The sequence below is a fragment of the Ruegeria sp. CH5 genome (assembly GCF_056537025.1).
In genome coordinates this window covers 1,400,476-1,457,321 of record NZ_JBQFQT010000001.1, presented here as the reverse complement: position 1 = coordinate 1,457,321, position 56,846 = coordinate 1,400,476, and the positions used below count along the sequence as shown (strand labels likewise).

Genomic DNA, 56,846 nt, shown 5'->3' with positions numbered 1-56,846 from the left:
CTGGAACATGGCGAGATCGTCTGCATGGGCGAGGATGTGGGCCGCAAGGGTGGCGTCTATGGCGTAACCCAGAAGCTGCAGGCGCGTTTTGGCCCGGACCGGGTGATCGACACGCTGCTGGACGAACAGTCGATCCTCGGCCTCGCCATCGGCATGGCCCACAACGGCTTTGTCCCGATCCCCGAGATCCAGTTCCTCGCCTATCTGCACAATGCCGAGGACCAGATCCGGGGCGAGGCCGCCACGCTGCCGTTCTTCTCGAACGGGCAGTTCACCAACCCGATGGTCGTGCGGATCGCCGGGCTGGGATACCAGAAGGGCTTTGGCGGGCATTTCCACAACGACAACTCGCTGGCCGTGCTGCGCGACATTCCGGGCGTCATCATCGCCTGCCCCTCGACCGGGGCGGATGCGGCGCGGATGCTGCGTGAATGTGTGCGGCTGGCGCGCGAGGAGCAGCGGGTGGTGGTGTTCCTCGAACCCATCGCGCTCTACCCGATGCGCGACCTGCACGAGGGGCAAGACGGCGCGTGGATGACCCGCTATCCCGCGCCCGGTGAACGCATCGCGCTGGGCGAGGTGGGCGTGCATGGAGACGGCACCGATCTGGCGATCGTGACCTACGGCAACGGCCATTACTTGTCGAAACAGGCCCTGCCCGAGCTGCAGTCCGCCGGGCTGACCACCCGCCTCATCGACATGCGCTGGCTGGCGCCGCTGCCCGAACAGGCGCTGCTGAAGGCCACCAAGGGCTGCAAGCACGTCTTGATCGTCGATGAATGCCGCCGCACCGGCAGCCAGTCCGAGGCGCTGATGACGCTCTTTGCCGAGCAGACCGACCTGCCCACCGCCCGCGTCGTGGCCGAGGATTGCTTCATCGCCACCGGCCCCGCCTATGCCGCGCCGCTGCCCTCGCGTGACGGCATCGTGGCCGCCGCTCTTACCCTGACCGGAGCCAAGAAATGACCCGCACCGCCGTCGTGATCTGCCCCGGCCGGGGCACCTACAACAAGTCCGAGTTGGGCTACCTGCACCGCCACCACGCGGGCCGTATGGAGCTGTTCCGCGAGTTCGACGCGATCCGCGCCGAAACGGACCAAGAGGCGGTGACCGCGCTGGACGGCGCGTCGCGTTTCTCGGTCAGCAAGTATTCCCGTGGCGACGTGGCCTCGCCCCTGATCTACGCCGCATCGCTGGCTGATGCGCAGGCGCTGGCCGAGGATATCGAGGTGGTGGCCGTCACCGGCAACTCGATGGGCTGGTATATCGCGCTGGCCGCCGCGGGGGCGCTGTCGCCCGAAAACGGGTTCCGGGTGGTAAACATCATGGGCACGCTGATGCAGACCCACCTGATCGGCGGGCAGCTGGTCTATCCCTTCACCGGCGACGACTGGCGCGACGACTCGGCCCGAAAGGCCGAGCTTTTGGCCGAGGTGGCGCGCATCAATGCCCTGCCGGAGCATGACCTCGCCCTGTCGATCGATCTGGGCGGGATGCTGGTGCTGGCCGGCAACGAGGCCGGGCTGAGGGCCTTCGAGGCCGCGCAACCCGTGGTGCAGGAGCGGTTCCCGATGCGGTTGGCCAATCACGCGGCCTTTCACACGCGCCTGCAGGCCCCCGTGGCGCAGGAAGGCCGCCGCCTACTGCCCGCCACGCTGTTCACTCAGCTGGACCTGCCGATGATCGACGGGCACGGTAAGATCTGGTGGCCCGGCGCCACCGACACGGGCGCGCTGTGGGATTACACGCTGGGCCATCAAGTGACCGAGCCTTACGACTTTACCCGCGCGGTGCAGACCGCCGCCCGCGAATTCGCGCCCGACCTGTTCATCGTGACCGGCCCCAGCGCTACGCTGGGCGGCGCTGTGGCGCAGTCGCTGGTGCTGGCCAACTGGCGCTGCATGTCAGACAAGGACAGCTTTCAGGCCCTGCAGGCACAGGACCCGTTCCTGATCGCGCTGGGGCGCGAGGATCAAAGACCTCTTGCCATCGGCTGAGCCCTCGGGAAATCTGCGCGCGCATTCAAGGATATCCCGCCCATGACCACCGACCCGGAAATCAGCCTGTGGACCAGAACCAGCCGCGAGCGGGTGGACGCCCCGCCCCTGACCGGGTCCGTCACGGTGGACCTTGCGGTGATCGGCGGCGGCTACACGGGTTGCTCGGCGGCACTGCACGCGGCGCAGGCGGGGGCCTCGGTCTGTCTGCTCGAGGCGCACCAGATCGGCCATGGCGGGTCGGGCCGCAATGTCGGGCTGGCCAATGCCGGGCTGTGGCTGCCCCCGGCCGAGATCCGCGCCCATCTGGGCCGCGAGGCGGGCGATCGGTTGATCGCCCTGCTGGCTCAGGCCCCGGCCGAGGTGTTCCGCCTGATCCGTGACCACGCCATCGACTGCGAGCCGGTGCAGGCCGGAACCCTGCACCTAGCCCATTCGCCAAAAGGTCTGCGCGACCTGCAGGCCCGCCACCAACAACTGTCATCCGACGGCGCGCCGGTCGAGCTGCTGTCCGCGCAGGAAGCCGCCCGCCGCACTGGCAGCGAGGCCTTTCACGGCGCTATTTTCGACCCGCGCGCCGGGACGATCCAGCCGCTGGCCTATGTGCAAGGCCTCGCCCGCGCAGCGCGGCAGGCCGGGGCGGCGATCCACGCCAACAGCCCGGTGCAGACCCTGCGCCACGATGGCGAGCTATGGCATCTGGAGACGCCGCAAGGCTTGGTGCGGGCCAAGGCACTGATCCAGGCCACCAACGCCTATCATGCAGGACTGCCCGACACCCGTCAGGATTATGTGCCGGTCTACTACTTCCAATACGCCACCGACCCACTGCCCGAGGACATCCGCGCCACCCTGCTGCCGGGGGGCGAGGGGTGCTGGGATACCGGGCTGATCATGACCTCGTTCCGCATGGATCAGGCCGGGCGGCTGGTGATCGGGGCGATGGGTGATCTGGGACACGTGGGCAGCTTTGCCCATCGCGGCTGGATCACGCGGAAACTGGCGCAGATCTTTCCCCCGCTGGCCGAACGGCCGCTGAAAGACGGCTGGCACGGGCGCATTGCCATGACCTCGGACCACATCCCGAAACTGGTTCAGATCGGGCCGAACGCCTTGTCGACGCATGGCTATTCCGGGCGCGGCATCGGGCCGGGCACTGTCTTCGGCCGCATGATGGCCGACAGCCTGCTGACGGGCGACCCCGCCCGCCTGCCATTGCAACCGGTGACCGCCCATCACGAAAGCTGGACAGGCTTGCGCCGCGCCTTCTTTGAAACCGGCGCGGCGCTGACGCATCTGGTCAAGGCAAGGGTCTGACCGGTCAGACCGAGCGGGTGATCCCGCCATCCACCCGGATGTTCTGCCCGGTGATGTAACCGCCGCCCTCGGAGGCCAGCAGCGATATGACTGAGGCGATCTCGTCATAGCTGCGCCCATAGCGGCCCATGGGGATCTTGGCCTTGAACTCTTCTTTCTCAGGCAGGCTGTCGATGAAGCCGGGCAGGACGTTGTTCATGCGGATATTCTCGGCAGCATATTTGTCGGCGAACAGCTTGGTGAACGCCGCCAGCCCGGCCCGGAATACGCCCGAGGTCGGAAAGACTGGGTCGGGCTCGAACGCCGCGAAGGTCGAGATGTTGATGATCGTCCCGCCCCCCTGCGCCTGCATGATCGGCGTCACCAGCCTTGTGGGGCGCACCGCGTTCAGGAAATAGACGTCCATCCCCTGATGCCAGTCTTCGTCGGTCAGCTCCAGCACCGGCGCGCGCGGGCCATGCCCGGCCGAGTTCACCAGCACGTCGATCCGCCCCCAATGGGCCATCGCCGCATCCACCAGCCTCTGCAGGTCGTCAGTCGACTGGTTCGAGCCGGTCACGCCCACGCCGCCCAGCTCGGCTGCCAGCGCCTCGCCCTTGCCGGACGAGGACAGGATGCCCACCTTGAACCCGTCCGCCGCCAGCCGCCGCGCCGCATCCGCACCCATGCCGCTGCCGCCGGCGGTGATCAGAGCCACTTTTTCCGTCATCTTCGTTCTCCGTTTCAATCTGCTGCCAAGATGAAGCGTCGCAGGCCGTTTGACCAATCAGTTCTTCTGCCTTAAGGGTGTAGAAAAACTATTGCGTGGACGTCATGGTTGCCCTTCCTCCGCTGAACGCCCTGCGCGCCTTCGAGGCGTCGGCCCGTCACCTGAACTTCAGGCTGGCGGCGCAGGAACTGGGTGTTACCCAAGGGGCGGTTGCCCAGCAGGTCCGGGGTCTCGAGGCGCGGCTGGGCACCCCGTTGTTCGACCGACTGCCGCGCGGCTTGCGCCTGACCGAGGCCGGACGGCGATTCCACGCGCCCCTGCGCCGCGCTTTCCGCCTGATTGAAGAGGCGGTCGAAGACCTGTCGGGCCAGCGCCAGATCACCTTGTCGGTCACGCCCAGCTTTGCCTCGAAATGGCTGGTGCCGCGGCTGGGCGATTTCACCGCGCGGCACCCGGATGTCTCGGTGCAGGTCGATGCGCGCGAGCGGCTGGCTGATTTCCAGACGGACGGGGTGGATATCGCGGTGCGGCAGGGCCGCGCGCCGTTTGGCGACGGCCTGGTGGCCGAGCCGCTGTTCCCCACCGAATTCGTCGTCGTCGGCAGCCCCGACCTGGCCGCGCAGGTGACATCGGCTCAAGACCTGCTGGCGCATGTACTGCTGAGCGATTCTCATGGCCTGTGGCCCCTGTTTCTGGAACGCGCCGGCGTGCAGGGGCGCCCGAGAATGATGAATTTCAGCCAGACCAGCCTGGCCATCGATGCCGCCGTGGCCGGGCAGGGCTTTGCGCTAGCCAATGCGCCACTGGTCGCGGCCGAGCTGACGGCGGGGCGGTTGGTGCAACCGCTGGCGCAGGTGCTGCTGGACGATCTGGGGTTCCATATCGTCACCCCGCGCAAGCCGCGGCAGCCGGATCTGGTGGCGCTGATGCGCGACTGGCTGCGGGCTCAGGCCTGAAGCGTGGCGGCAATCGCCGCGATCCGCCCCCGCAGCCAGCGATGGGCGGGATCGTTGGCGAACCGCTGGTGCCAGACCATGTAGATCGAAACCGGCTGACAATCGAAGGGCAAGGGCGCGCAGTTTAGCGCCGCCAAAGGCCCTTGTTTCATCAGCGCCGTGTCGGTCGAGATCAGATCGCTGCCTTTCACGAAGGCCGGGATCGCGTTGAAATGCGGCAAGGTCACGGTGGGCGGGCGGATCTGGCTCTGATCCACGCCGCGCATCACCGCCCGCGCGTTGCGCCCATCGGGAAACCGCACCTCGACATGGTCGGCGGCGCAATAGGCGGCCCAGTCGGCGGGCGGATCACGCCGCTCGGCGTCGTAAAACACCATCAGGGGGCTGCTCACCAGCAGCTTCTGAAAGATGTCGGGGCCGTCCGGCGGCAGCGGGGTCAGCATCAACTGGCACCGGTCGCTGCGCAGCAGTTCCGGGTCGGGCACGCCCGAGGGCATGAACCCCAGCTGCAGCCGCACCCCATCGGACCGCGCCCTGCGCAGCAACTTCGGAAAGATCAGCTCGCGCGGCATGTCGTTGGTGGCGATCTGCACGGTGATCTCTTCGGACAGCGGGTCAAAGGGCCGCTCGTCGGTCAGGGCGCGCATCCCGTCCAGGACCTTCTGAACCGGCTCCTTCAGCGCCAGCGCCCGCTCGGTCGGGGTAAGCCCTTGACCGGAGCGCACGAACAGCGGATCGCCCAGCACATGCCGCAACTTGGCCAACGTGTGGCTGATGGCCGATTGCGTAACGCCGAGGCGGTCGGCGGCCTTGGACACTGAGTTTTCCTCGAGGATCGTCAGGAAGGTGCGCAGGACCTTGCCGTCCAGATCAGTGAAATCGATTTTCTTCATACCGTTTATGATCCGCCATGAATGGTATTGCTGTTCATGCCGCGCTAGGGGAAGCTTGGCAACAGGAGGCACGCGATGGGGATCCGCTTTTTCTCGGACAAGAACCGACCCGTTCACATGGGTCCTTATCCGCTGGAACGGCTGCGGCGACAGGATGCGCTGCCCGATCTGTCGGCGTTGGACACGATGCCGGTGCTGAGTTTCGACCGCCCCGAGCAGCCCCACAGCATCGTCAACGCGATGGGCGAGTTTCAGGCGATGCTGGACACCATCCGCGATGGCTTCGTCAATCCGGCCCGGGCTGAGATGCCCGGCGATCCGGTCGAGCGCGCCAACCACCTGAAGGCATTTGGCTATTTCAACGATGCATCGATGATGGGTTGCGGGCCTCTGCCGCCGCAGGCGCTGCTGGACCAGCCCCGGCGCAACCCCGATATCGACCGGCTGGCCCATGCGCTGCAGACCCGGCAGACAAAGACCCTGGCCTCGGGGATCGACGTGATCATGGCCGACCTGCGCGACAGCGTCGCGGCCCAGCCGGGGCCGATCACCGCCCATCTCCATGCCATCGTGTTCCTGTACGAACATCACCGCGACCCCGATCCGGCCGAGCCCGGCGCCGAGTGGATCCTGGATGCGCAGGATCACCGCGCCTGCCTGCTGGCCACCGAAAACGCGGTGGTGATCGCCAACTACATCCGCTTGTTGGGGTATGACGCGCGGGCGCATTCGGTGATGTCCTCGGACGTGGATCTGCCGCGCCTTGCCGCCGCAGCCGGGTTGGTCTGGGCCGAGGATGGAACCGCCGTGGCCCCCTGGCTGGGGCGTCGGTTCGGGCTGGCCGCCGTGACCACCGAGTTGGAAATCGCCCATGATCGACCGCTGGCCCCGCGCGACCGGCAGCCGTGGTTCCGCACCCAAGGCCCCGCGTGGTGGCTGGGCGCGGGTTTTGCCAAAAGCGCGCTGAACCGCGACCCTTTCGCCCGCCGCCGCTATGTCGATGGCGCGCACCCGTTCGAGACGCTCAAACGCGTGGACAGCCCGACCACCTATATCGACGAAGCGAACGTGCCCCGCGTGCCCAAACGCGCCGACATGTTTGCGCGGGCGCAGTTCGGCGACATGGGCAAACCGCTGCAGGACGCGGCGAAGGGCGGGCACTACGTCCGAAAATCCGCGCCCAGCTTTGCCCAACGGCGCGCGCTGGGGGCCTTCGTCCTGCTGCAGGACGGCGACAGCGCCGAGGTCGCCAGCCCCACCGATGCCGAGCGCAACGCGGCGAACATCAAGGCGGCCAGCTATTTCCTGAGCGTCGATGCCGTGGGCCTCAGCCGCTGCCCCGAATGGGCGTGGTATTCCCACGACGCCACCGGCGAGGAAATCGTGCCGCCCCACGATCAGGCCGTTAGCATGATCATCGACCAGGGTTATGAGACGATGGAGGGCGCATCCGGCGATGACTGGATCAGCGTCGCCCAGTCGATGCGCGCCTATCTGCGGTTCTCGCTGCTGGGTGGGGTATTGGCCCGTCAGATCCGCAATCTGGGCTACAAGGCCAAGGCGCATACGGTGATGGATGGCGAAGTGCTGCAGCCGCCGCTGCTGTTGCTGTCGGGGCTGGGCGAGGTCAGCCGCATCGGCGAGGTCATTCTGAACCCGTTCCTGGGCCCGCGCCTGAAATCGGGTGTGGTGACCACCGACATGCCCATGACCCACGACAAGCCCATCGACTTTGGCCTGCAGCGGTTCTGCGAAAGCTGCAACAAATGTGCTCGCGAATGCCCCTCGGGGGCGATCACCGCCGGGCCCAAGCTGATGTTCAACGGCTACGAGATCTGGAAATCCGACAGCCAGAAATGCGCCACCTACCGGATCACCACGCCCGGCGGGGCGATGTGCGGGCGCTGCATGAAGACCTGCCCCTGGAACCTGGAAGGGCTGTTCGCCGAACGCCCCTTCCGCTGGGCTGCGATGACCATTCCCGCCGCTGCGCCCGCGCTGGCGAAACTGGACGATGCGCTGGGCAATGGCGGGCTGAACGACACCAAGAAATGGTGGTGGGATCTGGAACTGCAGCCCGACGGCGCCTATCGGCCCACAGCGCACCCGCTGAACCGGCGCGATCTGCAAAAGGATCTTGACCTGAAATACGAAGATCAGACGCTGGCCGTCTATCCCGCCCCCATTGCGCCGCATCCCTGGCCCTATCCCTTTGCGATGGACCGCGAAGCCGGGATTGCCGCCTATCAGGCGATGGTCACCGCCGAGGAGTACAAGGCCCGTCTGGCCGCCGGAGACCTGTCGGTGGTTCATCGCTACACGATCTCCGGCGACGCCCCGGTCATGCGGGTCGAGGTGACCAAGGTCGAGAAGATGACGCCGGATGTCAGCAAATACGAATTCTCGGCCCCGGACGGTGCGCCCTTGCCGGATTGGACGGCCGGCGCGCATCTGGACGTGTTGGTGGCGCCGGAATTTCTGCGGCAATACTCGATGTCCGGGGACCCGGCCGACCGCATGACCTATCAGATCGGGGTCCTGCGCGAGGATCAGGGCCGCGGCGGATCGGCCCTGCTGCACCGGATCTTCACGCCGGGCCGCAAGGTGTTCGTGTCAAAGCCGATCAATCATTTCCAACTGGACGAGACCGCCTCCCGCACTCTGCTGATGGGCGGCGGCATCGGGATTACCCCGATGATCGCCTTCGCGCAACGCCTGCACGCGCTGGGCCGTGATTTCGACCTGCACTATTCCATCCCCTCACGGGAAAAGGCCGGGTATCTGGCCGATCTGGCCGCAGCGCCCTGGGCGGACCGCGTGCATTTGCATGTCTCGGACGAGGGCACCCGCGCCGATCTGGGCGCGATCCTAGCGGGCTATCGCGACGGCTGGCATGTCTATACCTGCGGCCCGGACCGCTACATGGAGGCGGTGATGCAGGCTGCCGAATGTCAGGGCTGGCCCGAGGAGGCCCGGCATCTGGAGTATTTCTCGGTGCCCGAGCAGCCCGATTTTGAAAACCACCCGTTCACCCTGCGGCTGGCACGGTCAGGGCGTGACCTTGAGGTGCCCGTCGACAAAGACGCGGCGCAGGTGCTGAACGAGGCCGGCATCCATGTCGACGTGAAATGCGCCGACGGCATCTGCGGCGTCTGCAAATGCGGGCTGATTGCGGGCGAGGTCGAGCATCGCGATTTCGTCCTGTCGCGCAATCAGCGGGAATCGGCACTGATTCTGTGCCAGAGCCGCGCGGCCGAGCCGGGCGGGGTGGTCGAGATCGACCTCTGACCCCGGTCGGAAAGCGACATTTTCAGGCGAAAAAATAGGTCGCGCGGGCCATGGACGCCGCCGCGCGGCTGCTCTAACGTCGCCCCAAACCCAGTGAACCCTGACCAACAGGCGCGAGGTACAATCATGCAATATCACCGCCCCGCCAGCTTTGCCGAAGCTTCGGATCTGGCTGCCCATGCAACGGGCATCACGCGGTTTCTGGCCGGCGGCACCGACGTTCTGGTGCAGCTGCGGTCCGAGATCGTGACCCCCGACACCCTGATCGACATCAAGGCGATCGACGGCGTACACGCCATCACCCGCAACGCCGATGGCAGCTGGACGCTGGGCGTGGCCGTCACCGGCGCCGAGATGAGCGAACACCCCCAGTTGGGCCGCGAGTGGCCCGGTGTAGTCGAGGCGATGGACCTGATCGGCTCGACCCAGGTTCAGGGCCGTGCCACGCTGACAGGCAACTTGTGCAACGGCTCGCCTGCAGCCGACTCGGTTCCGGCCATGGTGGCCGCAGGGGTTACGGCGACGGTGACCGGCCCGAACGGCGATCGGGTCGTGGCGGTCGAGGGCATCCCGACCGGCCCCGGCAAGACCTCGCTGGCGCAGGGCGAGCTGATCTCGGCTCTGCACATCCCGGCGCGGGGCGCGAATGGCGGCGACGCCTATCTGCGTTTCATTCCGCGCACCGAGATGGACATCGCCGTGGTCGGCGTGGGCGTGAACCTGCGCGTCGATGGTGACACGATCACCGAGGCCCGCGTTGCATTGGGGGCCGTGGCGCCCACCGTCCTGCTGGTCGAAGACTGCGCCCGGGCGCTGATCGGCACCACGCTGGACGAGGCCGCGCTGGCGGCGCTGGGCGCCGCCGCCTCGGCCGCCTGCAAACCCATCGACGACAAGCGCGGCACGATCGAATTCCGCACCGAAGTGGCCGGCGTTCTGGCGAAACGCGCCGCGAAAATCGCCTATGCCCGCGCCAAGGGAGAGACCGCATGACCAAGCATCACGTCACCACCACCGTCAACGGCGACACGGTCGAATACCTGTGCGACGCGCGTGAAACCCTGCTGGACTGTCTGCGCGACAAGCTGAACCTGACCGGCGCCAAGGAGGGCTGCGGCACCGGCGATTGCGGGGCCTGCTCGGTCACGCTGGACGGGCGGCTCGTCTGTTCCTGCCTGGTGCTGGGGGTTGAGGCCGAGGGCAAGCAGATCGAAACCATCGAAGGCATGGCCGAGGGTGAAACCCTGCACCCGCTGCAGCGCATGTTCATCGAACATGCCGCGCTGCAATGCGGAGTCTGCACACCGGGCGTTCTGGTCGCCGCCAAGGCGCTGCTGGAAAGGAACCCCGACCCGACCGAGGAAGAGGCCCGCTATTGGCTGGCCGGCAACCTGTGCCGCTGCACGGGGTATGACAAGATCATCCGCGCCGTTCTGGACACGGCCGCCGAGCTGCGGGAGGCTTCGTAATGGCACTCGACGATCGCAAGTCGCATTTCACCTTCGTGGGCACCCGCCCGAACCGTCCCGACGGGCTGGACAAGGTCACCGGCCGCGCCCGGTTCGGGGCCGACGTGACCGCGCCGGGCATGCTGTTCGGCGCCATCCTGCGCTCGCCCCACGCCCATGCGCGGATCGTTCGGATAGACACCTCGAAGGCCGAAGCGCTCAAGGACGTGAAAGCCGTGGTCACCCGCGCCGATTTCGCCGATGTCCCGTTCAAGCCCGGGCTCGAGGGCGAGTTCTGGAACGTTCTGGAAAACATCATGGCCGGGGAAAAGGCGCTCTATGACGGGCACGCGGTGGCGGCGGTTGCGGCCAGTTCGGCGCTGGCGGCGCGGGATGCGCTCAAGCTGATCGAGGTCGAATACGAGGTGCTGCCCCATGTCACCGACGTGGACAAGGCGATGGCGCCCGACGCTCCGGTGATCCGCGAGGGCGCGGCCGACTATTCGGTGCCCGAGGGGATGCACCCCAACGTCGTGCGCTATCACGAAAGCGGCCACGGTGATGTCGAGGCGGGCTTTGCCGATGCCGATCTGGTGATCGAGGATCACTTCGTCACCGAGGCCACCCACCAGGGGTATATCGAACCGCACGCCTGCCTTGCATCGCTGGGCGCTGACGGCAAGGGCGAGCTGTGGTGCTGCACCCAGGGCCACTGGATCGTGCAGAAGACCTGCGCGGCATTGCTGGGGATCGAAACCGCGCAGCTGCGCGTGACCGCATCGGAAATCGGTGGCGGGTTCGGCGGCAAGACCACCGTGTTCATCGAACCGGTGGCGCTGGCGCTGTCGCGCAAGGCCAACCGTCCGGTCAAGATCGTGATGTCCCGGTCCGAGGTTCTGCGGGCCACTGGGCCGACGGCCTCGGCCTCGATGGACGTCAAGATCGGCATGAAGAAAGACGGCACCATCACCGCCGCCCAAGGCGTGTTCCGCCTGCAAGGCGGTGCCTTTCCAGGTGCGCCGGGCGACATGACCGCAATGTGCGCCTTTGCGCCCTACAACCTGACCAACGTGCGGCAGGTGGGGTATGACGTCATGTCCAACCGCCCGAAACAGGCCGCCTATCGCGCGCCCGGCGCGCCGATGGGGGCGTTTGCGGTAGAATCGGTCATCGACGAACTGTGCAAGAAACTGGGCCTCGATCCGGTCGATGTGCGCCTGAAGAACGCCGCGCGCGAGGGCACCAAGGCCAGCTATGGCCCCACCTATGACCGGATCGGCCTGGTCGAGACGCTCGAGGCCGCCAAGGGCCACCCGCATTATTCCGCGCCGCTGAAGCCGGGGCAGGGGCGGGGCGTCGCCTGCGGGTTCTGGTTCAACCACGGGGGCGAGACCTCGGTGTCGCTGGCCCTGTCCGAGGACGGCTCGGCGCAGCTGATGGTCGGCACGCCCGATATCGGCGGCTCGCGCGCGTCGATGGCGCTGATGGCGGCCGAGGTGCTGGGCATCCCATACGAGAACATCCGCGTGACCATCGCCGACACCGCCACGCTGGGTTACAACGACGTCAGCCACGGCTCGCGCGTGACCTATGCCAGCGGTCTGGCCACGATCAAGGCGGCGCAGCACGCGGTCGAGAAACTGTGCGAACGCGCGGCGGCCAAATGGGGCATCCCCGTGGACGCGGTGAAATGGGAAAACGGCTGCGCGGTGCCGTCCGGCCCCAACGCGGGCGATTTCGACCCGCTGCCGCTGGCCGAGATCACCGCCGACATGGGGCGCACAGGTGGGCCGATCTCGGGCCATTTCGAGGCGACCCCCGAAGGCGCCGGCGTGTCCTTCGGCACCCATATCGTCGATGCCGAGGTCGATCCCGAATCCGGCAAGACCTCGATCACCCGCTACACGGTCATCCAGGACGCAGGCAAGGCGATCCACCCGGCTTATGTCGAGGGCCAGTTCCAGGGCGGCGCGGCGCAGGGCATCGGCTGGGCGCTGAACGAGGAATACATCTACGGCGAGGATGGCCGGCTGCAGAATCCGGTGTTCCTCGACTACCGTATCCCTGTGGCCAGCGACCTGCCGATGATCGACACGGTGATCGTCGAGGTGCCCAACCCGGGCCACCCGTTCGGCGTGCGTGGCGTGGGTGAAACCGGCATCGTGCCGCCATTGGCAGCCATCGCGAACGCGGTCTCGAACGCGGCGGGCGTGCGGATGCGACAACTGCCGATGTCGCCGCCGCGCATTCTGGCCGCCCTCAAGGGCAATGGTTGAGGTCCATCTCTGGTCCGGTCTCCGGTCGCTGACCGGGGGCCAGGAAGTGGTGCAGGTTCAGGCTGCGACAACCGGCGAGCTGCTGCGCGAACTGGTGCGCCTTCATCCGCAACTGCAGGCGCCGATCGACGCGGGCGTGTCCGTTGCAGTCAATGGCCGGATCATTGCAGCGGGTCTGTCCGAACCCATTCCCGAAGGTGCCGAAGTCTATCTGATGCAGAGGTTGCGGGGCGGGTAGCCCCGTGAAATCGGCGGGGGAGGACCGGAAGCCCCGGTCTTGAATTCGGCGCTTCGGCCTCACCCCTGGTCCTACCGAAGTACCCCCTCGTTAAAAAAACACCATCAAACGGATCGGCAGGATTGATCCGCTATGTATTGCAATATTGGCATTAGTATTGCGGGAAGGTGTCAGATGTGTGTGATTTCCGGCCATGCGTGGTTGACGTCGGGGAAGTTGCGCCTGCAAAGATATCGAGGCGTCGTGCAGCGGAATCCGGGTAAAAACTGGAAGATGGTGCTGCTGGAGAGAATTGAACTCTCGACCTCTCCCTTACCAAGGGAGTGCTCTACCTCTGAGCTACAGCAGCGCTGTGGGCGGGTGATTAGACTCAAACGAAACGGGGCGCAAGGGTCTCTGGACGGTTTTTTTCGCCTCCTGTAGAGAAAGATCATGGCAGAGAAAAAATCACCCAAAAAACACGGACAATCCGGATCCGCGCGCGAAGATCGGCTCAAGGCTGCCCTCAAGGCAAACCTGGCGCGGCGCAAGGCGCAGGCCAAGGCGCGCAGCGCACAGGATGACCGGCCGGGACAGCACAAGGACTAAGAGCAGATGGATTCGATTCTGGTAACGGGCAACGGGCCGCTTCACGGCCAAATTCCGATCGCGGGGGCCAAGAATGCCTGTCTGACGCTGATGCCGGCCACGTTGCTCAGCGAAGATCCGCTGACGCTGACCAACGCGCCGCGTCTGAGTGACATCAAGACCATGACCGCGCTGCTGCAGTCGCTGGGGGCCGAGGTGTCGGCCCTGCAGGACGGGCAGGTTCTGGCGATGTCCAGCCATGATCTGACCAGTCACACGGCCGATTACGAGATCGTGCGCAAAATGCGGGCCTCGAACCTTGTTCTGGGGCCGCTATTGGCGCGTTTCGGGCAGGCCGTGGTTTCGCTGCCGGGCGGCTGTGCCATCGGGGCGCGGCCGATGGACCTGCATGTCGAGGGGCTGGAAGCACTGGGTGCCGAAATCGAGTTGAAGGACGGCTACCTGCACGCCAAGGCGCCAGGTGGATTGAAGGGCGCGGTGCATGAAATGCGCTTTGCCTCAGTGGGTGCCACCGAGAACATCGTCATGGCCGCGACGCTGGCCAAGGGCACCACGGTTCTGAAAAACGCCGCACGCGAGCCCGAGATCGTGGATCTGGTTCAATGCCTGCGCAGCATGGGCGCGCAGATTGACGGCGAGGGCACCTCGACCATTGAGATCCAGGGTGTCGACCGCCTGCACGGGGCCACGCACCAGGTGGTCACCGATCGGATCGAGCTGGGTACCTACATGCTGGCCCCCGCCGTTTGCGGCGGTGATGTCGAACTGCTGGGCGGCCGCCTGTCACTGGTCGAATCCTTCGTCGAGAAGCTGACGGCCGCCGGGGTGGATGTCGCCGAGACGAAACAGGGTCTGAAGGTCTCTCGCAAGAATGGCCGGGTGCGCGCCGTGGACGTGGTGACCGAGCCGTTCCCGGGCTTTCCTACCGATCTGCAGGCGCAAATGATGGCGCTGATGTGCACGGCCGAGGGAACCTCGGTGCTGGAGGAACGGATTTTCGAGAACCGCTTCATGCACGCCCCTGAACTGGTGCGCATGGGCGCGCAGATCGAGGTGCATGGCGGCACCGCGACGGTGACCGGGGTCGAGCGTCTTAAGGGTGCGCCAGTCATGGCCACCGATCTGCGGGCCTCGGTCTCGCTGATCCTGGCCGGGTTGGCGGCCGAGGGCGAAACAACCGTCAGCCGGGTCTATCATCTGGACCGCGGATATGAGCATGTGGTCCGCAAGCTGGAAGGCGTGGGCGCGAAAATAGAACGGATCAAGGGCTGATGGCAGACGCAACATTCGAAGACGGGCGCGAGGCGCCGCTGAACCTTGGCGCATTGGATGCCGAGGACCTCAAGGTGATCGCAACGCTGACGCAGGATGCGGTTTTTCCGGTCAGCGAAATGACCTGGCAACCAACCCGCCGCCGCTTTGCCTTGCTGCTCAACCGGTTCCGGTGGGAGGACAAGGAAGCAGCCGAGCGCCGTGGTCGGGAATTCGAGCGGGTGCAGTCGCTGCTGGTATTCGACTCGGTCCTGTCGGTGTCCAGCCAAGGGGTTGATCGATCCGACAAGGACCTGATCCTCTCGGTTCTTGATATCGAGTTCCACCCTTCGGATGATGGCACGGGCGAGGTGCTGCTTGTGCTGGCCGGGGATGGCGCGATCCGACTGACGGTGGAAGCGGTTGATGCAACGCTCAAGGATGTGACGCGCCCCTATCGTGCGCCTTCGGGCAAGGCGCCTCGGCACCCGGACTGACATGCAGAACAAGCGTGGCATTTCGCAGGCGCTGTCTCCGGGGCAGGCCGGCGTGTCGCTGCGCCGGGCCACCGTGTTCGACGTGTTTGGGGTGAGTCAGGTTCTGGTCCGCTCCATCACCCGACTGTGTGAGGCCGACCACGGAAATCAGCCAGACAAGATCGCAGCGTGGACTGCCAACAAGGACCCGCAGTCCGTTCGCAACTGGATCATCTCGGGCACCCAGATCTGGTTGGCCGAGTGGAACGGAAATGTTGCCGCCGTCGGTGGGCTGCGCGCACCGGCCGAGATTTCGCTGCTTTATGTCGATCCTGACCACGCAGGGCAGGGGGTCGGTGCCGCGTTGCTGTCCCGGCTCGAGGCCGAACTGGCCCTGTCCGGGGCCACCACTGTTCATTTGATGTCAACCAAGACCGCGCTGGACTTCTATCGCCGGAACGGTTGGGTCACGGCGGGGCAGCCCGCGGACTGGAACGGCATTCCCCAATTCTCCCTGCGCAAATCGCTGCACCCCTCGGGCTGAGGGTTGAGGCCCGCCCCTGCGGGCGATAAGACCCGTTCAAACGCCCCGGAGTACGCAAATGCCCGTTTTCCTCGACACGACATCCGCCGATTTCGAAACCGGTTTCCAAGCCCTTCTGTCCGCCAAACGCGAAGACAGCCCCGATGTCGACGCCGTCGTGGCGCAGATCATCGCCGATGTGCGGTCGCGTGGCGATGCTGCCGTGATCGAGCTGACGGCGAAATTCGACCGGTTAAAGATGACGCCGGACACGCTGGCCTTCAGCGCCGACGAGGTGACGCAGGCCATCGCAACCGTCAGCGACGATGACCGCGCGGCGCTGGAACTGGCCGCCGCGCGCATCCGCGCCTATCACGAACGCCAGATGCCGCAGGATCAGGAATGGACCGACGAGTCGGGCGCCACGCTGGGCTGGCGCTGGTCGGCGGTCTCTGCCGCGGGGCTTTACGTGCCGGGCGGGTTGGCCTCCTATCCGTCCTCGGTGCTGATGAATGCCATTCCCGCCAAGGTGGCCGGGGTCGAGCGTCTGGCCATCGTGGTGCCCACGCCGGACGGGCAGGTCAACCCGCTGGTCCTGCTGGCCGCGCGCCTGTCCGGCGTCGACGAGATCTATCGCATCGGCGGCGCGCAGGCGATTGCGGCGCTGGCCTATGGCACGGAAACCATCGCGCCGGTGGACAAGATCACCGGGCCGGGCAACGCCTTCGTGGCGGCGGCCAAACGGCGGGTGTTCGGCAAGGTGGGCATCGACATGATCGCCGGCCCCTCCGAAATTCTGGTGATCGCGGACAAGGACAACGACCCCGACTGGATCGCACTGGACTTGCTCAGTCAGGCCGAGCATGACGAAAGCGCCCAGTCGATCCTGATCACCGATGACGCCGGTTTCGGCCGCGCGGTGGCCGAGGCGGTGGAAAAACGGCTGGAGACGCTCGAACGACGCGCGATCGCCGGGGCGAGCTGGCGCGACTATGGTGCGGTAATCACCGTGCGCGACCTGGACGAGGCCGCCGCGCTGTCTAACCGCATCGCTCCGGAACACCTGGAACTGTGCGTGGCCGATCCGATAGCGCTGAGCCGCAAGACCATCCACGCCGGCGCTATTTTCCTGGGTCAGTATACGCCAGAGGCCATCGGCGACTATGTCGGCGGACCGAACCATGTTCTGCCCACCGCACGCTCGGCCCGGTTTTCGTCGGGGCTCAGCGTGATGGATTTCCTCAAACGCACCACGCTCAGCCACATGACCCCCGAGGCTCTGCGCGCCATCGGCCCGGCGGCCGAGCAACTGGCGCGGTCGGAAAGCCTGGAGGCGCACGGGCTATCCGTGGGTGCTCGGCTCAAGCGGCTGAACGGTTGACCTTGGCATCATGGCGGCGGGGTCACATCCGGCTTGGGACTGCCGCGGCGCGTGCAAAACCACTTGCGGTGGTCGTCTGACCCGTGCGTTTTAACCGGTGACGTCTTAGGACAAACCCGGAGCCGAATTTGGAACGTGTCGCAACCCTCTGGATCGGAGAGCGCTTCAGCTTTCTGGAGCATCTGTGCCTGAAATCCTTTGCGGATTTGGATCAGAAGCCGATCGTCTATCACTATGGCGATCTGCAGGACATTCCGGGCTATGTCGAGGCCCGCGATGCGCGCGAAGTATTCGACGCGCCCGAAATCTACCGCGATCCGATCACGCGGTCGGTCGCAGTACATGCGGACCTGTTCCGCCTGAAGCTTCTTCAACAGACCGATCAGATATGGGTGGATGCGGATGCCTATGCCCTGCGGCCGTTTCAAACTGAACAAGGGTACCTGTTTCCGCTCGGAAACCGGAAGACCCGGCGCATGATGAATGGAGTGCTGGCCTTTCCCAGCGACAGCCCCGCCTTGGCCGAAATGTGCGATTTTGCCTTTAACAGTGATCTGGTTCCACCCTGGTGGCCTGAAGAGCAGCAGCGCGCCTATCTGAAAATCTTTGGCAGATCGACCTATTGGAGCCTGCCACTGTTCAGTCTGGGCCCGCCGATGTTGTATCATTTCGTCTACAAAGGGACGGAACGGCAGATGGCTGTTGAGCGCACTGAAATCTACGCCATACCGCCGCGACATCGTGCGCTTTGGAACGACCCTGACCTTTCGAAGCTGGATTTCTTGAACTGGCGTGCCAAAACCTCGATCCATTTCTACGGCTCGTGGTTTCGCAGAATCTTCAAAGATCGCGATATCAATCCCGGTTCGCTTGTTGACACCTTGCTGCGCAAGCACGGGATCGACCCCAACGAGTACCCCATCTGACCTTGCGTCCGGCCCGTTTCCCGCGTTGTCCCGCGGGCATAGGTGCGCTAGGTCTGGCCTGACCTGAACGGAAGTCGATGACCATGACCCGCATTTCGCATATCGAACTGGACGATCGAAACCTGCCACCGCCCACGCCCGAGATCGAGCAGGAGCGCAAGGTTGCGATCTATGACCTGCTCGAGGAAAATTCGTTTGCCCTGCCCAAACGTGACGACCGGCTGGTGCCCGACGGCCCCTATCACGTGCAACTGTCGATCCGCGACAAGCGGCTGGTGTTCGACGTCACCACCGAAGACAGCCAGAAAGCCGCCGAGTTCCATCTGTCACTGGGTCCGTTCCGGCAGGTGGTCAAGGACTACTTCCAGATCTGCGAAAGCTATTTCGATGCGGTCAAGACCCTGCCGCCCAGCCAGATCGAAACCATCGACATGGCCCGGCGCGGCATCCACAACGAAGGCAGCCGGGTCCTGCAGGAACGGCTCGAGGGCAAGGCTGAGATCGACACCGACACCGCCCGCCGCCTGTTCACGCTGATCTGCGTGTTGCATTTCGGAGGCTGACGGGTGAAGCCTCTGCCGCATTCGGTCCTGTTCTGCTGCGACCACAACGCGGTGCGCTCGCCCATGGCCGAAGGCATCATGAAGAAATTCTACGGCACGGGCACGTATGTGCAGTCGGCCGGGGTGCACAACGACCTGGAAATCGACGGGTTCAGCATCGCCGTCTGCCAGGAAATCGACGTGGAGCTGTCGCGCCACCGGTCGCGGTCGTTCGACGAGATGCAGGAATGGGGAGATGACCTGGGGTCATTCGACCTGATTGTGGCCCTGTCGCCTGCCAGCCAGCGCAAGGCGCTGGAGCTGACGCGGGTTTTTCACCTCGATGTCGATTATTGGCCAATAATGGACCCTACCGGGCTGGGCGAGACGCGCGAGGAAAAGCTACACCACTACCGTCAGACCCGCGATCAGATCATCAAACACCTGAAGGATCGCTGGGGGAAACCTACGGAGATCGCATGACCCAGACCGTCCAAGCCTATTTCGATGCCTTCAACGCCGGGGATGTGGCCGGCATGCTGGCCTGCCTGTCCGACGACGTGGCCCATCACGTGAACGAAGGCCAGATCCGCGTCGGCAAAGAGAAATTCGCCGAATTCTGCGCGCATATGAACCGCTGCTATCGCGAGACCCTGACCGACATGGTGATCTTCGAGGCCGAGGGCGGCACCCGCGCCGCCGCCGAATACATCGTCAATGGCACCTATCTGGAAACCGATGCCGGCCTGCCCGCGGCCTCAGGCCAGTCCTATCGCCTGCCCGCCGGGTCGTTCTTTGACCTCAAGGACGGCAAGATCACCCGCGTGACCACCTATTACAATCTGGCTGACTGGGTAAAGCAGGTCTCGAATGGCTGAGATCACGCAGGTCCGCGCGCTGACGGGGCCGGCGCTCGAGGCGGTGCTGGACGACGTGGCGCGCCTGCGTATCGCGGTGTTCCGCGACTGGCCCTATCTCTATGACGGCGATCTGGATTACGAGCGCGGATACCTGCAATCCTATCGCGACAGCGACCGGACGATCGTAGTCGGCGCCTTTGACGGCGACCGGCTGGTCGGGGCCGCGACCGGCGCGCCGCTGGCCGACCATGCCAAGGATTTCGCAGCCGCTTTCGACGGCACCCGGCTGGAGTCGTCGCAGATCTTCTACTGTGCCGAATCCGTGCTGCTGCCCGACTATCGGGGGCAGGGCGTTGGACATGCGTTCTTTGACCTGCGCGAAGACCATGCACGTGCCTTGGGCTTTGCCAAATGCGCCTTCTGCGGCGTGCAGCGTCCGGCGAACCACCCGATGCGGCCAGCCGGCTACCGGCCGCTCGACCCGTTCTGGCGCGCGCGGGGCTATGCGCCCCTGCCCGGCGTGATCGCCCAGTTCTCGTGGAAGGATCTGGGCGAGGACTCGGAAACCCTCAAACCGTTGCAGTTCTGGATCAGGGATTTATGAACCCGCCCTATCGCGTTGTTTGTGCCCGCGGGCGCGCGCGCCGACAGCCGTTCGTCTAGCCGCGAAAATCTTCGAGGATCCGTCGATAGAACGCTCCTCGTGCTCCAGCACTTGAGGGTCCTGCGACACATTCCCAATCCAGGTTCAATTCCCCCGCGGGCACGATTTGCCGCGCGATTTCGGGCGGTGTCGTTTCGTCAGACGTTCCGGTCTTCCAATCGTGAAAGGCGGAGGAGTATCGAACGACCGCTCCGCTCGCTGGCAAGTCAAGCAACCCACCTTCGGCAAAGAACGTCAGTCCGTCTCCCATTTCTTCCCCGATGAGTGTGAGCTTGTCACCCAAGCGATGCTTGAGGATGGCGACAAACACGATCGCGGCGGAAAACGTGAATTTATCGACAAGCACGATGACCCGCTGACTTGCGCTTTGCGCGATTGCGTCGATCAAAGGCATCGTCAGAAGAAAATCACCGCCGCTGTTTCCGCGAACGTCAATCAAGAGTGTTTTGCCAGAGCAAGCGCGCACGCGATCCGCTGCCTCGGATATGGCTTTGCGCAGCGCATCTTTGCCCGGGTCAAAGAAACTCGGCAGTTGAATTGAAAGCCCAAGTGCCTGCCAATCCTCAATCTCCACAAAGCTCTCAGGTTCCCAAGCTGGATCGGCTTTGCCGTGCTCGTTTCTCGGGTAGAGCGTCGACGCAGGAACGGTGTTTCCATTTGCTACTTTCAGATTGGTTGTCTGCCCATTTTCGTCCTGCACATGATACTCGGTCATACCGTCGTTGGACGAATATCCCAGCCGTTCCAACGCGTGCGGCCAGGCCAGAATAATCGGACCGATGACCCGCTTCCTCTGGCGCGTTCCCGCCAGAAATTTGTCCGCCGCGGCCTCGATTTCGCCTACAGCTGTACCGTTGACTGCCAGCAGCTCGCCTTGTGGGGCGATCACCCCCGATGCCGACCCAAGGACTTGGACGGAACGCTCCAGGCTTACGAACCGCAGAGGCAACACCGAGATGGCATCATTCGGGATCAGCCTTGTGTGCCCGTTGCTGGGAAGTGCCAGAAGGCGCATCGCCGACAGCAGAAATGCCTCGACCGAGCCCTCAAGTGCGTATCGCCGACTGTCACTGACACAGCTGTCTATCGCCGCCTTTTCGATCCGCCGAAAGCTGGGGTCGTTTGGCAGGACAGTCTCCAGAATGAGCTCCAGGTCATCGATCAGCGACATGGGTCACAGTGCGCATGGACGATCGGCAATGTCCAGATCGGGTGCGGATCCGGCGCTCTCCCGGCCCGGACCCTTGCTTTGAAAGGCTAAGCATCGAACCAAAAGTTTCTGTTGCAGCGCTCAGCCCGATTGGCCTGTACACCGGGCAACAACGGCTATTTACTTCTTCGCAAGAACAGCATTGGAACGGGCATCATGAAAATCGCCACCGCCGCCTACAATCTCGACTGGCTCGACAGCTGGGCGCAGTACGAAGACAAGCTGGACGCTTGGGTTTCGCAGGCCGCAGGGCAGGGGGCTGAACTGCTGGTGTTTCCCGAGTACGGCGCGATGGAGCTTTCGACGCTGGCCGGGGCCGAGGTTGCGGAGGATCTCGAATGCTCGATCCAGGCGGTATCCGAGCGGATGGAAGATGTAAAAATCCTGCATCGGCGCCTCTCGGCCGAATACAATGTGTACATTCTGGGCGCATCCGCCCCGGTTCAGGCCGGCCCAGGCCGCCCGGTGAACCGCGCCGAATTCTACGCCCCCTCAGGCGCGCAGGATCATCAGGACAAGCAGATCATGACCCGGTTCGAGCGCGAAGACTGGGACATCGCACCGGGCGGACCGTTGAAGATCTTCGAGACGGCGCTGGGCCGTATCGGCGTTCTGATCTGCTATGACAGCGAGTTTCCTCTGCTGGGCCGCGCCCTGTCAGAGGCCGACGTGATCCTTGTGCCGTCCTGCACCGAGGCCCTGTCGGGCTATTGGCGGGTCCGCATCGGCACGATGGCGCGTGCATTGGAGAATCAATGCGTTACGGTCATGGCGTCGCTGGTGGGCAACAACGATTGGTCTCAGTCCGTAGACACCAACACTGGGACCGGAGGCGTTTTCGGCCCGCCGGACAAGGGCTTTCCACAAACCGGCGTGCTGGCGGAAGGCGTGCTCAATCAGCCGGGCTGGACCTACGCAGACGTCGACCTTTCGGCGATCGCCGAGGTTCGGGCGGATGGCCATGTCCTGAACCGATCCCACTGGACCGAGCAGACGCCCCGAGTCGAATCGGTCACAATGTCGCGCCTTTAAGTGATTCCACCCTTGAAATAAGGCCGAAATAGGCTCATTTAAGCGCCACCTGCGGATTCTGCAGGTCAACGCAAAGATGGAGACAACATGGCCAAGGAAGATACGCTCGAATTTCCCGGTGTCGTGAAGGAACTCCTGCCTAATGCGACGTTTCGGGTCGAGCTGGAAAACGGCCATGAGATCATCGCACATACGGCAGGCAAGATGCGTAAAAACCGCATCCGTGTTCTGGCCGGCGACAAGGTTCAGGTCGAGATGACCCCCTATGATCTGACCAAGGGTCGGATCAACTACCGCTTCAAGTAACGCCTGCCGCAATGGCGTTCATTCTAGGATCGGGCAGCCCCAGACGGCTGGACCTGCTGGCTCAGCTTGGCGTGCAGCCCGACGCCATTTCTGCCCCTGACATTGACGAAGACCCCCAAAGGGGCGAGCTTCCGCTACCGTATTGCGCGCGCATTGCCCGCGAGAAGGTGCATGCCGTGAAGGCGGCCCCGGACGATATCGTCCTGTGCGCCGACACGACGGTTGCGCTGGGTCGACGCATATTGGGCAAGCCCGAGGATGCGGGACAGGCAGCCGAATTTCTGCATGCCCTTTCAGGACGTCGCCACCGTGTGATCACCTCGGTCGCGGTGCGTCGCGGCGATCGGGTGTTGCAGCGTGACGTCGTCAGCCAGGTCAAGGTCAAGCGTCTTTCGGACGTGGAAATCAACGCCTATCTCGCTACCGACGATTGGCAGGGCAAAGCCGGTGCCTATGCCATCCAAGGGCCCGCGGGCGCCTTCATTCCTTGGATCTCGGGCTCGTTCACCGGTATCGTCGGGCTGCCCTTGTCTGAAACCGCAGGACTGTTGCAAGGTATCGGTTACCCCCTGTATCGCGAGGCATCATGAAAGGTCGAACGATCATTCTGGATCACATTCAAGGCCGCGAAGCCGCGGCCCTGATGGTGGATGGCAAACTGGATGATTTCCTGATCTCTGCCGATGCGCCCGCCCCCGGAACCATCTACCGGGCCCGGGCCGAGCGGGCGATCAAGGGGCAGGGCGGGATGTTCCTGACAACGCCGGATGGTCCGGCTTTCCTGCGGCAGGTTAAGGGCTTGGCACCGGGTGAGATGCTGTTGGTGCAGGTCACGGGTTATGCCGAACCGGGCAAGGCCCTGCCGGTGACGAACCGCGTCCTGTTCAAAAGCCGCTATGCCATCGTCACGCCGGACGCGCCCGGGCTGAACATCTCCCGCTCGATCCGCGATGACGAGGAGCGCGACCGGCTGCTGGTGATTGCGCATGAGCAGATGGACGGCAGCCCTTTCGGTCTGATCCTGCGCTCCGGTTGCCGGGGCGCGGATGCCGATGAAATTGCCGAAGACATCGCCGCCATGCGAGCGCTGGCCGAGCAGGTCGTGAACGACACCGGAGACGCACCGGAAACGCTGTCCGAGGGCGACGGACCGCATGTCCTCGCCTGGCGCGAATGGGTGGAGCCGGCCGAGGTCTCGACCCAGGCGGGCGGGTTCGCGGACCATGGCGTGCTCGAGGCGCTGGATGCTGCCCGTGGCGCATCCCATCCTTTGGCGGGTGGGGCACACATGTATATCGAGCCCACCCGGGCGTTGGTGGCCGTGGATGTGAACACTGGTTCGGATGGCTCGCTGGCTGCGGGAACAAAGGCCAATTTCGCCTGCGCCAAGGAACTGCCGCGCGCCCTGCGCGTGCGCGGGCTGGGCGGGCAGATCACGCTCGACCTTGCGCCGATGCCCAAAAAAGACCGGCGCGGATTCGAATCCGCACTCCGCGCTGCCTTCAGGGCTGACAGCGAAGAAACGATCCTCGCCGGCTGGACGCCGCTGGGGCATTTCGAATTGCAGCGAAAACGCGGCCGTATCCCATTGTCGGAGGTCCTGAGATGAGCTGCCCGATCTGCGGAGAAGATACGGTCAAACAGTTTCGTCCGTTTTGCTCGAAACGCTGCGCCGATATCGATCTGGCCAAGTGGCTGAACGGCTCCTATGCGGTTCCGTCGCAGCGCGAGGATGACCTTGATGATGAGATTCAGGATGCTGTCGAAATCAAGGATCGCCCGCACTGAAAAAATCTGAAAAAGCCTCTGGACACCGCGTTTGGCAAGTCATAGAAGGCCTGCACCCAACGGCAAACGCCGTTCCCGTGCCCGGGTAGCTCAGGGGTAGAGCAGTGGATTGAAAATCCTCGTGTCGGTGGTTCGATTCCGCCCCCGGGCACCACTTAACAAGCTGGTATAATTATATTTTCTGCTCATGACTGATCCTTTTTTCGGTCCGGTTTGACGCTTTTCTGCGAAGGTTTGACACTTTCGGCCCGCCTTCGGTTCTCTTCTTCTAGTGTGGCCATGGTTTCGCGGTTCTTGTCGGCAAGGTTTGCAGAACGCGAATAGTGCCGCGCCATGGACGGTGTTTTCTGTCCCAGAAGGTCCGCGATACGGCGTTCATCGAGGCCGGCTTCGCGCAAAGTCGTGGCGACCGTGTGCCGCAAGCCCTTGAGGGTCAGGCCTTTTTGAATAAGGCCTTCATTCTCAAGGGCGGTCTTGAAGCGGTGCCATACGGTCGAAAAGCCGTTGTAAGTCCATGCCTCGCCGCGTGAATTGGAAAGCACGGTCTCTGCATCGTGGTTGGGCATGCGGTCAAGCGCCGCTTGAAGCGTCGGGCTGACCGGAATCGCAACCTCTTCACCCGTCTTGCCGCGCACGCCCCAAATCGTGCCGTCATCGACCTGATCATTCCGTAATCGCAGGGCGTCGGACGGGTCGAGGCCGGTGTTCATCATCAGGGCGACGGCTACGCGCACGTGAGGCTTGGCTTTGCCCAAGACGATGTCTCGCTCCTCGATGGTCCAGGGGCGGTTGGCATAGGCGCGGTCGCGTGGGCGGCGCTTGGGGATCACATCTTTGGCGAAGTTGGCGGAAATGAGTCCTTTCGGGATGTTGTAGCGAAAGACCTCGCTCAAAAGCGTGCGCACCATGTTTGCACGCCGCCAGCCAATCTTCTTCGCGGCCTTGTCATGGATACCTGCGATCAGCGGTGTGTCGATCACATGGATCGGTGTGTCGCGGATCGGCTCAAGGAAGTCAGCGCATTTGCGGTAATCGCGCCGCGTAGCTTCGGCGAGGTTCTGGTAGTGCTCGGTCTCAAAGTATGACTGGATCAACCCGCCAAGCGTTCCAGCCTTTGGAGCCTTCGCTCGCTGCGCCTCGGCGATGGCGCGGATCGTTTCGCATTCGGCGAAGAACTCGGCGGAGCCAATCGGTGCATGGGTCAGGTCAACCTTGTGGCCGGTCTCCCGGTGATAGCATCGCTGCTTTCCGTGCCGGTCCTTGAAAATCTTGAACCCCTTGACCCGCACCTGCGTCATCAAAGGCGGTCCAGAATGGTTTCGCGGGTGTCGGTCGCGGCCCCGGACTTCACATCATCAATCCAGAGATCGAGGTCACGGCGATCCCAAAGTAATGTACCTTGCTTCAACTCAACAGGGCGCACGGGACAAGCCGCCTTGAAGTGCTTCACCGGCAACCCGGCATAGCTCGCAGCTTCGGACTGCTTCAGCATACGCTTGTCGATCACGCTGATATTGAGATTGGTCGTCGCCATGGCCTGACACCCCCATCAATTCGCTGCCGAACTCTCGGCACTTTTGACCTTGGTTGCGTTCTTCTGAAAACGCTCCCAACCGCTCATCGTTAGCATCTTGGTCTTCGATGAAATCTCCACGAACTCTAGTTTCCCTGTGTTCATGAGCGCGCGAATTTGCGCAGGGCTGAGCCCAACGATCTCGCTGAGCTGTTTAGGTGAAAGCAGGCGTTCTTGGGTCAATTTCGGCCTCCATCGCTGGATATGAATAGAATCGCTTGTTCTGCACCTTATGACATGCTCAGATGATTTAAGGGCAAATTATACGTCATTTTGTGCAGTTTTGCTCGTTATGGCGATTTCGTCAATAGGGAACCTTGCATGCGGCAAGACGCTAAGTCAGTTTTCATTGCTATGGGCGCGCGCCTCGCTATCGCGCGCAACGAAGTCGGCCTGACGCAAACAGCAATGGCGGAGGCGATCGGCGTCTCACATCGCGCTTATCACAGCTACGAAAAGGGCCAGCGAGGCCTTCCTGTGGAGGCGCTTGTGGCGATGGCGGACCGGTTTGAAGTGGATGCCGCGTGGATATTGCTCGGGACGCAGACTGTCCGTGCATCTCATGACTTTGAAGCCTTGAAACGGATTGAGACCTCGCTCGATCAGCACCTCAACGAAGAAAACATAAAGATCAAAAGTGAGAAGCGCGGGGCCATCGTCGCGCGCTGGTATCAGTCACATCTCGAGGGGCGGGAAGTCAGAGATGATGACGTTCACACTTGGATCGAACTGGTAAGGGATTAAGCCGATGCAAAAGCCAAGCGACAATTGGAAGAATCTTCGGCGCGCAACACTTGAGCGCGCACGCCGCAACGCAGTCGAGCCGTTAGAACCGCTCAATACGGTACTCTTGGTTGCCAGCGCACTCTATTTGATCGGTTTCCTGAGGCTGAGTTTCGGGGGGCAGCCTCATGATTTTACGTTGATATCCGGCGCGGCCATCTTTGCGGTAGCAGTATCTGGAATTCTAGTGCCCATTCTTTCGGGTTCCGTCATCACGTTGCGGCTTGCAGACCGTCAGCTCAAAAAATTGATTGAAGAATGACACGATGCATTAAAGCCCCTCGCATTGATACCTCTGCGGCCCGTCCTGCGGCGTACGCTAGCGTAATTTGTACATTTGCGCGCCCTGAGCGCGCGCCAACTTAGGAATTCCAGTAGATGCCACTGACACTTGCCCAATTGGAGCGTCACCTTTTTAGTGCTGCAGACATTCTTCGCGGGAAGATGGATGCGTCAGAGTTCAAAGAGTACATTTTCGGGATGCTCTTCCTGAAGCGCTGTTCGGACGTGTTCGAACAGGCCCGCTTGGAGGTGGTGCAAAAGCGTATCGCGAGCGGCGTGGCCCCGGAGCGGGCCGCAGAAGAAGCGGAGAACAAGGTTTGGTACGGGCGCAGCGGCACGTTCTGGGTTCCGCCACAATCGCGCTTTGGTCACCTCGTTGACGAAGCGCACGAGAACATCGGCGACAAACTCAACAAAGCTCTGGGCGGCGTTGAGTCTGAGAACATCGCGCTCGAAGGTGTCCTCGACCACATCGACTTCACCCGCAAAGTTGGTCAAAGCAAGATCAGCGACCAAAAGCTGCGCCAACTCATCAATCACTTCGGTGAGATCAGGCTGCGTAACGAAGACTTTGAATTTCCTGACCTTCTCGGTGCCGCCTATGAATATCTGATCGGTGAGTTTGCGGACTCCGCCGGCAAAAAAGGCGGCGAATTCTACACACCGCGTTCGGTCGTCCGCATGATGGTGCGGCTACTGAAACCGACGCTCGAACATGACATCTATGACCCTTGCTGCGGGTCCGGCGGTATGCTTATCGCCGCCAAGGATTACATCGACGAACACGGACAGGATGGACGCCGGGCCAACCTCTTCGGTCAGGAAAACTCAGGCACCGTTTGGTCCATCGCCAAGATGAACATGCTGCTTCACGGCATCAACAGCGCGGACTTGAGGAACGAGGACACCCTAAGCGAACCACAACACGTTGAGGATGGCGAACTGCGCCGCTTTGATCGGATCCTCACGAACCCGCCGTTTTCGATCAACTGGGGCTCCAAGGACAAAGATCGCTCTGGTGAATATACGTGGCAGCCCAAGTTTAGGGAACGCTTCTTCCATGAGGTGCCGCTTGGCTCGAAGAAGGCCGACCTCATGTTCCTCCAGCACATGTTGGCCGTCAGTCGTGACGGCGGCATGATCGCAACTGTCATGCCGCACGGAGTTCTGTTTCGGGGTGGGGACGAAGGTAAAATCCGCCAGAAAATCATCGAAAGCGACCAGGTGGAGGCAGTCATCGGCCTCGGCCCGCAACTCTTCTATGGAACCGGTATTCCGGCTTGTGTGATCGTCCTGCGCCAGCGGGTGCATCATGGCGCGAACCTCGTGTCGGGCAAGCCCGCCGAACGGCGGGGCAAGGTGCTCTTCATCAATGCGGATCGCGAATATTTCGAAGGGCGCGCGCAGAACCATCTGCTTCCGGAACACATTGAAAAGATCGTCACCACGTTTGAGGAATACCGCGCAATCCCCGGCTTCTCGGCCATCGTCGACATCGACACGCTGCGCGAGAATGACTTCAACCTCAACATCCGCCGCTATGCCGACAACGCTCCGCCGCCAGAGCCGCATGACGTGCGCGCGCACCTTGTCGGCGGCATCCCCAAGGCAGAGGTTGAGGCCAAGGCGGCGCTGTTCCAATCCCACGGGTTGGACCCGATGGACCTGCTGACGCCACGCGATGAAAACTACCTTGACTTCGCCATCAGCCTGACAGCCAAGGCAGACCTCAAACCCGCTATTGAAACCAACGCGGGCCTCGTCGCCCGCGAGGCGCAAATCAAGGACAGCTTCAACGCGTGGTGGGACGCACACAGAAACAGCATCAAATCTCTCGCCGGGGCCGAGGACCCCGCCGCGCTGATCACTCTGCGCGATGAACTGCTCTCCAGCTTTTCCGACACGCTCGAAAGCCTCGCCATGCTCGACCCGTTCACCGTGCGGGGCATCATTGCCCAGTTCTGGAACCAGTCGCGGTTTGACTTCCTCACGCTCATGGCGCGCGACACCAAGGGCGTCGTCGATGCCTGGCGCACCTCTATCGTCACGGCGCTGGAGGATAAGGGGCACAAGGAGAACCCGCTGGATCACAAGCTGGTCGCCTTCCTGATGGGCGATTTCGTGCGCGAGATTGCAGAGCTTGAGGCGCGCAAGGCGGAACTGGATGCACAGGTCAAGGCGGCGACGGCGAAATCTGAAGATGGCGAGGAAGAAGAGGACGACGCCGAGCCGGTGGATGAGGCGCAGATCAAGCGCTGGAAGAAGGAACTGACCGAGGTCAAGAAAACGCTGAAGGCCAAGCAGGAGCAATTTGCGGACGAGTTGAACCGCGATGTGGAGGGGTTGAACCCGGACCAGGCGGCGGAGTTGCTGCTAAAGATCCTGCATGATGACATGCAAACGATTTTGAGCCGCTATATCGGTGCGCAACGCGCCCAGATCGTCGCGGCGTTTGAGAATTGGTGGGACAAGTATCGCGTAACTCTTACCGAGATCGAGGGCGCACGGGCTGAGGCGACGGAGAAGCTGGCCGGGTTCTTGAAGGGTCTCGGCTATGTCTGAACTAAGACAGCCCGAGAAACTGGGTGAAATCTGCTACATCAAAGCGCGCATCGGTTGGCGTGGGCTCTCTTCTTCCGAATATACTGATGACGGTCCTTACCTGATCGCAGGCCAGCACATCCGAAATGGGCAAATTGCCTGGGATAAGTGCGATCACATCTCTGAGCAACGCTATTTAGAGTCTCACGAGATTATCCTTCGCTCGGGCGATGTGATCATCACCAAAGACGGAACAATAGGGCGAGTTGCGCGGGTAGATGAGTTACCGGGCGATGCGACGATCAACGGCACAATGATGCTGATCAGGCCGCTGCGCAGACTTGACTACCGTTACTTGTATCACGTTCTGAATGGTCGCGGTTTTCAGAAGCTGATTGACGACAAGGTATCAGGAAGTTCGATCCCGCACCTGTTTCAGCGGGACATGGTTGAGCTCAAAGTCGATCTACCTACGCCCCCTCACCAATCCAAAATCGCTGAGGTGCTGGATACGTTGGATGCGGCGATCCGGGGGACGGAGGCGGTGGTGGCGAAGTTGAAGGCGATGAAGCAGGGGCTGCTGCATGACCTTCTGACCCGCGGCATCGACGCCAACGGAGACCTCCGCCCCCCACACATCGAGGCCCCCCACCTCTACAAAGAAACCCCACTCGGCTGGCTCCCGAAGGAGTGGGAAGTGGCACAATTGGGGACGATCAGTTCAAAGGTAACGGACGGCACCCACCAAGCAGTGAGAACGGTAGACTTTGAAGACGGCACTCATCCGTTTCTTTTCGTATCGTGTGTTAGGGAAGGTCAAATAAAATGGAAAAGCGCCGCACGTGTTGATGAAAAGCACTACAAAGAAATATCAAAGGGTCGTGAACCGGAGGTTGGCATGATCCTTTACACTGCGGTCGGGTCATATGGACATGCGGCAATGGTGGACGCTGATATTCAATTCGCGTTTCAAAGACATATCGCCTGTATCTTTCCCATTAAGCGCCTCGTTGAACCGGGATTCCTGGCAGAGTTCCTAAACAGCGCGTCGGCACGAAAGCACGCGGATCGCGTGGCAATTGGTAACGCTCAGAAGACCGTCACTCTCGGCGAATTATCACGCTTTCCGGTTCCTGTGCCTAATAACGAGGAGCAGTTGCAAATCTCGAAGAGACTTGCTTCTTCAAATGAAGCCTGCACGAACGAACTGACCCTTCTCGACAAACTCCGCCTCCAAAAATCCGGCCTGATGGACGACTTGCTCACCGGACGGGTCTCCGTTGCGCCTCTGCTCGAAGAGGGGGCTGCACATGGGGCATGAATTCGATGACGTAGAACAGCCCTTCATCGACCAATGTGTCGCCATGGGCTGGCAGGCGCAGACTGGCAATATGGACGACCCCGCCCTGACCGGGCGCTCCAGCTTCAAGGAGGTCATCGCGGAGGCCACGCTGCGCGACCGCCTGCGCGCGATCAATCCCGGCCCTGGCGGCAAACCCTGGCTCGACGATGCGCGTCTGTCCGAGGCAGTCAGCGCGCTCACCCGCCACGGCCAGCGCGGGCTGATGGAGGCCAATCAGGCGGTCACTGAACTGCTGCTCAAGGGCCTGACGGTCGAGGGTCTGCCCGGCTGGGACGGCGGTCGCGGGCAGACGATCCGCTACATCGCTTGGGATGACGTGGAGGCGAACGATTTCACCGTCTCCAACCAGTTCCGCGTCGATTGCCCGCCCGGTCATGACGTCGGCAAGGGCTTCATCATCCCCGATGTGGTGATGCTGGTGAACGGTATCCCGGTGGTGGTGGTCGAGGCGAAAAGCCCCGGCATCCCCGAACCGCTGGCCGAGGCGGTCAAGCAACTGCGCCGCTATCACAACGCCCGTAAGGCCGCGCTGGAGGTGGACGACAACGAGGGCGCGCCTGCGCTTTTCGCCTCGGTCCAGCTTCTGATCGCGACCAGCTTCGACGAGGCGCGCGTGGGCTGTATCGGCGCGGGGCTGGAGTATTACGGTCAGTGGAAGACGGTCGTGGGGCCGGATGGCAAAGGTTCTGAGGATGAGGTGGCGGCGGCGCTTGGTAAGACACGCCTGTCTGAGCAAGAGCGCATGATCGCGGGTATGCTGCGCCCGGCGCATCTGTTGGATATCCTGCGGCACTACCTGCTGTTCATGAATGTGGGCGGCCAGACCATCAAAACCGTCTGCCGGTATCAGCAATACCGCGCCGTGAACCGCGCGCTGGAGCGCCTGCGCACGGGCAAGACGCGGCTGCAAGACGGCGAGTATGACCGACGCGGCGGCATCGTCTGGCACACCCAAGGCTCGGGCAAGAGCCTGACCATGGTTTTCATGATCCGCAAGATGCGGACGGATTTGGACCTGCGAAAGTTCAAGGTGATCATGGTCACCGACCGCAAGGACCTGCAGCGCCAGTTGTCGGAAACCGCGACGCTGTCGGGTGATGTGGTGGAGCTGGCCACCAGCAACAGCTCCCTCAAGAAGCTCGCCCGCCGCAAAGGGCCGGGTTTGGTTTTTGCCACGATCCAGAAATACCGCACGGATGAGGACGTCGCCGAAGTCACGAAGGGCCCGGCCTTCGATGTGCTGAACGAGGACGACACAATCCTGGTGGTGGTGGACGAGGCGCACCGCACGCAGGCGGGCGATCTGCATGCCAATTTGCTTGCCGCGCTGCCCAACTGCGCGCGGATTGGCTTCACCGGCACGCCGATCATCATGGGGGAGAAGAAGCGCTCTACCGAGATTTTTGGCGACTTCATCGATCAGTACACGATCAAGGAAGCCGAGGCCGATGGGGCAACTGTGCCGGTGCTCTACGAGGGTCGCACCGCTGAGGGTGCGGTGAAGGACGGGGCCACCCTGGACGGCCTGTTCGAGGATATGTTTCGTGGCCGTTCCGATGAGGAACTGGAAGCGATCCGCAAGAAATACGCGACCAAGGGCAACATCCTGGAGGCTAAAGAGCTGATCGGGGAAAAGGCCCGCGACATGCTGCGGCACTACGTGACCAACCTCTTGCCGAACGGGTACAAGGCACAAGTCGTTGCCTACAGCCGCACAGCGGTTGTCCGGTATCATGCGGCTTTTATAGAGGCACGTGATGAGCTTTTTGCTGAAGCGGCGGCTCTGCCTAATCGTGACAAGTCGTTGGACGACGAAGAGCTTTGCATCCGACCGGCAAAGCTGCAGGCGTTGGTCCAGGCTTGGCGATACCGCGATACGCTGGAGAAGATTGAGTTTGCTGCGATCATGTCCGGTGGCAACAATGATGATGCCAGCTGGAAGCAGTGGACCGAAGGATCAGCGCAGGAAATGCGGATCAAACGGTTCAAGAGGCCGTTGTTCCATAAGGACCCCACGAAAGCGGACCCTCTCGCGTTTTTGATCGTCAAATCGATGCTTTTGACGGGCTTCGATGCGCCCATCGAAGGCGTGATGTACCTTGATCGATCGATCCGTGAAGCCGAGCTTTTGCAGGCCATTGCCCGTGTAAATCGAACCGGTTTTGGCAAGACCTGCGGGATCGTCGTGGACTATTTCGGCGTTGCCCATCACCTGAAGTCGGCCCTTTCCGCCTATTCGGATGAAGACATCGACGGAGCGCTGGTCAGCCTCACCGACCAAATTCCCATTCTGCGAGATCGGCACATTCGGGTCGTCGACATTTTCCGGCGGGAAGGCCTGGATGACTTGTCTGACGATGAGAACTGCCTTCAGGTTTTGGCCACGGAAAAGGTTAGGGCTGAGTTCACGGTGAAGCTGAAGGACTTCCTCAAGTCCTTGGAAATCGTGCTTCCAAGGCCCGAGGGTCTGCCATTTGTGAAGGATGCAAAGCGCCTTGCCTATATCCAGGCGCGCGCGCGGAACAGGTTTCGCGATGTCGCCGTCATCGGTTCAGATGTGGGTGCTAAGGTCCGAAAGCTGATCGATGACCATGTGATCTCGTTGGGTATCGATCCCAAGATACCTCCCGTTCAACTTACGGATGCCGAGTTTGAGGACCAGGTTGGGCAAGCAAGCGGTGCGCGCGCCAAAGCTTCGGAGATGGAACACGCGATCCGTTCACATATTCGCAAGAAGCTCGAAACTGACCCTGTTCGGTTCAAGAAGATGTCCGAGCGCCTTAATCAGATTCTAGATGGCTTTGGTCATCAGTGGGATGAAATCATCAAACAGCTTCAAGCGATTATTGATGAGCTCCGGTCAGAGTCCCAATCAACTGGCGAAACTCAGTTCGACATACCAGAGATTTATGTCCCCTTCCTTCGCACCGTTCTTGAAGAAGTGGGAGCGGACGAAAACACTCCGGCGGAACATCTCCAGGCTCTGCATCGTGTGACCCGAGAGATCGTGGATCGCATTGTCGAAGAGCTGGTTGCCAATCGCTCAATCTGGAGCTCGTTCAAGATGGCTGACCAAGAAAATCTGCGGTCTGAAATCTTCGAAAAACTAGTTGATGCAAAGATCGAGGGGTTTGGCGTTTTGGACGCCGAGCGGTTGTCGGAACAGTTGATGCAGCAAGCCAAGGCCAATGACGAAGCCTTGAGGGAGTTCTGATGCCCAACCTCCCGCTTTCACCCATTCGAACCGGGGGCCGCTCAGTCCGTTTTTTCGACCAGCATTTGGCCGTAGACGGCTTGTCGTTCAACATACGACGGAGCGATAGAAGAAAGACCCTCCAGATTACCGTGGAGAGATCGGGCGAGCTTATGATTCTCGCGCCGCCGGAAGCAACAGAAAGTGACTTGGTCGAGTTCGTTCAGGAGAAACTGCTTTGGGTGCATACCAAGTTGGAGGAAAAGGCGCGACTTCAGCGAAGGGCCCCTATTAAGGAGTTCGTCGATGGCGAGGGGTTCCTGTATCTTGGTAAAAGTTATCGCCTTCGCTTGGTCGACCGTCAGCTTGTCGATCTGACATTAAAGAATGGACGCTTCTGTCTTCGAACGGCCTCGGTCCATAGAGGCCGGGAAGTCTTTATTTCTTGGTATGTTCGCAAGGCACAGGCCTGGTTCGAGAAGCAAACCCTTCAGCATTCAAACCGCATGGATGTGAACATCAATGAGGTCAAAGTCCAGGACCTAGGCTTCCGGTGGGGTTCGTTTGGATCAGAGGGTAGGGTTTCCTTTCACTGGAAGGCTGCACTTTTGCCGCCGAGGATCGCGCAATACATCATCATCCATGAACTGGCACATGCCCATCATCCCGACCATTCGGCGAAATTCTGGATCAAGGTTGAGCAACACCTCCCTGACTGGAGGGCCCGCAAAGAGTGGTTGGCCGAAAATGGAATGCAAGTTGAAGGCTTGTGAACGTTTCGATTTTGTTGGGGTAGCCCCTCAATCGACTCGAAGCAATAAAGTTGTCAGTTGACAACTTAAAGAAAGAGACCTATTTAATGTCTAGAAAGTCGCACAAGTCCAAGGAGATCGAAGCCGTTCTGCGTGAGCTGGAGACCTTGGGTTGGACGGTCACTTTGCGTTCCGGGCGCGGTCATGCTTGGGGCCTGATCCGGTGTCCGAACAACGATCCTGACTGTAGGTGCGGTGAGTTTTGTCAGATGGGTGTATGGTCGACGCCTCAGAATCCGGGCCGCTTTGCGCGGCAATTAAGAAGTCGGGCGCTTGGCTGCACAAAGCTCGACAACACGAACGAAGACGCGCAAGAGGATGAATAATATGGCAGAAATCGAGTTCGAACTGATTTTCGCCCTTCCAGAGGGTGAGCATGAAGCGTTCGATCTGATGGACGCGGTCTTCGAGGCTGGCTTCGAGGATGCCATCGTCGGTACTGGCGTGCCTGGCATGCTTGGCGTTGCGCTGGAAGCGGCGAGTGATCGCGCGGAAGATGCGATCCTGGATGCAGCGCGTGCGATCCAAAAGCAATTGCCGAAGGGCTCGGTTTTGCGGGAAGTGCGGCCTGACCTCGTCAGCTTGGCCGATGTTGCCAAACGGTTGGAGGTGACGCGCCAGTCTCTGCAGAAGCGCAAGATGCCACCAGCCAGCCAGGGCGGGCTGTTCCGGATGGAAGAGGTCGCTGTGGTCATCATGGACGCGGCGGAAGGCAAGGGTACCGGAGCGCGCAAAGGGCGCGTTGCGGTCGGCAAAGCGGGGAAGTGGCTAAGTGCGGGTGAACCGGCGCGGCGGGTGAACGCGGGCCTTGCCGTTGGCGCGATTGATGGGGCGACGCTCGAAGTGCGCGAGGATGCCAAGCAATTCCTCTACGCAGATGGCATGAACGCTGAAACGCAAACTGGCGCTGCTTGAGGTAGTGCCTTGTGATGAGCTTGCTTGAAGCCCCGATGCATCCCGGTGAAGTCCTGAAGGAGCTTTACCTCGATCCCTTGGAGATGAGGGGCATCGCGTTTGCGCGGCGTCTGTGTGTGCCTCGGAGTCGGATCGAGCGGTTGATCAAGGGGACGACCGGGGTCACGCCTGACACGGCGCTGCGCCTCGCCCGCGTGTTCAATACGACCCCGGCCTATTGGGTGAACTTACAAACAAACTATGACATGGCGCTGGCGGCCAAAGAGATCGACGTATCTGACATTGAACCGTTGGTTGCCGCTTGATTCACGACTCTGAGCTAAACGCTTGGTGAAACTTACCCCAGGCGCTGCGCGGCATATCGATCATGTATCGTCCCGACGGTCTTGATCATGCGTCCAAAGAATTCATCGTAAATTCTGGGTAGGTCGAGATTGATTTTCTGGTCTTTCCCGTAAAAGTTCGCACGGTTCTTGAAAGCCTCAAACCGACCGTCAGACATGTCAGGGATCAATATGAAACGCTCGATCAAACGACGCCGTTTGAACTGTTCGTAGACTCTTGCGCTGATGTCTAGATGACCATCATGAACGATGCGATCTCTAATGGAGCAGATCATCCAAATTAGTTCATCTTTCACGAACAAAGTACCAGCCCGTTCATCAAGCTGCAGGCTTTTCTTGTCACCGTACTGTTTGGATCGACCCTTGAGTTTAACGATCTCCGAATAATCAATCACATCCCGCTCAACTTCAAACGCCAACTTCACAGCGTAGTCCAGAATGCTCCTCATCCTGACAAATATTGTTTCGAGATGAGCATGTATGAGAGATGTTTCCGCCGAAACCGATGACCGCAAGCCCACTCTTTCTTCCTTCTGGTAGACGTAGGGTTCGCAATCATTGAACAAGCCATAAAACTCTCCGATGACCTGACTGATTTGCGCGCTTGTCCTTTGGATATTCGTCAACAGCCCCTGCACATCTTGCAGATAGATGAACTTATGTAACACCGGATCTGGATGCGATCCTGCAAGCAACTGTTCGAATTTCTTCTTTGTAACGCGGCTCTCAGGTTCGATCCCAGCCATATGTACCCAATCAGGTATCCGATCATGGTAAATCTTGAATTCAACATCGGAAATGATCGATCTTCGGATATGCCCATGTGTCGCGGCACACAAATTGTCCAGTTCAACATCCACATTTGTGTCTGTTCGACGCCAGTATTTTTGCGAGTCCTGAAAAAAAGCTGTGGCCTCTTTTTGCCTCACTCCTTTGGAGGGCTTGCCATTAAGGTTCTTTATTGGCTTTTCATCATCCCCAGAAACCGGCCAGCCGCAAATCTTGCCAACACCCACAGAGGCTTGAACGGACACTTGGCGATAGCCCCTTCGCAATTTCGACATTCCAAACCTTCTGTACCGACGACCACTTCCCAGCTATCGTTCTCAAACCCGCAATTTCTGCGCAAGCCCTACCGCCAAAATTTATGCCTCTTTTCATTCCAGAAGTTATTTGAATTGAGCCCTAATGCCTCAAACCACGCTCAGCATGCGCCTCCTGGCTGTCTAGTTGTCCCTCAATCTCTCGGCGGCGGCTTTCGCTAAGCTCAAGCTTTGCGCCAAGTTCTCGTCCAGCGTCTTGTAGCTCGCCTCGTCGTTCAACAATCCGTTCAAGGCCTTCATGGATGCGGCCTGTGAACGAATGAGCAAGGTCACGCAGTCTTTCAAGCCAGCCAGCTCCTTCTCGATCCTGCCGGTCGAGCGTGTCTCCAAGGCGGTCAAGTCCTTCGCGGAGGCCTCTGAGGCCGTCACCAACCGCTCGACGCAGGCGAGCAAGTCGCGTTCCAAGGCTGTCAGTTGGGTCATCTAATCCTCCTCGATCCGAATACATGTCACGCTCTGACCGGCCATCGTGCAGGTGCGCAGCCGCGTCTTCGATGGGTCCAGGATCAGCCAAGTCCCCTCGGGCCGTTCGATCCGTGTCAGGCCCATTTCCGTCAACTCCGAGCGTTTCAGATGCACCGTCCAGAAGAAGCTCGCGGCCATCATCGAGGCGATCCCCGTCAGCACCATCCCCGCGATCAGCCAGGGCGAGATCGTCAGCCAAAGTCGGATCGAGCTCAGCCGCGTCTCGAACATGCTCGCCGTCTCGGTCTGAAAGCGGCGCGTATCGCTCGCGATGGTATGCTGCGCGGCGCCCACAATGTTCTTCAAATCGATCCTGAAGGTCTTGAGCTGGGACGAGATCGAGGCGACGTGTTCGGCCCTGATCTCGTCGAGCTCCGCGTTCAGTTTCTCGCTCAGCCGGGTCGGCTTGCCAGTCTTCATGGAAAATCTCTCCTTTCAGCCGCCAGCGTTCGCCGGTCTCGGGGTCGCGGGCGGTGATGTAGGCCTTGCCGGTGCGTGGCATGTCGAAGCCTGCGTCCGTGAGTGCGTCGACCATAGTGGCGCGGTCATTGATCAGACCCATATCGATCTGATCCTGTATCCAGCCGTGCAGCTCGTCGCGACCTTGGGCGCGGGTTGGGGACTCGATGATGTCGCGGACGTCCTGGGTGCGCTCTACGTCCATGGGGTCCGCCCAGCCGTAGCGCTGGTTCATCACGTCCCGCAGGCTGTCATAGGCGTCCTGGTAACCCGGCGGCGCGATGTTGAGGCTCTTGCCCGTCGTCAGCTCCAGGCGCGGCGTGCAGAAGTGAAGCTCGACCCGGCCTTCGTGGCGATGGCGGACCCAGAGCACCTCATATTGCTCAGGGTCCAGCCCCGCGAAGGCCAGCCGCTCGAACCCGTCCATGACCTCGGTCTGCTGGTCCTCCGTCGGGTTGTCGCTCTCCGCAAAGCTGATCACGCCCGCGCGGTAGGTCCACTGGTGGCGGCTGGCGTCGATCAGGGCCTCGGTGCGCTCGGGGTTGCCGCGCAGGACCTCGGGCAAGGGGTCTCGCGTGACGGCTACGGGCTGGCCGTCGGCATCGCGGATCAGGTCGCGGTTGTAGTCGTAGGCCAGCACGCGCTCCGCCACGAGATAACCGACCGGCCCCGCGCCCGCTCCTTTGCCGTTGGGGAAGAATTTGATCAGCAATGCCGCACCTTATCGAGGAGTGCTGCGAGCTGGCGTTCGATTACGACAAGGCGGCGCGCGACGGTGAGCGTGTCCAGGTCGGTGCGCCCGACCCTCATGGCTTGGTTCAGCCAGCGGGCAATCTGATTGAGGTTGCCGCCGATGCGCCCGACGGCCAGCACGAGCGCCGGATCGACGCGCGGCACAGGCTTGCGGCGGCGGACTTCGGTGAGGCCAAGCGCTTCGCGCAGAAGCGTCGAGGCTGGCAGGCCAGCGGCATCGGCCTTGGCGCGCAGCTGGGCCTTCTCGGACGCGGTGCAGCGGAAGACGAAGGTCTCGGTCAGCGGCTCTTTGGCGGGGGCTTTGCCCGCGCCGGTGGGGTTCGAAGGGGAGGCTTGCCACCCCTCGCAAGGTCCCGTGTCAGCAGCGCCAGCGTATGACATGGGTCGCCTTGCTGTTTGCGCTTCGGTCGGTCTCGCTGTTTGCGCTTCGGTCGGTCTCGTGGTGCTCATGATCTGAGGCCCGCTGCTTGGATTTGCGCCTTGGTCACCAGCTCTGCGGTCAAAAGCGCATCGATCTGGCCGGGCGTGATGTGGCGGCAAAGTGGATGGCGATCTGTGATCCATGTTGCCAAGCCTGCCAGCATCTGAGCTTCCTTGGCCTTCGTCTCTTCGTGGTTCTTGGTGATGTCCTCCACGTAAGCGCGCCACCGTCCCGACCTGAACCAGTTGTCCGAGAAACAAACCTTGGAGCGGGTAAAGCCTGCGCTGTCCGCCGCGTAGGCCTTCACGGCCTGCATCAGGTCCTCGACCTCTGTCCCAGCATCCAAGGCCTCCCTGATCCGACTGAGACACTCAGCCTTCCCGCGCAAACGGTCGGGCGGATAGGACGCCCAAATCTTCTCAGCCTCTTCATCCTCCGCCGCCTCGCGCTCGCGCGTAGGTGGTTTATGGATGGTTTTAGGGTGGTTTGGGGGCCGTGGTGGCCCCGGTACCCCGGCCACTGTGGCCCCCGTTCCGGGTCCAGTCTGGACGGGGTCCACTGTGGCCCCCGTCTCGATCTCGGGTTCTGCGGTCAATTCCAGTGCTTCAATGCGGGTCAGATCAATCCGGTAAACGACCGTAAATCCGTTCTTGCACCCTCGCGCGCCGGTCTCGACCAGGATTCCTTCACTCAGGAACTCTCGGATCGTCCGTTTGACTGTGGTCTCCCCCAGCTCGGTATGCCGCTGGATCGTCCCCTTGGAACACCAGATGCCCGACCCATCATCAGAGGCCTTGTCCGCCAGAAACATGATGATTTGCTTGCGCGTCGCACTCCCGAACTTCCGTTCCGCGCACGCATTTGCCACGCGCCAGCTCATTGGAAGGCCTCATGCCCAAGGTTTGACAATTCGCCGCTAAGTGCTTGATGCGCTGTTGTGGGTTTGACAGGTTTTTCGTGCCTAACCTGTTGCGCCTCTTTAAAAAGCTTCGGTTTGAAAATCCTCGTGTCGGTGGTTGGATTCCGCCCCCGGCACCATTTCCATCGCCAACCCATTGATATCCCTCAGTTTACTGTGGAAACTTTTTGGGCGTAGGACATGGCGAAGGACATTTCGGTACCCTTTTCATACACCAAAGATGGCATTTACTACTTCGAGCGTAGAGTCCCCAGAGACCTTCAGAAGCACTACTCAGCGTCCAAGATCGCCTATTCATTAAGGACTCGGTCTTCGTCGGTAGCCGCTTCAAGAGCCACGAGAGCAGCACAGCAGCTTGATGAGTACTGGTACCACTTACGGATCAAGGGCAGCGAGCTCCCCGGCAAACACCTTCTCAGGATGCAACAGAACGCCACTAAGGCTCCCGGGTCATTGCTACCTTCCGAACACGACGACAATGCTACTGTCAGCCAGTCTGAAGCCGTGGCAATCTACCTCAGACTGAAGGGCCAGAATAGGCCAGTGACCTTCCACCGCGCCGCTGAGCGAGCGTGTGGTTATGTTATCGATGTCTGCGGAGACAAGGACCTGCTCGGCTATTCCAAGGCAGATGCGACACGCTTCAGAGACGCGTTCATTGAGCGGAAACTTACTGGAAGCAGCATCACAAGAATCTTCGGGACGGTCAGATCAGTGGTGAACCTCGCGGCAAGCGAAGTTGGGGTCAACATTACCAATCCTTTCACCGGGGTCTACTACGACCGTCAATCCGGAGTAATAGAACGGGCCCCGCTGCCAGCGGACGTCATCAAAGCAGTGCAGAGGGAATGCATGAAGATAGATGATGACCTTCGATGGCTCGTCGCGCTCATCTCGGACACGGGGCTGCGTCTCGCAGAAGCTGCGGGACTACTTCGCGAGGACCTCGTTGTTGATGCAGACATTCCACATGTGGTGGTCAGAGAGCACCCCTGGCGACGTCTGAAAACTTGTACAAGCGCACGAGTGGTGCCGCTTACTGGAATGTCTCTGTAGGCCGCGGGACGCGTATTGGAACAGGAAGACGATGGTCGTTTCGCTTTTGCTCGATACAACCGTAGAAATGAGACAAATGCTAATGCAGCCAGCGCGGCCTTGAACAAGTGGATGAAGCCGCAGGTGCCAGAGCGGTGCACCATGCACAGCTTCCGTCATTCGATGCGTGACCGTCTTCGGGCTGTCGAGTGCCCATCTGACATCGCTGACCAGATCGGCGGTTGGCAATCTTCAGGAGTGGGGCAGAGTTATGGCCGAGGGTACCCATTGAGAGTACTGTTCTCATGGATGAAGCGTATTGCAGATTATGGCTAGAGGTGTATCAGTAAGCTCCTCAACACATGCTCAATCCATTGATATGTAGAGAAAATCGGAGAAATGAACAAAGCTCTTAATGGCCAGGAAAACAACGTCTCGCGATTGGACGTGTTCAAGTACAACAAGAGCGGTAAGGCCATCGCCTACCACCTGCCCCAAAGGGGGATAGGCGTGATCGTTCTCGCCCTCTCGCCTGACTTACAAGAGATCTCTGGGATTAGGACAGTACGGCAGTTGCGGCACGCAAATCTGAGTCCAACCGAGTATCGGCTCGAGGTCGAGATCAATATAACGGAGCGACTGACCAACGAACTTGAGGTCACCGCGAAAATACTGCGCGTACTAACATCCGATGATACGAGTATTGCACGTTGGCAAAGCGAGCCAAATCTCAGCCGTCTGCCGGTCTCGCCGCACCCTGAAGTAACTCAAGAGGAGTTGGCGTGGGCCGGTAAAAGAGAAGGTACGATCGGTGAAGGCGTAGGTATGTTAATATTTAGCGTGGCCGCCCTAGCGATCACTGCGGTGCTCATTTCCGGCGGTTCACCAATCGGCATCGTACCCTCGCTATTCACAGGGCTTATGGGTAGCGGCGCACTGTTGGGCTTGAGGAAGCATGATTGGAGCCTCCCAAGATCTGCCGATCCCGAGAAGTTAGAAGAACTTCATAGATGGAAGTACAGCCTTCGTCAGAAAGCAGAGAAAGCAGATCGAGCTGCGCTTACAGCCTTTGACGCGCGTCTTGAGGAGTTTTCCGGATGGCAAACCCTTTCGCCGCTGCAGTTCGAACACGCTGTGGCGAGAGCTCTAGAAAAAATGGGCTTCTCGTCGACCACGGTTACACAGGCAAGCAAAGACGGCGCCGTTGACATCGAAGCCATTGATGAAGCTGGCCGCACCACAATCATACAAGCCAAAAAACACTCTAAAAACGTTGGAGTTGCTGTGGTCCGTGAACTTGTTGGAGTTCGTTCCACGAGGCCTGACGTGGACCGAGTGATTGTTTTCTCACTGGTTGGCTTCACCAAAGGCGCCCGCGAACTCGCCGAGAAAACCGGTATAGAATTAATGGATGCTAGGAGCCTAACGCTCCGCGTTTAGCGCCATGTCCTACGCCCAAAAAGTTTCCACAGTAAACTGAGGGATATCAATGGGTTGGCGAAGGTGCCTGTAACGGGAACTGAACGGGAAACCCAAGCAGCCCCCGGACACCACTTCAAGCTAATGAAATAAGAAAATCGCCACTTTGATCGCCACTTTGATCGCTGCAATTCAGTGCTGATGTCGGTCGAATCTGGGTTTGGGTCTGGGGGAATACAGGGGCAACAAATCTGCGTGATGCATCTGGGGGCAACGCACGGGCAGGCCTGTCTCGCCGAGACCTGGATCTGCTGTGCAGTACCCGGTGCCACCGGAATCGCCCGTCAACGGTTCGCGACGCACTGCCGGATGTATTCCTCGATTTCGGCCGCGAGGAACCGCGATTCGACCGGGTCCATCCTGATCTTCTTGGGGAAGCCCGGCCGTTCGCGACACCAGCAGTCGATCGTGGTCCGGTCGCGCCGGAAAATTTCCGCCACTTCTTCGACGGTGAGCAGTTTGAGTTTCGGGTCGATAACCATCTGTAATCTCGCTTTGCTGTTGTCTGTGGTAACGAAAAATGTCGCGACTTGTCGGCATGCAATGGCGAGGACACGGTTATCCACATAAGAGTTCAGCTCTAGCTACCTTTCTTGGGCAACGCTGGTGCTCCGAGAAAAGAAACGTGAAATCAGACCTTGCCGCTCCATTTGTTTACGTCCTGGTCATTGCCAAACTTTGATACTTCAATGTCCAGCACACAGGATCATTCTTTTCTTGGGATGCCAAGCTCTGCCCAAAGCTCTTGTGGAACCGGTTCTTTTAGGTCCCATTGCACTTCGATCGGCTTCTCGCCTTCCCAGCCTGCGAACTTCGGTTGCCCGCAATAGATGAATGGGTTGACCTTCCCATTCACCTTGTTTCCGCGGCGGATGAACAAGTGCACTTCATGCCTCTCGGTGCCTTTGATGATTCGGCCATGCTTGCTGTCTTGCTTTGTCTGGTTCTGGCTAAACCATTTCAGACGGGATGGGCTAAGAAATGCGTTCTCATAGGTTAAATCTTGCGTGGAAACATTGGCCAGAAGAATCATAGTCTTCTTCTTTGGCAATGCCTTCATCCCGGTGCGCCATAGGTTCTGTTTGTATTCCTCGCCGAAGAGCTCGGCGATATCGGGTACTAAGTAGCGGTGCCAGAGCTCCAGGGATTTGGGTTTGCCGACAAAGGTTGCGGAGGCCTCAGCTGCCTCTCGGACGATAGGAGTTTCTGCCAGGCGCCACTCGACCAACTCGCGCACCAGCGGCTTTAGGTTTCCAGAAGCATCTGGTCGGGCCAGCCCGAGCCCTTCGGTGGTTTGGGCAATGTAAGGGTCCAGTGCGAGTTCGGAATGTCCCTCACTGGGCTGGCGGCCGGCAACGATGTCGCGCAATCCGACCAGTGCGGCATTGGAATAACGTTTGGGGCGTTCCAGGTCACGCAACAGGCGGCCGTGGGTTGCGAACGGCCGTTCTGGCAATTGGTCGCCCATATCGCGAACGAAATCGAGCCACCCGCCATGGCCGGATGCTCGTGGATCAAAGCCATTGCGGAAGACTTCGACGGCGGTTGGCCGGACACCGTTTCGATCGCGGAAATCGGCATAGAACGCTTCGAGCTCTGCCGCGCCCTCTTTGGGTCGCAGAAGGCTTTGCAGGATGTCTATCACTTCAAGTTCGTAAGTGACTTCGCAGCCCGGTGGCAGGTGGAATTCGCCAGCTTGCAGGGCCTCAAGCTTTGTCGAGATCGAGCGGTCGCCCGCGCCAGCCCGCAAGAGCGTGGCGACCTTAGTTAAAAAGCTTCGATGGTTCCCGATATAGTCGATGACCTGCAGCACTTTGCCTTCAACCCGGCGCAAGCCGCGGCCCAGCTGCTGAAGCCAGATGATCGCGCTTTCGGTGGGGCGGAGCATAAGGACTGTGCCGATTTCAGGCACGTCGACACCTTCGTTGAACATGTCGACAGCAAACAGGATGTCGATCTCGCCGCGGCCAAGTGCCGCCAGGGAGCTTGTGCGTGGTGCGGAGCTTGCGCCGGAGTGCACAGCCACGGCCCTCAGCCCAGCGTCGCGAAAGTAGTCCGCCATATAGTCGGCGTGCCGCATCGAACAGCAGAAGCCGATCGCCGGGCCTATGGCGCGCTTTTGGTATTGGTCCAACGCGTTCCGAGCTCGGGCTTCGGTGGCCAGGGCCGCATCCAAAGCGGTTGGATCGAACTGGCCGGATCGCCACGGAATCTGCGCATAGTCCACATCATCAGGTACACCAAAATAGTGAAACGGCGACAGTCGCCCTGCCTCGATCCCGCGAAAGAGGTCGCACTCATAGACGAGGTTTTCGCCGCAAAGGCCCAGCAGGTCTGCGCCATCGGTCCGGTCCGGGGTGGCGGTGAGGCCAAGGAGGAACCCGGGCGTGAAATGCTCTATCAGCTTTTGGTAGGTTCGAGCGGCGGCGTGGTGAAATTCATCGACCACGATGTATTCAAAGTGATCCCGGTCGAACTGCCGCAGGTGGCCAATGCGGCCAAGGGTTTGGACAGACGCAAAGAGGATATCGGCGTCGGCTTCTTTTGCGGTGCCCGTATAGCGCCCCAGCTTGGCGTCCGGCCGGACCTTTCGAAACGCTGCCATTGCCTGGGTCAGAATTTCGTCGCGATGGGCGACGAACAGAACGCGGTCGGCCCCCGCCTGGATGGTGTCGAAGGCCGCGAGCCAGGTCTTTCCCAACCCTGTCGCCAATACCACGAGCCCGGCGCGATGCCCGTTTGCCCGGCTTTGCGCGAGGGCGGCCAAGGCCTCTTGCTGTATCGCGTGCGGCTCTGGAGGAGGGCCTTCTTCAGCCACAACGCGTGCCGTGAATTCCGGCATGGGTCGAGCCCTGCGGCGCTTGGCGTAGGCATCGATCCAGCCCGCGGTCAGCGGTTTCACCTCTGGGCGCGCGAGAAGATCTTCAAATGCCGCAGCGACGCTGTCAGCGGCCTCCTCGGAATGCAGGTTCCATTCCACGCCGTCGGTCAGCGCCGATTTCGAGAGGTTGGAACTTCCGACAATGGCGGCCCCGCGCGCGTCAGAGGCCCGGAACAACCACGCCTTAGGGTGGAAACTCAGGCCCTGTGTCTCAAAGACGAAAACATCGGCGCCATCGAGGTCCAGCAGTCGGGCCAGGGCGGTCGGGTCGGTCGTGTCCAGATAGTCACCCACAACGATCCGAAGCCTACCTCCGCGCGTTAGCAGTTCGCGGAACCAAGGTTCAAGCAAGGCTACGCCGCTGTCCATCGCAAATGCAACCGCGAGGTCTACCGATTGCGCAGTGTCGAGGCGCTCGGCCAGCAAAGGCAATAGGGGATCTTGGCCGCCAGTCGCAAGGCGAGCGCCGGATGTCTCGCGCAAGTGGAAATGACCGTGATCCGAGGATGCCAAGAAGCCTGAGGCGCCCTTTCCGAGCGCCATGCCCACCTGGGCGAGCATGCTGCGTTGCTCGGGGGTGGTCAGATCTTCCCATGCCGGCACATGCCGAGGAGCGGGGATCAGCCCGGCCAAACGGTGCATGCAGATTGGACAGGTGAGGCGCGGGTCAGTCACACTCGTCTCAGTTGTTTTCCCTTTGCGGAAACATTTCTAGAGATTGACGAGATCTTGTCCAGGCGTCGCGACGCTGTTTAAGCAAATTCCCGAGACGAACCAACTTGCGATACTCCGCGCCGATGGACGGGTGTTTCACATTTGTTGCGTTGGGATCACCGCTTGGAGCCCACTGGTCAAACCGTCGAAAGCTACGATTGACCCAGAATTAATTGTTGCAAGGCGGTGTTCGTCGCCCGCGAGCAGGTCGGCGCAATACGTTAGGGTGTTGGTATTAGATAGAGGTTGATCCGCCACGGAGACATCAGCCTTAGTCGCCGGCGAAGGCCAATTGGGTAGCAATAGGCAGGCCGCCCGAGTTTTGCGGCCAATGACTTTTAAAGAAAACAAATATGGCTGAAGCGTTGGTTCTTTACCAACGCATCGAAATGAACATGACTAAAGGAAGTGTGGCCAATTGGCGTTTTTTGGAGATCGGTTTGAAGTCAGTTGTGCGTCGCGGCAACCAGAAGTTTGCGGGTCTCCAAAAAAAACAACAAGCCGGAGAGCAAGAAAACAATGATCAACCGGACTGACTAGAGCCTGCCAACTTCGGTCCCGCACCAAGTTGTCGAGTGATATTGTCCATCGGCTGTTGGTTGCAAATGGGGAGATCTGGAAAGCCTAAAATAATAAACTGGTCGCACCCCGCAAATCTGGCATGGCATCGGGACAACAATTTTGGTCAAATGGATGCGGAATGTTCTGCTCCTTGGGAATTCAAACTAACCTGCCAATATGAAGAACATATTTTCCCGCAGCATATCAAAGGCTCTTGGCCGTGGCAGACCGCGGCCGCATAATAATCCTGCAGCTATTTCGCCGGGAGCTGAAAGTGTTCAAATTCCGTGGGAACAATCCAAAATCCTGTCGCGCTGTCTATCTATTGATCTGGAGGTCGATCCCAAGTTAGCCCAAATATTCGCCTTTGCGGCCGTTCCGGATGCCGATGGAGAGGGTATAATTCATCGCAGCGGCGACCCGAGGGCCGCGCTTGAAAAGCTCGATTTATTTTGCGCCGGTTTCGCGCATGTCATTGGGCACAATATTCTGCGCCATGACCTGCCGCATCTCATGGCGGTCTCGCCGCGCTTCGCAAAGCTCGCGGACGGACCGATTGACACGCTTTGGCTCAACCCTTTGGCGTTCCCGCGCAATCCCTATCACCATCTGGTCAAGCACTACCGCGATGGGCGACTTCAAAGTGGTCACGTCAACGATCCCGAGCTTGACGCGCGTCTTGTGTTCGAGGTTCTTCGCAACCAGACCGACGCTTTCGTTTCGCTGAACTCATTGTCGCCAGAGACGATGGTGGCCTATCACTGGCTCTGCTGTCGAGGTCCCGGTAGCAACGGATTTGATCGTTTGTTCAGCGAGGTGCGCGGAGCGCCCATCCCGACGGAAGCGGAAGCGCACCGGGCCATTCAGGCGCTGCTAAAAGACATGGCATGCGGCGCGCAGGTGGATGTCCTGCTCGAGCGGCTCTCGGACACTGGGCTGGGCTGGCCGATGGCATATGCCCTTGCCTGGATTTCAGTCGCTGGTGGGGATTCTGTTATGCCACCTTGGGTGCGGGCGCAATTCCGTGACGCAGCACGGCTCGTCAAAGACTTGAGGGATACGAATTGCCGTGATCCGCAATGCGGCTATTGCGCAGAGCATAACGATCCCACCCGTGCGCTCGAACGCTGGTTCGGCTTTCCAAGTTTCCGCCCGGAACCAGCCGACAATGACGGACGCCCGCTTCAAGAAAAGATCGTGGCGGCGGCCATGGAAGGCGACAACCTGTTGGGCATCCTGCCGACGGGCACGGGTAAATCCATCTGTTATCAGATCCCCGCGCTGTCTCGGTTCGACAAGACCGGGGCCTTGACCGTCGTTATTTCGCCGCTTGTTGCGCTGATGGCAGACCAGGTTCAGGGCTTGGTGAGGGCCGGAGTATCTTCGGCGGTTACGATTAACGGGTTGTTGTCGTTGCCAGAGCGTCAGGATGCGCTCGACAAGGTGCGGCTTGGGGATGCTGCGATCCTTTTGATTTCGCCCGAACAACTGCGCAGCACTACAGTTAGGTCCGTTCTGGCACAGAGAGAGGTGGGGCTTTGGGTGCTGGACGAGGCGCACTGTGTGTCAAAATGGGGGCACGATTTCCGTCCCGACTATCGCTACGTTTCGCGGTTTATCAAGGAAAGCTCAGGCGACGAACCGGCTCAGGTGCTTTGCTTGACCGCAACTGCGAAGCCGGACGTCGTGCAGGACATCTGCCGTCATTTCAAAGAGAGGTTGGGGGCCGAACTGGCGTTGATCGACGGTGGCGCATCGCGGTCGAATCTGAGCTTCCAGGTGCTACCAACGCAGCGGGCTACCAAAATGACCGATATCCTCGACACGATCGAGGCCCAGCTTCCGCGCGAGGGCGTGTCTGGGGCAGTCGTCTACTGTGCTACCCGAAACGCTACCGAGCGCGTGGCAGAGTTCTTGAAACAACAGGGCATCGCCGCTGAACGTTATCACGCGGGCCTTAGCGCCGACGACAAGCGTGAAATTCAGGAGGACTTCCGAGTCGGCAATCTGCGCGTGATTGCAGCCACCAACGCCTTTGGGATGGGGGTCGACAAGCCTGACATCCGACTGGTGGTTCACGGAGACGTGCCGGGTTCGCTGGAAAACTACCTGCAAGAGGCGGGTCGCGCTGGGCGGGACCGCGAACCTGCAAACTGCGTCCTGTTGTTCAATACCGAAGATGTTGATCGTCAGTTCAGCCTCAGCGCGCGTTCTCGGCTCGCGCGGCATGAAGTCGGCGCGATCCTGAAGGCGCTTCGACGCCTTGATGCTCGGACCGGAAAAGGCGGTGAAATTGTCGCCACACCCGGCGAGATCGTTCATGAGGAGAAAGAGCGAGATTTCCAGCGGGACAGCAATACCGACGATACGCGGGTGAAGACGGCCGTCGCCTGGCTGGAAGAGGCACACCTTCTGAACCGCGAAGAAAACCGGGTGCAGGTGTTCCCCGCCTCACTCCGAATAAGAAGCATGAAGGAGGTCCGCCAAATCCTGGCATCCGCTGAGATAACCGATCGGCGGCGCGAGGATCTGGCCGCCATCGTGCAGCATATCATCAATGCGCCGCAGGAAGAGGGTATTTCCACGGACGAGCTCTGCGGCGTTAGTGGGCTAACGATGTCGAGTCTGCGCAAAGCCTTGGCGGACCTCGAGGCCCTCGGGATTGCAAAGGACGACACAAATATCACCATCTTCGTGCAAGTAGGTGTCGAGAATGCCTCGTCGAAGCGGTTCGAAGCGGCATCGCGATTAGAAGCTGACCTGATTGCAATCCTTAGAGAGCAAGCGCCGGACGCTGACATCAATGAGGCTGTGCCCTGCCATCTGGCCTCAGTAGCGCAGGCTCTGCGGGAGCGGGGACACGCCTCCGTGCGGCCCGATATTGTCGAGGGGTTGCTTCGTGGGATTGCGCAGGATGGCCGCGACATGGATGGCGGTAAAGGCAATATCGGCCTGCGCAAGGTGTCCAAAGGCAGTGTCATGGTGCGAATGCAAAGGTCATGGGCGGTAATCGAACAAACTGCTCATCTTCGCAGACAGGCGGCAGAGCGTTTGGTTTCATACTTGATCAACAGGGTTCAGGCTGGCCTGCGCGGCAAGGATGTTCCTGTCGAGACCACCCTTGGTGATCTACTTGCTGCGATCAACAGCGATGCGCTCTTACGGGGGGCTGTAAATGATCCAGCAAAGCTTATGGATCGGGCGCTTCTGTGGCTGCACGAACAGCAAGTGGTGACACTGGGCAAGGGATTGTCCGTGTTCCGCTCGGCCATGACGTTGCACATCAATCGGAAAGGCGGTGCTTTCACGACCCAGCATTTTGCGCCACTTGAAGATCATTACAACGAACAGACCGTTCAGACCCACGTAATGGCGGCTTATGCGAACAAAGGCATCGAAGACATCAATCAGGCCCAGCGACTCGCGCATGATTATTTTGCAATGGAACAGTCCGACTTCATGAAAGCTTGGATGCCGGGGAAAGTTTCGGAATTCAGGCGTCAGGCAACTCCACAGTCTTATGCAGAGATCGTCGACAATCTGGGGAATTCGACACAAGAGCAGATCGTGCGTGACGACCGCGAGCAGACAAATGTGCTTGTGCTCGCGGGGCCGGGATCAGGCAAGACACGCGTGCTGGTCCATCGTGTCGCCTACCTTGTCAGGATCAAACGCGAAGATCCAAACGGAATACTGGTGCTCGCGTACAATCGCCACGCGGCGGCCGAGATCCGGGAACGCTTGCGTCTGCTCATCGGCGAAGATGCTCGCTTCGTAACGGTCTTGACCATCCATGCTTTAGCCATGCGGTTGATAGGCGCGAGTTTCGCTGGACGAGCACCAGCTGATGAACCAGATTTCGAGACGCTTCTGGTCGATGCTGCGCGTCTCTTGCGTGGCGACGGGTTGGACAAAATCGAGGCCGAAGCCTTGCGAGAGACGTTGATCCAGGGGTTCCGCTGGATCCTTGTGGACGAATATCAAGACGTGGGGCCCGAGGAATATGCGTTGATCGCAGCGGTGGCTGGTCGCAGTATCGATGACCCAGATCAACGCATCAGCCTGTTCGCAGTTGGCGATGACGACCAAAATATCTATGCGTTCGCCGGTGCATCGGTGCGCCACATCCGGCAATTTGAACAAGATTATTCAGCAAAACCGGTCTTTCTTACGGACAATTACCGCTCGTCGAAAAACATAATTGGCGCAGCGAACGCCGTGATCGAAGGATCTCGGGAACGTATGAAAGCAGGGCATGGTATTTCAGTCGACAAATCCAGGCAAAAGGAACCGGCCGGTGGTATCATGGAAAGCCTCGATCCGGTTGCACAGGGCAGAGTCCAAATCCTTGGCTGCCCGGCCGGAAATGACGCTCAGGCCCTTGCGGCAATCAACGAATTGATCCGCCTGTCAAAACTGATCCCTGATTGGAGCTGGAAGGGGGCGGCAATCATTTCTCGTGATTGGCGCAAGCTTCTACCGGTTCGCGACTTTGCCGAGGCGCATAGTATTCCCGTCGAAATGGCGAACGAAAACTTGCCAAGTGTTTGGCGTACCCGTGAGATGCGGACGTTCATCGACGGCCTACACGAGTGGCGCGCAGCCCTGGTCAGCTTGACCGACCTTACCGAAATCCTGAACACGATACCCTCAAGCCGTTGGACAGACAGGATCGGCGAGGGGCTTGGCCAACTTGCGCGTGAAGTTGATGGCAAAGCACTCCCAATCCCTGACGTGATCGAATGGTTTGCTGAATGGTCGAAGGATTCATGGGGCGAGCAGCGTGGCCTTAAATTGTTGACAGCGCACCGCGCGAAAGGCCTCGAATTTGACGATGTCGTCATTCTGGATGGCGGTTGGGAACGGCCCTCGAGAAACGAAGATCAGGACGCGCCGAGGCGACTGTTCTATGTCGCTATGACACGTGCGCGGCGCAATTTGATCGTCATGAGCAACGACAATCACGAATACCTTCCCACCGAGTCGCCCGCCGTCATCACGCGGCAAGTGGTGCCCGACTTGTCGACAGTCCCCGGTCCGCGCCGGTTCTTTCAGTCGCCAGAAATGAAGATGGTCGACCTGTCATTCGCAGGGCGCCAAGGTGATCGGCACGTTGTTCATGACGCGATTGCTGAAGCGCAAGTTGGCGCGCCAGTCAGGCTCTCCCGTGTCGGAGATCGCTGGCAGATCGAGGATCATCACGGGCGGGTCCTTGGGCGGATGGCAAAAGCATTCGTACACCCGAAGGGTACGAAATTTGTCACCGGCGAGATTGCAGCCATCATACATTGGCGTAAGGAAGATGCCGATGAACGTTTTCATCACCTGATGAAACGCGCCAATTGGGAAGTCGTTGTGCCGGAATTGGTTTTTGAAGAGGTCAAGGAGGATGAATGAGTTGTCGGAAAGGATCCGAACAACACGAAGGGTAGCCAAGCAGTCGTTCGTTGCACTTGGGGCAAAGGACCGCTTAGGGCCGGTTAGAATTCCCGAATGAATTCAAGATTGGAAGATTCACTGATAGTAACTTGTATCTATTCGATACATGTTCGGCTTGCACGAGATAGTGACTGGACAACGCCATGACCAATTTGGCCGACAACGATCTACTCACGCTACAGCACGAAGTGCAGCAGTTGTTGGGGCGATGCCTGTTACGGCTCCAACACTATGAGCTGCTAATCAAAGCCATAGTGGCGCATCATAGGCTCTCAGGGCCGATTAATGACATGGAGCGTTCAAGGAGCGGGCGGGTTGGCGCCACGGCGCGTAAGACACTCGGCGCCTTGGTGGGCGATCTCCTGGGATCGTATGTCGTTGCTGGTGAGATCGAACCTCCTGAAGCGTCGCAGATCAGTCTTCCTGAAGGAGTCAATTCGTTCGTAATGCAGATGTCACTTAACCTATCAAGTGAAGATTTCGCTCGAGTAGAGCGTGATCTCAGAGACATGGTTCGTCTACGGAACAATTTGGTTCACCATTTCATCGAGCAGCACAATCTCCGAAGCCTGGATGGATGTCGCTGCGCTCAAGATGCATTGATTAGCGCAAACAACCGCATCGACCAAAACCTCAACCAGCTTCGTGAATGGGCTGGCACTATGGAAGAAATGCACAGGGTTCTCTCACTGATATTGCAATCAGAGGAGTTCAAAACAGAGTTTACCAACAGAGCTACCTCCAAAACGAAAGTAGGCTTTGACACGTCTGGAATTGTGTGCGCCTTGCGAAAGGCCTACTGTGCATTGGCTGTTGATGGATGGGCGCCTGTGGCTGAGGCTGGCAGATGGGTAGCCGAGCGGTACCCTGAGGAAAAACCTGCCAAATATGGATGTCAAAGTTGGCGAGAGGTTGTGCATAAGGCGCCCACTTTAGAGATTCGTTATCTTGAACTAAGAGGACACCGCACTCCTTGCTATCGAGAGTGTGATATCACCTTAGAATGGCGCTAAACTAAGTTGGCGGCGCATCAATGTTGCACTTTATCCGGCGAGCTTTCGGGGAAAGCCATATTGCCATATGTTGGACATAGTGGATACCGAATAAGATTCGCCTAGGATTCCCGGCGAACAAAAATCTGTGATTATCCTTTCCGCGAAACAAAATCGGGCAGCTCGCACGTTGAATGCCCGAAATACCCCGCACGCCAAAACTGCCAGAGTGTAACCAAGCTATCCATTGCGATTCCGCCACCAAAAAGAATTACTATTTTAACGAGATCAGGAACGAATTCACCCGCGAGGTACGCGACAAAGACCACTCCATAGTAAATCACACTGACGAACAGGGATTGGTAGAGCATCAGGTCAGTCCTTCCCATTCCGTACAAGTAGCTGTCCAGCACATGATTAAATGCGAAGACGACATAGAAACCCAATAAAACCAGCGCGAGGGAAACGACTTTTTCAGCTTCGTTCGACCCCATCGCGTTGCCAACGAACCAGTGCCATGCAGGGATCGTGACAAGCCAGAGGCCGACTATGATTACGGTTAGCCAGAAATACCCCGCTAAACGCTCACCGATCTTGCCGCGGTGATTTCCAACGTCTTGCCGGATCAATGTCCCGAGGGTTAGGACCGGCAACAAAAGCCAGCCCCAAATGAAGCTGTTGGTCACCCAGAACAGACCCGCTTCGTTGACCTCGTCTACCAGTTTCAGGATCATGAGTGAGAAGGCAAGGTTTCGGACGCCTGCCTCCAGGCCAGAACGGATCGCCACGCGCAACCAGTCCTTTTTCCACCCTTCGACGCGTCCAAGATGAGGAATGCCGAGAACTCCGGCTCGTGCGAGAATTGCGATGGACGGGACAAACAACAATGCACCAACCGCGATATTCGTTAGAGCGACGCCCTGAACCCCGAGGTCGAGCGAAAAATCAAATTGCCCCACGAAGAAGCTGTCAAAGAGCATAGTCAACATTGCTCGTGCTGCCACCAGAGCAATAAGAACACGCGACCATGACAAGGCGACAACGACGATGATGCAAATGTCATTCAGGACACCGACCATCATGCCTAACGCCTCGAGACGCACATATTCTGCCGTTTGCGCCTGAAGCTCAGGTTGCTGCGACATCGCGCGTGTCAACCAATCTGAGCCGAGCAGGATCGCGATTGTCAAAAATCCGTAGGAGATGAGAGCGACAAGAAAGGCATCGCCGGCTCTTTCACGTAGGGCTTCACGATCCGCAATGACTTTCCCAAAGACGTAATAGAGTGGCAGCAGAAGCGCTTCCTGAACCACTTCCTATGCAAGATTTAGCCATGCGGCTTGAGCCGCAATGCTGACGCTCCACGTATCCGGCAGACTGTTCAGGAAATATACTCGCACTGTTGAGTAAAGTGTTGGCAACAGGGCCGTAAGCACTAAAGCAAACCAAAGCCGATAGTCGATGCCTTTCAAAGGGGTCATTTAAAATTCCGTTGGTCCAAAAAAGGTTGGCTTGGGAATTCGCGCCAATTAGTAACTACGTCAACTAGTTATTCGGTGCACAGGTATTGTCTGTGCGTGCGTAGAGCAGGCAAAGATTCGGCAGACCTCTCGTGCTCAAAAAAGCCATCTTACCTCATGGTAGCGGGATGTGAGCAATCGAAAGCGCTGTCGATTTCTTGCAGATTGTGACACATTTGATTTTCGGGAGGCTTAGTCTCCCTCAATTTTCCAAGTTTTTCTGGAAAGGATGGCTGGGGTGGTAGGATTCGAACCTACGATACACGGTACCAAAAACCGCTGCCTTACCACTTGGCTACACCCCAACGGTGAGCGGCTATCTACGATTGTTGGTGACGGTGTTCAAGTGCTTTCCCGCAAAAAATCGAAACCCGCAAAAATTTTTTTGCGGGCGATCTATTTGGTCTCCAACAGCACCGCTCCGGTTCGGTTTCCGGCCTCGACCGCGCGGTGTGCGGCGGCGCATTCTTCCATCAAGTAGACCTTTTGGATTGGGCAGTTCAGCGCGCCATCGGTCAGCGCTTGGTGCAGGTTCGCGACCGCTTCGTTGCGCAGTTCGGCCGGCAGCAGATACACCAGAACCATTTCCAACGTCACCGATTTGAACATGAGCGGGTAAAACGGAAGCGTCGGCGTCATATTCTGGGCCGAGCCATACGCATTGATTCTTCCGCTTTCGGCGATAACTGCAACGTTGGTTTCGACGTTTTGGCCAAACTCCACATCGACGATGCGATCGACCGGACGCCCTTGATTGGCGTCCAGGATCTGTGCTGGCAAATCGGTCGCCGTGTAATCCAGTACCGCATCAGCTCCGGCCTTTGTCACACGTTCGAAGTTGCGTGGACTGGCTGTGGCCAGCACCTTTGCTCCGCCCCATTTGGCCAACTGGACGGCAAGATATCCGACCGTCCCTGCACCGCCGTGAACCAGCAGGGTTTTACCCGACACCGGGCCTCCGGAAAACACGGTGTGGCTGGCAGTCAGGCCGGGAATGCCAAGGACGGCACCGGTTTGCAGCGCGACCGTGTCGGGCAGGTGAACAGCCTGTTCCGAAGGTAGGGTGATTTGGGTTGCGGCCGTCCCGAACGCACGACCCCACTGGCCGTTCCAGATCCAGACCCTTTGACCCACCCGCGAGTCCGGAACCCCCGGTCCGACAGCCGAGATGACACCTGAACCGTCGCTGTGCGGCACGATCACCGGGAAAGGCGGTTTGGTGATCCCGGGCCGTGCCCCCGCACGTGCCTTCACGTCCGAAGGGTTCACTCCGGAATAAGCCAGCGCAACGGTCACTTCGCCCGGGCCCGGGTGTGTGTCCGGCAGTTCTTGAATGGACAGAACATCGGCGGCGGGTCCAAATGACTGGTAGGTGACGGCTTTCATGGCGGCTCCGGTTTGTCGCGTCGTGACGTTCACCCTATCGTCGCGGGCCAGGAATGCTAGCCTGTCAACAAACCATGGGAGATCAGACGATGAAGGCGTTGCGCACACCGGACGAACGGTTCCAAAATCTGCCCGACTATGATTTCGCACCCAACTACCTTGAGGTGGATGATACTGAAGGCGGCGCGTTGCGGGTCCATTATCTGGATGAGGGGCCGCGCGCGGCAGCTCCAGTACTGATGAT

At 60.1% G+C, this 56,846-nt stretch carries 52 protein-coding genes and 3 tRNA genes (2 of these 55 only partly in view); 39 read left to right on the top strand and 16 right to left on the bottom strand.

Annotation, left to right across the window (positions count from 1 at the left end):
• The 3 genes in view from ACR0JC_RS07195 to ACR0JC_RS07185 are tightly spaced (at most 42 nt apart) and all read left to right on the top strand, a layout consistent with a single transcriptional unit that may run on beyond the window.
• Positions 1-966, top strand: the 3' end of a protein-coding gene (locus tag ACR0JC_RS07195) for a dehydrogenase E1 component subunit alpha/beta (RefSeq protein ID WP_170337683.1). It extends 1,224 nt beyond the left edge of the window; the window shows 966 of its 2,190 coding nt (coding positions 1,225-2,190); its start codon lies off the left edge, out of view; the stop codon is at positions 964-966.
• Positions 963-1,997: an ACP S-malonyltransferase gene (locus tag ACR0JC_RS07190; protein ID WP_170337685.1), complete on the top strand. Its 1,035-nt coding sequence runs from the start codon at positions 963-965 to the stop codon at positions 1,995-1,997. The genes ACR0JC_RS07195 and ACR0JC_RS07190 overlap by 4 nt, the downstream gene beginning before the upstream one ends.
• 42 nt (positions 1,998-2,039) lie before the next feature.
• Positions 2,040-3,314, top strand: coding sequence for an NAD(P)/FAD-dependent oxidoreductase (locus tag ACR0JC_RS07185; RefSeq protein ID WP_170337687.1), 1,275 nt, complete (start codon positions 2,040-2,042; stop codon positions 3,312-3,314).
• Positions 3,315-3,318: 4 nt separating this feature from the next.
• Here the strand turns inward: ACR0JC_RS07185 and ACR0JC_RS07180 are convergent, their stop codons facing one another.
• Positions 3,319-4,023, bottom strand: a complete 705-nt coding sequence (locus ACR0JC_RS07180; protein WP_170337689.1) for an SDR family oxidoreductase — start codon at positions 4,021-4,023, stop codon at positions 3,319-3,321.
• A gap of 104 nt (positions 4,024-4,127) precedes the next feature.
• On the opposite strand from ACR0JC_RS07180, the gene ACR0JC_RS07175 reads away from it, so the two are divergent.
• A complete protein-coding gene (locus ACR0JC_RS07175) occupies positions 4,128-4,979 on the top strand; it encodes a LysR substrate-binding domain-containing protein (protein WP_093962870.1) in 852 nt (283 codons plus the stop codon).
• Here the strand turns inward: ACR0JC_RS07175 and ACR0JC_RS07170 are convergent.
• Positions 4,970-5,872: a LysR family transcriptional regulator gene (locus ACR0JC_RS07170; RefSeq protein ID WP_170337691.1), complete on the bottom strand. Its 903-nt coding sequence runs from the start codon at positions 5,870-5,872 to the stop codon at positions 4,970-4,972. The two genes, ACR0JC_RS07175 and ACR0JC_RS07170, sit on opposite strands and share 10 nt — an antisense overlap.
• A gap of 75 nt (positions 5,873-5,947) precedes the next feature.
• Here ACR0JC_RS07170 and ACR0JC_RS07165 point away from each other — a divergent pair, with 75 nt between their 5' ends.
• From ACR0JC_RS07165 to ACR0JC_RS07145, 5 genes are all read left to right on the top strand, one after another.
• Positions 5,948-9,160, top strand: coding sequence for a reductive dehalogenase (locus ACR0JC_RS07165; RefSeq protein WP_170337693.1), 3,213 nt, complete (start codon positions 5,948-5,950; stop codon positions 9,158-9,160).
• A gap of 126 nt (positions 9,161-9,286) precedes the next feature.
• On the top strand, positions 9,287-10,153 hold the full coding sequence (locus ACR0JC_RS07160) for an FAD binding domain-containing protein (protein WP_170337695.1): 867 nt from the start codon (positions 9,287-9,289) through the stop codon (positions 10,151-10,153).
• Positions 10,150-10,629 (top strand): (2Fe-2S)-binding protein, encoded by a 480-nt coding sequence (locus ACR0JC_RS07155; RefSeq protein WP_170337697.1) that lies wholly within the window; start codon positions 10,150-10,152, stop codon positions 10,627-10,629. Before ACR0JC_RS07160 ends, ACR0JC_RS07155 begins: the two co-directional genes overlap by 4 nt.
• Entirely contained in the window at positions 10,629-12,884 is a 2,256-nt protein-coding gene (locus ACR0JC_RS07150; RefSeq protein WP_170337698.1) for a xanthine dehydrogenase family protein molybdopterin-binding subunit, read from the top strand. Before ACR0JC_RS07155 ends, ACR0JC_RS07150 begins: the two co-directional genes overlap by 1 nt.
• On the top strand, positions 12,877-13,122 hold the full coding sequence (locus ACR0JC_RS07145) for a MoaD/ThiS family protein (protein WP_040633350.1): 246 nt from the start codon (positions 12,877-12,879) through the stop codon (positions 13,120-13,122). Before ACR0JC_RS07150 ends, ACR0JC_RS07145 begins: the two co-directional genes overlap by 8 nt.
• A gap of 274 nt (positions 13,123-13,396) precedes the next feature.
• Here the strand turns inward: ACR0JC_RS07145 and ACR0JC_RS07140 are convergent.
• Positions 13,397-13,471 (bottom strand) — tRNA-Thr (locus ACR0JC_RS07140).
• A gap of 83 nt (positions 13,472-13,554) precedes the next feature.
• Between ACR0JC_RS07140 and ACR0JC_RS07135 the strand changes: the two genes are divergently transcribed.
• From ACR0JC_RS07135 to ACR0JC_RS07090, 10 genes are all read left to right on the top strand, one after another.
• Positions 13,555-13,710, top strand: coding sequence for a hypothetical protein (locus ACR0JC_RS07135; protein WP_170337448.1), 156 nt, complete (start codon positions 13,555-13,557; stop codon positions 13,708-13,710).
• 6 nt (positions 13,711-13,716) lie between these two features.
• Positions 13,717-14,982, top strand: coding sequence for a UDP-N-acetylglucosamine 1-carboxyvinyltransferase (gene murA / locus ACR0JC_RS07130; protein WP_170337699.1), 1,266 nt, complete (start codon positions 13,717-13,719; stop codon positions 14,980-14,982).
• Entirely contained in the window at positions 14,982-15,458 is a 477-nt protein-coding gene (locus ACR0JC_RS07125) for a DUF2948 family protein (protein ID WP_170337702.1), read from the top strand. The genes murA and ACR0JC_RS07125 overlap by 1 nt, the downstream gene beginning before the upstream one ends.
• A gap of 1 nt (position 15,459) precedes the next feature.
• Positions 15,460-15,981, top strand: coding sequence for a GNAT family N-acetyltransferase (locus ACR0JC_RS07120; protein ID WP_170337704.1), 522 nt, complete (start codon positions 15,460-15,462; stop codon positions 15,979-15,981).
• Positions 15,982-16,039: 58 nt separating this feature from the next.
• Positions 16,040-17,341 (top strand): histidinol dehydrogenase, encoded by a 1,302-nt coding sequence (hisD, locus tag ACR0JC_RS07115; protein WP_170337706.1) that lies wholly within the window; start codon positions 16,040-16,042, stop codon positions 17,339-17,341.
• Positions 17,342-17,469: 128 nt separating this feature from the next.
• Complete coding sequence (locus tag ACR0JC_RS07110) at positions 17,470-18,267, top strand: glycosyltransferase family 32 protein (RefSeq protein ID WP_170337708.1); 798 nt, start codon at positions 17,470-17,472, stop codon at positions 18,265-18,267.
• Positions 18,268-18,350: 83 nt separating this feature from the next.
• The gene (locus ACR0JC_RS07105; RefSeq protein ID WP_093962859.1) at positions 18,351-18,830 is read left to right on the top strand and encodes a UPF0262 family protein; all 480 of its coding nucleotides are present in this window, start codon (positions 18,351-18,353) and stop codon (positions 18,828-18,830) included.
• A gap of 3 nt (positions 18,831-18,833) precedes the next feature.
• Positions 18,834-19,292: an arsenate-mycothiol transferase ArsC gene (locus ACR0JC_RS07100; protein ID WP_093962858.1), complete on the top strand. Its 459-nt coding sequence runs from the start codon at positions 18,834-18,836 to the stop codon at positions 19,290-19,292.
• Positions 19,289-19,687: a ketosteroid isomerase-related protein gene (locus ACR0JC_RS07095; protein WP_093962857.1), complete on the top strand. Its 399-nt coding sequence runs from the start codon at positions 19,289-19,291 to the stop codon at positions 19,685-19,687. Before ACR0JC_RS07100 ends, ACR0JC_RS07095 begins: the two co-directional genes overlap by 4 nt.
• Positions 19,680-20,273, top strand: a complete 594-nt coding sequence (locus ACR0JC_RS07090; RefSeq protein WP_170337711.1) for a GNAT family N-acetyltransferase — start codon at positions 19,680-19,682, stop codon at positions 20,271-20,273. The genes ACR0JC_RS07095 and ACR0JC_RS07090 overlap by 8 nt, the downstream gene beginning before the upstream one ends.
• Positions 20,274-20,328: 55 nt before the next feature.
• Here ACR0JC_RS07090 and ACR0JC_RS07085 read toward each other — a convergent pair whose 3' ends face one another.
• Positions 20,329-21,504, bottom strand: coding sequence for a S41 family peptidase (locus ACR0JC_RS07085; protein WP_170337713.1), 1,176 nt, complete (start codon positions 21,502-21,504; stop codon positions 20,329-20,331).
• A gap of 195 nt (positions 21,505-21,699) precedes the next feature.
• Between ACR0JC_RS07085 and ACR0JC_RS07080 the strand changes: the two genes are divergently transcribed.
• The 6 genes from ACR0JC_RS07080 (at position 21,700) to ACR0JC_RS07055 (ending at position 24,823) form a co-directional block, all read left to right on the top strand.
• On the top strand, positions 21,700-22,575 hold the full coding sequence (locus tag ACR0JC_RS07080) for a carbon-nitrogen hydrolase family protein (protein ID WP_170337715.1): 876 nt from the start codon (positions 21,700-21,702) through the stop codon (positions 22,573-22,575).
• Positions 22,576-22,662: 87 nt separating this feature from the next.
• Positions 22,663-22,881, top strand: a complete 219-nt coding sequence (infA, locus tag ACR0JC_RS07075) for a translation initiation factor IF-1 (protein WP_005978431.1) — start codon at positions 22,663-22,665, stop codon at positions 22,879-22,881.
• 11 nt (positions 22,882-22,892) lie between these two features.
• Positions 22,893-23,471, top strand: coding sequence for a Maf family protein (locus ACR0JC_RS07070; RefSeq protein ID WP_170337717.1), 579 nt, complete (start codon positions 22,893-22,895; stop codon positions 23,469-23,471).
• Entirely contained in the window at positions 23,468-24,490 is a 1,023-nt protein-coding gene (locus ACR0JC_RS07065) for a ribonuclease E/G (RefSeq protein ID WP_170337719.1), read from the top strand. The genes ACR0JC_RS07070 and ACR0JC_RS07065 overlap by 4 nt, the downstream gene beginning before the upstream one ends.
• Complete coding sequence (locus ACR0JC_RS07060) at positions 24,487-24,669, top strand: DNA gyrase inhibitor YacG (RefSeq protein WP_170337460.1); 183 nt, start codon at positions 24,487-24,489, stop codon at positions 24,667-24,669. Before ACR0JC_RS07065 ends, ACR0JC_RS07060 begins: the two co-directional genes overlap by 4 nt.
• Positions 24,670-24,748: 79 nt before the next feature.
• Positions 24,749-24,823 (top strand) — tRNA-Phe (locus tag ACR0JC_RS07055).
• Between the two features lie 31 nt (positions 24,824-24,854).
• Here ACR0JC_RS07055 and ACR0JC_RS07050 read toward each other — a convergent pair.
• Genes ACR0JC_RS07050 through ACR0JC_RS07040 form a run of 3 tightly spaced genes read right to left on the bottom strand, consistent with a single transcriptional unit; the run spans position 24,855 to position 26,425 of the window.
• A complete protein-coding gene (locus ACR0JC_RS07050; protein WP_170337721.1) occupies positions 24,855-25,967 on the bottom strand; it encodes a tyrosine-type recombinase/integrase in 1,113 nt (370 codons plus the stop codon).
• A complete protein-coding gene (locus ACR0JC_RS07045) occupies positions 25,967-26,203 on the bottom strand; it encodes a hypothetical protein (protein ID WP_170337723.1) in 237 nt (78 codons plus the stop codon). The genes ACR0JC_RS07050 and ACR0JC_RS07045 overlap by 1 nt, the downstream gene beginning before the upstream one ends.
• Positions 26,204-26,218: 15 nt before the next feature.
• Positions 26,219-26,425 (bottom strand): hypothetical protein, encoded by a 207-nt coding sequence (locus tag ACR0JC_RS07040; protein WP_170337725.1) that lies wholly within the window; start codon positions 26,423-26,425, stop codon positions 26,219-26,221.
• Positions 26,426-26,563: 138 nt separating this feature from the next.
• On the opposite strand from ACR0JC_RS07040, the gene ACR0JC_RS07035 reads away from it, so the two are divergent.
• From ACR0JC_RS07035 to ACR0JC_RS07000, 8 genes are all read left to right on the top strand, one after another.
• Complete coding sequence (locus ACR0JC_RS07035; protein ID WP_170337727.1) at positions 26,564-26,986, top strand: helix-turn-helix domain-containing protein; 423 nt, start codon at positions 26,564-26,566, stop codon at positions 26,984-26,986.
• 4 nt (positions 26,987-26,990) lie between these two features.
• The gene (locus ACR0JC_RS07030) at positions 26,991-27,287 is read left to right on the top strand and encodes a hypothetical protein (RefSeq protein ID WP_170337729.1); all 297 of its coding nucleotides are present in this window, start codon (positions 26,991-26,993) and stop codon (positions 27,285-27,287) included.
• 116 nt (positions 27,288-27,403) lie between these two features.
• Positions 27,404-29,869, top strand: a complete 2,466-nt coding sequence (locus ACR0JC_RS07025; RefSeq protein WP_170337731.1) for a type I restriction-modification system subunit M — start codon at positions 27,404-27,406, stop codon at positions 29,867-29,869.
• On the top strand, positions 29,862-31,169 hold the full coding sequence (locus ACR0JC_RS07020) for a restriction endonuclease subunit S (protein WP_170337733.1): 1,308 nt from the start codon (positions 29,862-29,864) through the stop codon (positions 31,167-31,169). The genes ACR0JC_RS07025 and ACR0JC_RS07020 overlap by 8 nt, the downstream gene beginning before the upstream one ends.
• Positions 31,159-34,425 carry a type I restriction endonuclease subunit R gene (locus tag ACR0JC_RS07015; RefSeq protein WP_170337735.1) on the top strand — a complete coding sequence of 1,089 codons (3,267 nt, stop codon included), beginning with the start codon at positions 31,159-31,161 and terminating at the stop codon, positions 34,423-34,425. Before ACR0JC_RS07020 ends, ACR0JC_RS07015 begins: the two co-directional genes overlap by 11 nt.
• Positions 34,425-35,177 carry a M48 family metallopeptidase gene (locus ACR0JC_RS07010; protein WP_170337737.1) on the top strand — a complete coding sequence of 251 codons (753 nt, stop codon included), beginning with the start codon at positions 34,425-34,427 and terminating at the stop codon, positions 35,175-35,177. The genes ACR0JC_RS07015 and ACR0JC_RS07010 overlap by 1 nt, the downstream gene beginning before the upstream one ends.
• Before the next feature lie 366 nt (positions 35,178-35,543).
• On the top strand, positions 35,544-36,131 hold the full coding sequence (locus tag ACR0JC_RS07005; RefSeq protein ID WP_170337739.1) for a hypothetical protein: 588 nt from the start codon (positions 35,544-35,546) through the stop codon (positions 36,129-36,131).
• A 14-nt stretch (positions 36,132-36,145) separates the two neighbouring features.
• A complete protein-coding gene (locus tag ACR0JC_RS07000) occupies positions 36,146-36,436 on the top strand; it encodes a HigA family addiction module antitoxin (protein WP_170337742.1) in 291 nt (96 codons plus the stop codon).
• Between the two features lie 32 nt (positions 36,437-36,468).
• On the opposite strand, the gene ACR0JC_RS06995 is transcribed toward ACR0JC_RS07000, so the two are convergent.
• From ACR0JC_RS06995 to ACR0JC_RS06980, 4 genes are all read right to left on the bottom strand, one after another.
• Positions 36,469-37,509, bottom strand: coding sequence for a hypothetical protein (locus ACR0JC_RS06995; protein WP_217361068.1), 1,041 nt, complete (start codon positions 37,507-37,509; stop codon positions 36,469-36,471).
• Positions 37,510-37,660: 151 nt separating this feature from the next.
• Positions 37,661-39,214, bottom strand: coding sequence for a relaxase/mobilization nuclease domain-containing protein (locus ACR0JC_RS06990; RefSeq protein WP_170337746.1), 1,554 nt, complete (start codon positions 39,212-39,214; stop codon positions 37,661-37,663).
• Positions 39,208-39,636 (bottom strand): plasmid mobilization protein, encoded by a 429-nt coding sequence (locus ACR0JC_RS06985; RefSeq protein WP_170337748.1) that lies wholly within the window; start codon positions 39,634-39,636, stop codon positions 39,208-39,210. Before ACR0JC_RS06985 ends, ACR0JC_RS06990 begins: the two co-directional genes overlap by 7 nt.
• A 65-nt stretch (positions 39,637-39,701) precedes the next feature.
• Positions 39,702-40,556 (bottom strand): hypothetical protein, encoded by an 855-nt coding sequence (locus ACR0JC_RS06980; protein WP_170337750.1) that lies wholly within the window; start codon positions 40,554-40,556, stop codon positions 39,702-39,704.
• Positions 40,557-40,775: 219 nt separating this feature from the next.
• On the opposite strand from ACR0JC_RS06980, the gene ACR0JC_RS06975 reads away from it, so the two are divergent.
• Both ACR0JC_RS06975 and ACR0JC_RS06970 read left to right on the top strand, forming a co-directional pair.
• A complete protein-coding gene (locus ACR0JC_RS06975) occupies positions 40,776-41,651 on the top strand; it encodes a DUF6538 domain-containing protein (protein WP_254430685.1) in 876 nt (291 codons plus the stop codon).
• 378 nt (positions 41,652-42,029) lie between these two features.
• Positions 42,030-43,070, top strand: a complete 1,041-nt coding sequence (locus ACR0JC_RS06970; protein ID WP_170337752.1) for a restriction endonuclease — start codon at positions 42,030-42,032, stop codon at positions 43,068-43,070.
• 323 nt (positions 43,071-43,393) lie between these two features.
• Here ACR0JC_RS06970 and ACR0JC_RS06965 read toward each other — a convergent pair whose 3' ends face one another.
• The gene (locus tag ACR0JC_RS06965) at positions 43,394-43,591 is read right to left on the bottom strand and encodes a helix-turn-helix transcriptional regulator (protein WP_170337754.1); all 198 of its coding nucleotides are present in this window, start codon (positions 43,589-43,591) and stop codon (positions 43,394-43,396) included.
• Between the two features lie 224 nt (positions 43,592-43,815).
• Positions 43,816-46,632 carry a DUF3427 domain-containing protein gene (locus ACR0JC_RS06960; RefSeq protein ID WP_170337756.1) on the bottom strand — a complete coding sequence of 939 codons (2,817 nt, stop codon included), beginning with the start codon at positions 46,630-46,632 and terminating at the stop codon, positions 43,816-43,818.
• 425 nt (positions 46,633-47,057) lie between these two features.
• On the opposite strand from ACR0JC_RS06960, the gene ACR0JC_RS06955 reads away from it, so the two are divergent.
• The 3 genes from ACR0JC_RS06955 (at position 47,058) to ACR0JC_RS06945 (ending at position 53,717) form a co-directional block, all read left to right on the top strand.
• On the top strand, positions 47,058-47,240 hold the full coding sequence (locus ACR0JC_RS06955; protein WP_170337758.1) for a hypothetical protein: 183 nt from the start codon (positions 47,058-47,060) through the stop codon (positions 47,238-47,240).
• Positions 47,241-47,547: 307 nt separating this feature from the next.
• Positions 47,548-52,662 (top strand): RecQ family ATP-dependent DNA helicase, encoded by a 5,115-nt coding sequence (locus ACR0JC_RS06950; RefSeq protein ID WP_170339977.1) that lies wholly within the window; start codon positions 47,548-47,550, stop codon positions 52,660-52,662.
• 185 nt (positions 52,663-52,847) lie between these two features.
• The gene (locus ACR0JC_RS06945) at positions 52,848-53,717 is read left to right on the top strand and encodes an OST-HTH/LOTUS domain-containing protein (RefSeq protein WP_170337766.1); all 870 of its coding nucleotides are present in this window, start codon (positions 52,848-52,850) and stop codon (positions 53,715-53,717) included.
• Between the two features lie 131 nt (positions 53,718-53,848).
• Here ACR0JC_RS06945 and ACR0JC_RS06940 read toward each other — a convergent pair whose 3' ends face one another.
• The 3 genes from ACR0JC_RS06940 to ACR0JC_RS06930 form a co-directional block, all read right to left on the bottom strand.
• On the bottom strand, positions 53,849-55,009 hold the full coding sequence (locus tag ACR0JC_RS06940; protein WP_480763575.1) for an MATE family Na+-driven efflux transporter: 1,161 nt from the start codon (positions 55,007-55,009) through the stop codon (positions 53,849-53,851).
• Between the two features lie 437 nt (positions 55,010-55,446).
• Positions 55,447-55,521, bottom strand: a tRNA-Gln gene (locus ACR0JC_RS06935).
• Positions 55,522-55,612: 91 nt separating this feature from the next.
• Complete coding sequence (locus ACR0JC_RS06930; protein WP_170337770.1) at positions 55,613-56,602, bottom strand: NADPH:quinone reductase; 990 nt, start codon at positions 56,600-56,602, stop codon at positions 55,613-55,615.
• A 74-nt stretch (positions 56,603-56,676) separates the two neighbouring features.
• Here ACR0JC_RS06930 and ACR0JC_RS06925 point away from each other — a divergent pair, with 74 nt between their 5' ends.
• Positions 56,677-56,846, top strand: partial view of a haloalkane dehalogenase gene (locus tag ACR0JC_RS06925; protein WP_217357408.1) — the 5' end (the start) only. The gene runs 754 nt beyond the window's last position; the window shows 170 of its 924 coding nt (coding positions 1-170); it begins with the start codon at positions 56,677-56,679; its stop codon lies off the right edge, out of view.

Excerpts from the sequence above, each read along its gene's own strand:
- ACR0JC_RS07005 (WP_170337739.1), top strand. The coding sequence starts at position 35,544 with ATGGCAGAAATCGAGTTCGAACTGATTTTCGCCCTTCCAGAGGGTGAG.
- ACR0JC_RS07105 (WP_093962859.1), top strand. The coding sequence starts at position 18,351 with ATGACCCGCATTTCGCATATCGAACTGGACGATCGAAACCTGCCACCG.
- ACR0JC_RS07185 (WP_170337687.1), top strand. The coding sequence starts at position 2,040 with ATGACCACCGACCCGGAAATCAGCCTGTGGACCAGAACCAGCCGCGAG.
- ACR0JC_RS07190 (WP_170337685.1), top strand. The coding sequence starts at position 963 with ATGACCCGCACCGCCGTCGTGATCTGCCCCGGCCGGGGCACCTACAAC.
- ACR0JC_RS06980 (WP_170337750.1), bottom strand. The coding sequence starts at position 40,556 with ATGAGCTGGCGCGTGGCAAATGCGTGCGCGGAACGGAAGTTCGGGAGT.
- ACR0JC_RS07070 (WP_170337717.1), top strand. The coding sequence starts at position 22,893 with ATGGCGTTCATTCTAGGATCGGGCAGCCCCAGACGGCTGGACCTGCTG.
- ACR0JC_RS07090 (WP_170337711.1), top strand. The coding sequence starts at position 19,680 with ATGGCTGAGATCACGCAGGTCCGCGCGCTGACGGGGCCGGCGCTCGAG.
- ACR0JC_RS07135 (WP_170337448.1), top strand. The coding sequence starts at position 13,555 with ATGGCAGAGAAAAAATCACCCAAAAAACACGGACAATCCGGATCCGCG.
- ACR0JC_RS06955 (WP_170337758.1), top strand. The coding sequence starts at position 47,058 with ATGGCTGAAGCGTTGGTTCTTTACCAACGCATCGAAATGAACATGACT.
- ACR0JC_RS06965 (WP_170337754.1), bottom strand. The coding sequence starts at position 43,591 with ATGGTTATCGACCCGAAACTCAAACTGCTCACCGTCGAAGAAGTGGCG.
- ACR0JC_RS07045 (WP_170337723.1), bottom strand. The coding sequence starts at position 26,203 with ATGGCGACGACCAATCTCAATATCAGCGTGATCGACAAGCGTATGCTG.
- ACR0JC_RS07150 (WP_170337698.1), top strand. The coding sequence starts at position 10,629 with ATGGCACTCGACGATCGCAAGTCGCATTTCACCTTCGTGGGCACCCGC.
- ACR0JC_RS07095 (WP_093962857.1), top strand. The coding sequence starts at position 19,289 with ATGACCCAGACCGTCCAAGCCTATTTCGATGCCTTCAACGCCGGGGAT.
- ACR0JC_RS07010 (WP_170337737.1), top strand. The coding sequence starts at position 34,425 with ATGCCCAACCTCCCGCTTTCACCCATTCGAACCGGGGGCCGCTCAGTC.
- ACR0JC_RS06945 (WP_170337766.1), top strand. The coding sequence starts at position 52,848 with ATGACCAATTTGGCCGACAACGATCTACTCACGCTACAGCACGAAGTG.
- ACR0JC_RS06930 (WP_170337770.1), bottom strand. The coding sequence starts at position 56,602 with ATGAAAGCCGTCACCTACCAGTCATTTGGACCCGCCGCCGATGTTCTG.
- ACR0JC_RS07060 (WP_170337460.1), top strand. The coding sequence starts at position 24,487 with ATGAGCTGCCCGATCTGCGGAGAAGATACGGTCAAACAGTTTCGTCCG.
- ACR0JC_RS07050 (WP_170337721.1), bottom strand. The coding sequence starts at position 25,967 with ATGACGCAGGTGCGGGTCAAGGGGTTCAAGATTTTCAAGGACCGGCAC.
- ACR0JC_RS07035 (WP_170337727.1), top strand. The coding sequence starts at position 26,564 with ATGCGGCAAGACGCTAAGTCAGTTTTCATTGCTATGGGCGCGCGCCTC.
- ACR0JC_RS07180 (WP_170337689.1), bottom strand. The coding sequence starts at position 4,023 with ATGACGGAAAAAGTGGCTCTGATCACCGCCGGCGGCAGCGGCATGGGT.
- ACR0JC_RS07030 (WP_170337729.1), top strand. The coding sequence starts at position 26,991 with ATGCAAAAGCCAAGCGACAATTGGAAGAATCTTCGGCGCGCAACACTT.
- ACR0JC_RS07080 (WP_170337715.1), top strand. The coding sequence starts at position 21,700 with ATGAAAATCGCCACCGCCGCCTACAATCTCGACTGGCTCGACAGCTGG.
- ACR0JC_RS06985 (WP_170337748.1), bottom strand. The coding sequence starts at position 39,636 with ATGTCATACGCTGGCGCTGCTGACACGGGACCTTGCGAGGGGTGGCAA.
- ACR0JC_RS07155 (WP_170337697.1), top strand. The coding sequence starts at position 10,150 with ATGACCAAGCATCACGTCACCACCACCGTCAACGGCGACACGGTCGAA.
- ACR0JC_RS07175 (WP_093962870.1), top strand. The coding sequence starts at position 4,128 with ATGGTTGCCCTTCCTCCGCTGAACGCCCTGCGCGCCTTCGAGGCGTCG.
- ACR0JC_RS07000 (WP_170337742.1), top strand. The coding sequence starts at position 36,146 with ATGAGCTTGCTTGAAGCCCCGATGCATCCCGGTGAAGTCCTGAAGGAG.
- hisD (WP_170337706.1), top strand. The coding sequence starts at position 16,040 with ATGCCCGTTTTCCTCGACACGACATCCGCCGATTTCGAAACCGGTTTC.
- ACR0JC_RS07015 (WP_170337735.1), top strand. The coding sequence starts at position 31,159 with ATGGGGCATGAATTCGATGACGTAGAACAGCCCTTCATCGACCAATGT.
- ACR0JC_RS07165 (WP_170337693.1), top strand. The coding sequence starts at position 5,948 with ATGGGGATCCGCTTTTTCTCGGACAAGAACCGACCCGTTCACATGGGT.
- ACR0JC_RS07170 (WP_170337691.1), bottom strand. The coding sequence starts at position 5,872 with ATGAAGAAAATCGATTTCACTGATCTGGACGGCAAGGTCCTGCGCACC.
- infA (WP_005978431.1), top strand. The coding sequence starts at position 22,663 with ATGGCCAAGGAAGATACGCTCGAATTTCCCGGTGTCGTGAAGGAACTC.
- ACR0JC_RS07120 (WP_170337704.1), top strand. The coding sequence starts at position 15,460 with ATGCAGAACAAGCGTGGCATTTCGCAGGCGCTGTCTCCGGGGCAGGCC.
- ACR0JC_RS06970 (WP_170337752.1), top strand. The coding sequence starts at position 42,030 with ATGAACAAAGCTCTTAATGGCCAGGAAAACAACGTCTCGCGATTGGAC.
- ACR0JC_RS06975 (WP_254430685.1), top strand. The coding sequence starts at position 40,776 with ATGGCGAAGGACATTTCGGTACCCTTTTCATACACCAAAGATGGCATT.
- ACR0JC_RS06960 (WP_170337756.1), bottom strand. The coding sequence starts at position 46,632 with ATGCACCGTTTGGCCGGGCTGATCCCCGCTCCTCGGCATGTGCCGGCA.
- ACR0JC_RS07025 (WP_170337731.1), top strand. The coding sequence starts at position 27,404 with ATGCCACTGACACTTGCCCAATTGGAGCGTCACCTTTTTAGTGCTGCA.
- murA (WP_170337699.1), top strand. The coding sequence starts at position 13,717 with ATGGATTCGATTCTGGTAACGGGCAACGGGCCGCTTCACGGCCAAATT.
- ACR0JC_RS07020 (WP_170337733.1), top strand. The coding sequence starts at position 29,862 with ATGTCTGAACTAAGACAGCCCGAGAAACTGGGTGAAATCTGCTACATC.
- ACR0JC_RS07065 (WP_170337719.1), top strand. The coding sequence starts at position 23,468 with ATGAAAGGTCGAACGATCATTCTGGATCACATTCAAGGCCGCGAAGCC.
- ACR0JC_RS07085 (WP_170337713.1), bottom strand. The coding sequence starts at position 21,504 with ATGTCGCTGATCGATGACCTGGAGCTCATTCTGGAGACTGTCCTGCCA.
- ACR0JC_RS07125 (WP_170337702.1), top strand. The coding sequence starts at position 14,982 with ATGGCAGACGCAACATTCGAAGACGGGCGCGAGGCGCCGCTGAACCTT.
- ACR0JC_RS07160 (WP_170337695.1), top strand. The coding sequence starts at position 9,287 with ATGCAATATCACCGCCCCGCCAGCTTTGCCGAAGCTTCGGATCTGGCT.
- ACR0JC_RS07145 (WP_040633350.1), top strand. The coding sequence starts at position 12,877 with ATGGTTGAGGTCCATCTCTGGTCCGGTCTCCGGTCGCTGACCGGGGGC.